Annotated in this window: 50 protein-coding genes and 3 pseudogenes; 30 read left to right on the forward strand and 23 right to left on the reverse strand. The window is 37.3% G+C overall.

What is annotated here, in order from left to right; genetic code table 11:
• Positions 1-124: 124 nt before the first annotated feature.
• The 9 genes and pseudogenes from ileS to Ana3638_RS06195 all read left to right on the forward strand — a co-directional run bounded on the left by ileS (position 125) and on the right by Ana3638_RS06195 (position 16,209).
• Positions 125-3,333 (forward strand): annotated as a pseudogene (ileS, locus tag Ana3638_RS06155) (isoleucine--tRNA ligase).
• A gap of 336 nt (positions 3,334-3,669) precedes the next feature.
• A complete protein-coding gene (locus Ana3638_RS06160; RefSeq protein ID WP_246240823.1) occupies positions 3,670-4,947 on the forward strand; it encodes a peptidoglycan-binding protein in 1,278 nt (425 codons plus the stop codon).
• A gap of 193 nt (positions 4,948-5,140) precedes the next feature.
• Positions 5,141-7,592, forward strand: a pseudogene (locus tag Ana3638_RS06165) (glycogen/starch/alpha-glucan phosphorylase).
• A 264-nt stretch (positions 7,593-7,856) separates the two neighbouring features.
• The gene (locus Ana3638_RS06170; protein WP_161837245.1) at positions 7,857-8,807 is read left to right on the forward strand and encodes an AAA family ATPase; all 951 of its coding nucleotides are present in this window, start codon (positions 7,857-7,859) and stop codon (positions 8,805-8,807) included.
• 76 nt (positions 8,808-8,883) lie between these two features.
• Entirely contained in the window at positions 8,884-10,068 is a 1,185-nt protein-coding gene (locus tag Ana3638_RS06175; protein ID WP_161837246.1) for a DUF58 domain-containing protein, read from the forward strand.
• A complete protein-coding gene (locus tag Ana3638_RS06180) occupies positions 10,065-12,464 on the forward strand; it encodes a transglutaminase-like domain-containing protein (protein WP_161837247.1) in 2,400 nt (799 codons plus the stop codon). The genes Ana3638_RS06175 and Ana3638_RS06180 overlap by 4 nt, the downstream gene beginning before the upstream one ends.
• Before the next feature lie 45 nt (positions 12,465-12,509).
• Entirely contained in the window at positions 12,510-13,460 is a 951-nt protein-coding gene (locus tag Ana3638_RS06185) for a M23 family metallopeptidase (RefSeq protein WP_161837248.1), read from the forward strand.
• A gap of 433 nt (positions 13,461-13,893) precedes the next feature.
• Positions 13,894-14,139, forward strand: a complete 246-nt coding sequence (locus Ana3638_RS06190) for a hypothetical protein (RefSeq protein ID WP_246240825.1) — start codon at positions 13,894-13,896, stop codon at positions 14,137-14,139.
• Between the two features lie 96 nt (positions 14,140-14,235).
• Complete coding sequence (locus tag Ana3638_RS06195) at positions 14,236-16,209, forward strand: glycerophosphodiester phosphodiesterase family protein (protein ID WP_161837249.1); 1,974 nt, start codon at positions 14,236-14,238, stop codon at positions 16,207-16,209.
• A gap of 24 nt (positions 16,210-16,233) precedes the next feature.
• On the opposite strand, the gene Ana3638_RS06200 is transcribed toward Ana3638_RS06195, so the two are convergent.
• The 8 genes from Ana3638_RS06200 to Ana3638_RS06235 form a co-directional block, all read right to left on the reverse strand.
• On the reverse strand, positions 16,234-17,070 hold the full coding sequence (locus Ana3638_RS06200) for an ABC transporter ATP-binding protein/permease (RefSeq protein ID WP_246240827.1): 837 nt from the start codon (positions 17,068-17,070) through the stop codon (positions 16,234-16,236).
• Positions 17,071-17,110: 40 nt separating this feature from the next.
• On the reverse strand, positions 17,111-17,977 hold the full coding sequence (locus Ana3638_RS06205; protein WP_161837250.1) for a pentapeptide repeat-containing protein: 867 nt from the start codon (positions 17,975-17,977) through the stop codon (positions 17,111-17,113).
• 12 nt (positions 17,978-17,989) lie between these two features.
• A complete protein-coding gene (locus tag Ana3638_RS06210) occupies positions 17,990-18,319 on the reverse strand; it encodes a PadR family transcriptional regulator (protein ID WP_161837251.1) in 330 nt (109 codons plus the stop codon).
• Between the two features lie 408 nt (positions 18,320-18,727).
• Positions 18,728-20,470 (reverse strand): NADH-dependent [FeFe] hydrogenase, group A6, encoded by a 1,743-nt coding sequence (locus Ana3638_RS06215; RefSeq protein ID WP_161837252.1) that lies wholly within the window; start codon positions 20,468-20,470, stop codon positions 18,728-18,730.
• A gap of 33 nt (positions 20,471-20,503) precedes the next feature.
• Positions 20,504-22,291 (reverse strand): NADH-quinone oxidoreductase subunit NuoF, encoded by a 1,788-nt coding sequence (gene nuoF / locus Ana3638_RS06220; protein ID WP_161837253.1) that lies wholly within the window; start codon positions 22,289-22,291, stop codon positions 20,504-20,506.
• A 3-nt stretch (positions 22,292-22,294) separates the two neighbouring features.
• Entirely contained in the window at positions 22,295-22,669 is a 375-nt protein-coding gene (locus Ana3638_RS06225) for a (2Fe-2S) ferredoxin domain-containing protein (RefSeq protein WP_161837254.1), read from the reverse strand.
• A 139-nt stretch (positions 22,670-22,808) separates the two neighbouring features.
• A complete protein-coding gene (locus tag Ana3638_RS06230; RefSeq protein WP_161837255.1) occupies positions 22,809-23,366 on the reverse strand; it encodes an ATP-binding protein in 558 nt (185 codons plus the stop codon).
• 14 nt (positions 23,367-23,380) lie between these two features.
• A complete protein-coding gene (locus Ana3638_RS06235; RefSeq protein ID WP_161837256.1) occupies positions 23,381-23,875 on the reverse strand; it encodes an NADH-quinone oxidoreductase subunit NuoE family protein in 495 nt (164 codons plus the stop codon).
• A 486-nt stretch (positions 23,876-24,361) separates the two neighbouring features.
• On the opposite strand from Ana3638_RS06235, the gene Ana3638_RS06240 reads away from it, so the two are divergent.
• From Ana3638_RS06240 to Ana3638_RS06260, 5 genes are all read left to right on the forward strand, one after another.
• A complete protein-coding gene (locus Ana3638_RS06240; protein ID WP_161837257.1) occupies positions 24,362-24,712 on the forward strand; it encodes a DRTGG domain-containing protein in 351 nt (116 codons plus the stop codon).
• Positions 24,709-25,131, forward strand: a complete 423-nt coding sequence (locus Ana3638_RS06245) for an ATP-binding protein (protein ID WP_161837258.1) — start codon at positions 24,709-24,711, stop codon at positions 25,129-25,131. Before Ana3638_RS06240 ends, Ana3638_RS06245 begins: the two co-directional genes overlap by 4 nt.
• A 93-nt stretch (positions 25,132-25,224) precedes the next feature.
• On the forward strand, positions 25,225-26,532 hold the full coding sequence (locus tag Ana3638_RS06250; RefSeq protein WP_161837259.1) for a [Fe-Fe] hydrogenase large subunit C-terminal domain-containing protein: 1,308 nt from the start codon (positions 25,225-25,227) through the stop codon (positions 26,530-26,532).
• 70 nt (positions 26,533-26,602) lie between these two features.
• Positions 26,603-26,950, forward strand: a complete 348-nt coding sequence (locus tag Ana3638_RS06255; protein ID WP_161837260.1) for a hypothetical protein — start codon at positions 26,603-26,605, stop codon at positions 26,948-26,950.
• On the forward strand, positions 26,931-27,647 hold the full coding sequence (locus Ana3638_RS06260) for a PHP domain-containing protein (protein WP_161837261.1): 717 nt from the start codon (positions 26,931-26,933) through the stop codon (positions 27,645-27,647). The genes Ana3638_RS06255 and Ana3638_RS06260 overlap by 20 nt, the downstream gene beginning before the upstream one ends.
• A gap of 189 nt (positions 27,648-27,836) precedes the next feature.
• On the opposite strand, the gene Ana3638_RS06265 is transcribed toward Ana3638_RS06260, so the two are convergent.
• The 4 genes and pseudogenes from Ana3638_RS06265 to Ana3638_RS06280 all read right to left on the reverse strand — a co-directional run bounded on the left by Ana3638_RS06265 (position 27,837) and on the right by Ana3638_RS06280 (position 32,781).
• Positions 27,837-29,291 (reverse strand): 4Fe-4S dicluster domain-containing protein, encoded by a 1,455-nt coding sequence (locus Ana3638_RS06265; RefSeq protein ID WP_161837262.1) that lies wholly within the window; start codon positions 29,289-29,291, stop codon positions 27,837-27,839.
• 150 nt (positions 29,292-29,441) lie between these two features.
• Positions 29,442-30,613, reverse strand: a pseudogene (locus tag Ana3638_RS06270) (SpoIIE family protein phosphatase).
• 180 nt (positions 30,614-30,793) lie between these two features.
• Complete coding sequence (locus Ana3638_RS06275; RefSeq protein WP_161837263.1) at positions 30,794-32,539, reverse strand: [Fe-Fe] hydrogenase large subunit C-terminal domain-containing protein; 1,746 nt, start codon at positions 32,537-32,539, stop codon at positions 30,794-30,796.
• A complete protein-coding gene (locus Ana3638_RS06280; protein WP_161837264.1) occupies positions 32,536-32,781 on the reverse strand; it encodes a (2Fe-2S) ferredoxin domain-containing protein in 246 nt (81 codons plus the stop codon). Before Ana3638_RS06280 ends, Ana3638_RS06275 begins: the two co-directional genes overlap by 4 nt.
• A 358-nt stretch (positions 32,782-33,139) precedes the next feature.
• Here Ana3638_RS06280 and asnS point away from each other — a divergent pair, with 358 nt between their 5' ends.
• The 3 genes from asnS to Ana3638_RS27230 all read left to right on the forward strand — a co-directional run bounded on the left by asnS (position 33,140) and on the right by Ana3638_RS27230 (position 37,537).
• Positions 33,140-34,531, forward strand: coding sequence for an asparagine--tRNA ligase (gene asnS, locus Ana3638_RS06285; RefSeq protein WP_161837265.1), 1,392 nt, complete (start codon positions 33,140-33,142; stop codon positions 34,529-34,531).
• 358 nt (positions 34,532-34,889) lie between these two features.
• Positions 34,890-36,296 carry an HAD-IC family P-type ATPase gene (locus tag Ana3638_RS27225; RefSeq protein ID WP_330587897.1) on the forward strand — a complete coding sequence of 469 codons (1,407 nt, stop codon included), beginning with the start codon at positions 34,890-34,892 and terminating at the stop codon, positions 36,294-36,296.
• A 68-nt stretch (positions 36,297-36,364) separates the two neighbouring features.
• Positions 36,365-37,537: a cation-translocating P-type ATPase gene (locus Ana3638_RS27230; protein WP_334297130.1), complete on the forward strand. Its 1,173-nt coding sequence runs from the start codon at positions 36,365-36,367 to the stop codon at positions 37,535-37,537.
• A 183-nt stretch (positions 37,538-37,720) separates the two neighbouring features.
• On the opposite strand, the gene Ana3638_RS06295 is transcribed toward Ana3638_RS27230, so the two are convergent.
• Complete coding sequence (locus tag Ana3638_RS06295) at positions 37,721-38,206, reverse strand: QueT transporter family protein (protein ID WP_161837266.1); 486 nt, start codon at positions 38,204-38,206, stop codon at positions 37,721-37,723.
• Between the two features lie 386 nt (positions 38,207-38,592).
• The gene (locus Ana3638_RS06300; RefSeq protein ID WP_161837267.1) at positions 38,593-39,360 is read right to left on the reverse strand and encodes a hypothetical protein; all 768 of its coding nucleotides are present in this window, start codon (positions 39,358-39,360) and stop codon (positions 38,593-38,595) included.
• 713 nt (positions 39,361-40,073) lie between these two features.
• Between Ana3638_RS06300 and Ana3638_RS06305 the strand changes: the two genes are divergently transcribed.
• Positions 40,074-40,943: a class I SAM-dependent methyltransferase gene (locus Ana3638_RS06305; protein WP_161837268.1), complete on the forward strand. Its 870-nt coding sequence runs from the start codon at positions 40,074-40,076 to the stop codon at positions 40,941-40,943.
• Between the two features lie 195 nt (positions 40,944-41,138).
• The gene (locus tag Ana3638_RS06310; protein WP_246240829.1) at positions 41,139-42,377 is read left to right on the forward strand and encodes an alpha/beta hydrolase; all 1,239 of its coding nucleotides are present in this window, start codon (positions 41,139-41,141) and stop codon (positions 42,375-42,377) included.
• A gap of 86 nt (positions 42,378-42,463) precedes the next feature.
• On the opposite strand, the gene Ana3638_RS06315 is transcribed toward Ana3638_RS06310, so the two are convergent.
• Positions 42,464-42,568, reverse strand: a complete 105-nt coding sequence (locus tag Ana3638_RS06315; RefSeq protein WP_161837269.1) for a putative holin-like toxin — start codon at positions 42,566-42,568, stop codon at positions 42,464-42,466.
• Between the two features lie 271 nt (positions 42,569-42,839).
• On the opposite strand from Ana3638_RS06315, the gene Ana3638_RS06320 reads away from it, so the two are divergent.
• The 5 genes from Ana3638_RS06320 to Ana3638_RS06335 all read left to right on the forward strand — a co-directional run bounded on the left by Ana3638_RS06320 (position 42,840) and on the right by Ana3638_RS06335 (position 45,481).
• Positions 42,840-43,376: a sigma-70 family RNA polymerase sigma factor gene (locus Ana3638_RS06320; RefSeq protein ID WP_246240831.1), complete on the forward strand. Its 537-nt coding sequence runs from the start codon at positions 42,840-42,842 to the stop codon at positions 43,374-43,376.
• Positions 43,369-44,340, forward strand: a complete 972-nt coding sequence (locus Ana3638_RS06325) for a DUF4179 domain-containing protein (RefSeq protein ID WP_161837270.1) — start codon at positions 43,369-43,371, stop codon at positions 44,338-44,340. Before Ana3638_RS06320 ends, Ana3638_RS06325 begins: the two co-directional genes overlap by 8 nt.
• A gap of 242 nt (positions 44,341-44,582) precedes the next feature.
• A complete protein-coding gene (locus tag Ana3638_RS24935) occupies positions 44,583-44,762 on the forward strand; it encodes a hypothetical protein (RefSeq protein WP_246240833.1) in 180 nt (59 codons plus the stop codon).
• Positions 44,741-45,019: a LytTR family DNA-binding domain-containing protein gene (locus tag Ana3638_RS24940; RefSeq protein ID WP_246240835.1), complete on the forward strand. Its 279-nt coding sequence runs from the start codon at positions 44,741-44,743 to the stop codon at positions 45,017-45,019. Before Ana3638_RS24935 ends, Ana3638_RS24940 begins: the two co-directional genes overlap by 22 nt.
• A 12-nt stretch (positions 45,020-45,031) precedes the next feature.
• The gene (locus Ana3638_RS06335; protein ID WP_161837271.1) at positions 45,032-45,481 is read left to right on the forward strand and encodes a DUF3021 family protein; all 450 of its coding nucleotides are present in this window, start codon (positions 45,032-45,034) and stop codon (positions 45,479-45,481) included.
• 277 nt (positions 45,482-45,758) lie between these two features.
• Here the strand turns inward: Ana3638_RS06335 and Ana3638_RS06340 are convergent, their stop codons facing one another.
• Positions 45,759-45,995 (reverse strand): polya polymerase, encoded by a 237-nt coding sequence (locus tag Ana3638_RS06340; RefSeq protein WP_161837272.1) that lies wholly within the window; start codon positions 45,993-45,995, stop codon positions 45,759-45,761.
• Positions 45,996-46,311: 316 nt separating this feature from the next.
• Here Ana3638_RS06340 and Ana3638_RS06345 point away from each other — a divergent pair, with 316 nt between their 5' ends.
• Genes Ana3638_RS06345 through Ana3638_RS06355 form a run of 3 tightly spaced genes read left to right on the forward strand, consistent with a single transcriptional unit; the run spans position 46,312 to position 48,528 of the window.
• Complete coding sequence (locus tag Ana3638_RS06345; RefSeq protein WP_161837273.1) at positions 46,312-46,791, forward strand: DUF2975 domain-containing protein; 480 nt, start codon at positions 46,312-46,314, stop codon at positions 46,789-46,791.
• A gap of 10 nt (positions 46,792-46,801) precedes the next feature.
• The gene (locus Ana3638_RS06350; protein ID WP_161837274.1) at positions 46,802-47,017 is read left to right on the forward strand and encodes a helix-turn-helix domain-containing protein; all 216 of its coding nucleotides are present in this window, start codon (positions 46,802-46,804) and stop codon (positions 47,015-47,017) included.
• Entirely contained in the window at positions 47,017-48,528 is a 1,512-nt protein-coding gene (locus Ana3638_RS06355) for a DUF4153 domain-containing protein (protein ID WP_161837275.1), read from the forward strand. The genes Ana3638_RS06350 and Ana3638_RS06355 overlap by 1 nt, the downstream gene beginning before the upstream one ends.
• A gap of 377 nt (positions 48,529-48,905) precedes the next feature.
• On the opposite strand, the gene fosX is transcribed toward Ana3638_RS06355, so the two are convergent.
• The 7 genes from fosX to Ana3638_RS06385 form a co-directional block, all read right to left on the reverse strand.
• Positions 48,906-49,313 carry a FosX/FosE/FosI family fosfomycin resistance hydrolase gene (gene fosX, locus Ana3638_RS06360; RefSeq protein WP_161837276.1) on the reverse strand — a complete coding sequence of 136 codons (408 nt, stop codon included), beginning with the start codon at positions 49,311-49,313 and terminating at the stop codon, positions 48,906-48,908.
• Between the two features lie 79 nt (positions 49,314-49,392).
• Complete coding sequence (locus tag Ana3638_RS06365) at positions 49,393-50,679, reverse strand: MFS transporter (RefSeq protein WP_161837277.1); 1,287 nt, start codon at positions 50,677-50,679, stop codon at positions 49,393-49,395.
• Between the two features lie 343 nt (positions 50,680-51,022).
• Positions 51,023-51,382, reverse strand: a complete 360-nt coding sequence (locus Ana3638_RS06370; protein ID WP_246240838.1) for an 8-oxo-dGTP diphosphatase — start codon at positions 51,380-51,382, stop codon at positions 51,023-51,025.
• Positions 51,349-51,471 (reverse strand): NUDIX hydrolase, encoded by a 123-nt coding sequence (locus Ana3638_RS25680; protein ID WP_281352886.1) that lies wholly within the window; start codon positions 51,469-51,471, stop codon positions 51,349-51,351. The genes Ana3638_RS06370 and Ana3638_RS25680 overlap by 34 nt, the downstream gene beginning before the upstream one ends.
• A 68-nt stretch (positions 51,472-51,539) precedes the next feature.
• Complete coding sequence (locus tag Ana3638_RS06375) at positions 51,540-52,034, reverse strand: HAD family hydrolase (protein ID WP_161840467.1); 495 nt, start codon at positions 52,032-52,034, stop codon at positions 51,540-51,542.
• The gene (locus Ana3638_RS06380; protein ID WP_161837278.1) at positions 52,010-52,255 is read right to left on the reverse strand and encodes a hypothetical protein; all 246 of its coding nucleotides are present in this window, start codon (positions 52,253-52,255) and stop codon (positions 52,010-52,012) included. Before Ana3638_RS06380 ends, Ana3638_RS06375 begins: the two co-directional genes overlap by 25 nt.
• Positions 52,256-52,539: 284 nt before the next feature.
• Positions 52,540-53,187 carry a hypothetical protein gene (locus Ana3638_RS06385; protein WP_161837279.1) on the reverse strand — a complete coding sequence of 216 codons (648 nt, stop codon included), beginning with the start codon at positions 53,185-53,187 and terminating at the stop codon, positions 52,540-52,542.
• Positions 53,188-53,649: 462 nt separating this feature from the next.
• Between Ana3638_RS06385 and Ana3638_RS06390 the strand changes: the two genes are divergently transcribed.
• The 3 genes from Ana3638_RS06390 to Ana3638_RS06400 all read left to right on the forward strand — a co-directional run bounded on the left by Ana3638_RS06390 (position 53,650) and on the right by Ana3638_RS06400 (position 57,613).
• Positions 53,650-53,913 (forward strand): GntR family transcriptional regulator, encoded by a 264-nt coding sequence (locus tag Ana3638_RS06390; protein ID WP_161837280.1) that lies wholly within the window; start codon positions 53,650-53,652, stop codon positions 53,911-53,913.
• 5 nt (positions 53,914-53,918) lie between these two features.
• Complete coding sequence (locus tag Ana3638_RS06395; RefSeq protein WP_281352938.1) at positions 53,919-54,731, forward strand: LacI family DNA-binding transcriptional regulator; 813 nt, start codon at positions 53,919-53,921, stop codon at positions 54,729-54,731.
• A 785-nt stretch (positions 54,732-55,516) separates the two neighbouring features.
• A complete protein-coding gene (locus Ana3638_RS06400) occupies positions 55,517-57,613 on the forward strand; it encodes an ABC transporter substrate-binding protein (RefSeq protein ID WP_161837282.1) in 2,097 nt (698 codons plus the stop codon).
• The last annotated feature ends 58 nt before the right edge of the window (positions 57,614-57,671 follow it).

Raw genomic sequence — 57,671 nt, forward strand, 5'->3', positions numbered from 1 at the left:
GCATGAAAATGCAAATGGATAATGTCCATTGTAAGATTGTCACTGAAGTGACAGTGCGTCAACGCCGGAGTCTGGCAAGCCAGACTCTTTGTTCTTTGTTAGTAACTATAAAGGAGGAAATAAAATGTACGATAAAGTGTCTACAAATCTTAACTTTGTGGAAAGAGAAAAAGAAGTACTGAAGTTTTGGAAAAATAATAAGATATTCGAAAAAACCATTGAAGAAAGAAAAAACGGCAAAAACTATACTTTCTATGACGGCCCCCGACGGCGAATGGAAAACCTCATATCGGACACGTATTAACCAGGGTAATTAAGGATATTATTCCGAGATACCGTACTATGAAGGGATATAATGTACTGCGTAAAGCAGGCTGGGATACCCACGGACTTCCGGTGGAACTGGAAGTAGAGAAAAAATTAGGTTTAGATGGTAAAGAACAAATCGAAGAATACGGACTGGAACCATTTATTCATGAATGTAAAGAAAGTGTATGGAAATATAAGGGTATGTGGGAAGATTTCTCAGGTACCGTTGGTTACTGGGCTGATATGGAGAACCCATATGTAACTTATGATAATGATTTTATTGAATCTGAATGGTGGGCATTAAAACAGATCTGGGAAAAAGGATTATTATACAAAGGTTTTAAAATCGTACCATATTGTCCAAGATGCGGAACCCCGCTTTCCAGCCACGAAGTAGCACAAGGTTATAAAGATGTTAAGGAAAAATCCGTAATAGCTAAATTTAAGATAAAAGGTACCGAAAATGAATATATCTTAGCCTGGACCACTACACCCTGGACACTGCCGTCAAACGTGGCACTTTGTGTGAATCCGAATGAATCTTATGTAAAGGTTTCTGTAGAACTGAATGCCAAAGGTGATATTATTAAAGAAACCAGCGAAGGAGAAGATAAAGTATCCGTTAAAACTGAGAAATATATTTTAGCAGAAGCACTGCTTTCCGTTATTGATGGTATCTATATCATAGAAGAAACTTATATCGGAACCGATTTGGAATATAAGGAATATGAGCCTTTATTTCATTATGCTACACCGGATAAGAAAGCTTATTATGTAACCTGTGATAATTACGTTACGTTAACCGATGGTACCGGTGTGGTTCATATTGCACCTGCATTTGGTGAAGATGATGCTAACGTAGGACGTAAATATGATCTTCCTTTTGTACAATTAGTGGATGCGAAAGGTGAAATGAAACCGGAGGTTACTGACTTTGCCGGTATGTTCTGTAAAAAAGCAGATGAGGGTATTATAAAGAAATTGGCCCAGACCGGTTTACTATTTAAAACCTTAAAGTTTGAGCACAGCTATCCATTCTGCTGGAGATGTGATACACCGCTTATTTATTATGCAAGGGAATCCTGGTTCATTAAGATGACAGAGGTAAAGGAACACCTTATTGCCAATAATAATACCATTAACTGGATGCCCGAAAGCATCGGACAGGGACGTTTCGGTGACTGGTTAAAGAATGTTCAGGACTGGGGTATCAGCCGTGACCGTTACTGGGGTACTCCTCTTAATATCTGGGAATGCGAAGACGGACACAGACATGCCATCGGCAGTATAGAAGAGTTAAAGTCCATGTCGGATAATTGTCCGGAGAATATTGAATTACACAGACCTTTTATTGATAACGTAACTATTAAATGTCCGGAATGCGGCAAGGAAATGCGCCGTGTGAAACCGGTTATTGACTGCTGGTTTGACTCTGGTTCCATGCCGTTTGCCCAGTGGCACTATCCATTTGAAAATAAAGAAATGTTCCAGAATAATTTTCCGGCTGACTTTATCAGTGAGGCGGTTGACCAGACCAGAGGATGGTTCTACTCCTTACTTGCTATATCAACCTTAATCTTTGATAAGGCACCATTTAAAAATGTTATCGTACTTGGTCATGTTCAGGATGAAAACGGTCAGAAGATGTCTAAATCCAAAGGAAATGCGGTAGATCCTTTTGATGCACTTTCCGAACACGGTGCAGATGCCATCCGTTGGTACTTCTACATTAACAGTGCCCTCTGGCTTCCAAACCGTTTCCACAACGGAGCCGTTACGGAAGGCCAGAGAAAATTCATGGGTACTTTCTGGAATACCTATGCATTTTTTGTACTGTATGCTAATATTGACGGATTTGATGCGACCAAATATTCCTTAGAATATGATAAGTTAACCGTAATGGATAAATGGCTCTTATCCAAATTAAACACCGTTATTAAAACCGTGGATGAAAATCTGGAGAATTACCGCATCACAGAAGCTGCCAGAATCCTGGATGATTTTGTAGATGAAATGAGTAACTGGTATGTAAGAAGAAGCAGGGAACGTTTCTGGGCAAAAGGGATGGAGCAGGATAAGATTAATGCTTATATGACTCTTTACACGGCACTTGTTACCCTTGCTAAGGTTTCAGCACCTTTTATTCCCTATATGACAGAAGATATTTACCGCAACCTGGTGGTTAATATTGATAAATCAGCGTCGGAAAGTATCCATTTATGTGAATATCCTGCTTACAAACAGGAATATATCGATAAAGAACTTGAGAAAAATATGGAAGCTGTATTGGATATTGTTGTACTAGGCCGTGCCTGCCGTAATGCAGCTAACATCAAAAACAGGCAGCCAATCGGTATGATGTATGTTAAATCGGAGGATACCTATGCGGATGCAGCTGGAAATAAAGTTTTAGGGTTACCGGATTTCTATAAGGAAATCATAGAAGAAGAACTGAATGTAAAAGAGGTAACCTTTACGGATGATGTAAGAAACTTTACTTCTTACAGCTTTAAACCCCAGTTAAAAACGTTAGGACCTAAATTCGGTAAACAGATCGGACAGATCCGTCAGATTTTATCTGAACTGGATGGCAATAAGGCTATGGATGAGATTAATGCAACCGGAGGCCTGAAAGTAACCTTAGACGGATCAGAAGCTTTGCTTGAAAAGGAAGATCTGTTAATTGAAGCAGCACAGACGGAGGGTTATGTATCCGATTCTGATTCAGGTATTACCGTAGTACTGGATACAAAACTTACCAATGAGCTCATCGAAGAGGGATTTGTAAGAGAAATTATCAGTAAAATCCAGACGATGAGAAAAGATGCCGGCTTTGAAGTTATGGATCACATTAAAGTATATCAAACCGGAAATGATACTATTAAAGCTATCTTTGAAAGAAATTCAGAAGAAATTAAAGCAGAAGTATTGGCCGAAGAGCTTATCCTTGGTGAGACTGACGGGTTCATAAAAGATTGGAATATTAATGGAGAAAATGTAACCCTTGGTGTGGTAAAATTATAGAATAAAAACTTAGGGGTTGTTGTAAAATTCTTAATACAACGACTTGCAGGAGGATATTATCAATCTATTCCGAAAGCAAGTTTAGTTGTTTTAAGATTTGCAGCAACCCTTTTTTCTGTTTCATAGGTAAGTTCTATGAGACAAAAATTCCCCGGAGGATGCAGGAATACAAAAGACAGATGTCAACGTCATGGCTGCATTCGGCGACCAAAGCGGTCAAACCTCTTCGTAGTCTAAATCAGCTTCGCTACTATCTTCTTATTAGTTATCTTTTCTTGAAATTAAGCATATATAACTATAAATATATACTTAAACCGGACTATGTATGGAGGTTAGATGACGAAAAGGAATAAAATTATATATCCAACACAAATGGGTGTTAGAAATATAGGGGTAATGCTAATTCAAGTGGTTAGTGAATTAAATGCCCATCCGATAGAAGGCGCTGTTATCCAGATATTTAACAAAAGAGAGCCTGCTACTGTTATAGAGAGTCTTATTACGGACATATCGGGAAGAACTCCGGAAGTCGAATTAAGTGCACCTCCGGTTGAATACAGCCTTGAGCCGGCACAATTACAGCCCTATACAGAATATATCATAGTTGTGACAGCGGAGGGATATCAAACTGTAGTGATAAATAGTGCTCATGTTTTGCCGCTTATAAAATCCATACAACCTGTTAAAATGCCTCCTTTGGTTTCGGGAGGTAATAACATGATTGTAATCACGATTGACCCAAATTATTTGGCGGGTACCTATACGCCAAAGGTTTATGAAGATGAAGTAAAAGAATATGCAGAAGGTGATAATGCAAAACCGGTGGTGATACCGGAATTTATTACCGTCCACAATGCGATACCAGGTAATATTACGGCGAGAAATTATAAAGTAGAATATGTCAGTTATATAAAAAGCGTGGTATCCAGTGTAATATATGCTACCTGGCCGGAAGAAGCAATACTCGCTTATATTTTGGTGGCAATCTCCTTTTCGCTTAACAGGATATATACAAATTGGTATCCTAACAGGGGATATAATTTTGATATAACTTCAACTGTTGCCTTTGATCAAAAATGGTTTTACGGAAGAAACATTTTTAATAATATCAGTCTGGCAGTTGATAATATATTCTTAAATTATCTATCCAGACCGGGTATTATTCAGCCGATATTAACGCAGACCTGCAGGGGTGAACTTGCAACCTGTCCTAATATGATGTCCTTATGGCAGTCAAAAAGCCTTGGTGCCAGTGGATTCTCAGCTATTGAAATATTACGTTATTTTTATGGGGATACAATCTATATAAATACATCAAATATTATTGAAGGAGTAGATATGCTTTGGCCTGGAACGGATTTAACCCTTGGTTCAACGGGGGTTGAGGTACAACATGTCCAGAATCAATTAATTATTATATCTGATGTATATAAGGCGATGACCATTCCTGAGGTAGATGGGACATATGGGCAGGCAACGGCAGCAGCGGTAAGTGACTTTCAGGAAATATTTAATTTACCTGTAAGCGGTACCGTTGATTTCGCGACCTGGTATAAGATCTCCAGGGTATACAGGAGACTTACCAGAACTTCCGGAAATGAAGAAAATATATAATAAATTAACAGATAGCTTTAAGTATATGCTATCTGTTTTTTATTTCCGCGAAAGCAAAGTGAGAATTTGCAAGCTTGCTTGCAATCATTCGATTAATTTCTTATGGCAACCACTTGTACAATATAGAGCTCCTATTATATAATGGAGGTAATATTGTAAAAAATGGAAATATATTGACGGAAGGAGAATGATTATGCCGGACTTAAATAAAGAAGAATTTAAGAAAGATGTGGAGGGTTATGTAAAACTACTTTATCGCAAGTCCTTACAGGAGGCTACCAAACAGCAGATTTTTCAAGGTGTAGCCTATTCTGTTAAGAATATAATTATAGGAAATTGGATGGCTACCCATAAAACCTATGAAGAGGAAGATATAAAAACCGTATATTATTTATCCATGGAATTTTTAATGGGCGGGCATTGGGTAATATCATTATTAATTTAAAAGCCGAGAAAGAAATACGGCAGGCATTGGAAGAACTGGGTTTTGATCTTAATGTAATAGAAGATGAGGAACCGGATGCCGCCCTTGGTAACGGTGGTTTAGGAAGGCTGGCAGCCTGTTTTTTAGATTCTCTGTCAACTTTGGGGTATCCTGCTTATGGCTGTGGAATCCGATACAAATACGGTATGTTTGAGCAAAAAATTGAAAATGGATTTCAGGTGGAAGTTCCGGATAACTGGTTAAGGTATGGTAATCCTTTCGAAATCAAACGCTCTGAATATGCCCAGGAAGTTAAATTCGGGGATATGTTAAAATGATTCGTGACGAACAGGGCAGAGATCGGTTCATTCAAGAGAATTATCAATCTGTTCTGGCTGTTCCCTATGATATTCCCATAATCGGATATGGCAATCATATAGTAAATACCTTAAGGATTTGGGATGCGGAAGCTATTAATACTATTAGCCTGGATTCCTTTGATAAGGGAGATTACGGGAAAGCAGTGGAGCAGGAGAATCTGGCCAGAACCATATGTGAAGTACTTTACCCTAATGACAATCATTATGCAGGGAAAGAACTCAGGTTAAAACAGCAGTATTTCTTTGTATCTGCAAGTGTTCAGAGAGCAGTAAAAAAATACATGGAAAAGCATACGGATATCAGACAGCTACCTGAAAAAGTATGTTTTCAGTTAAATGATACCCATCCGACTGTTACCACGGCAGAATTAATGCGAATCCTACTGGATGAATATTACTTAAGCTGGGAGGAAGCCTGGGAAATTACAGGTAAGGCCTGCGCTTATACCAATCATACCATTATGTCGGAAGCATTGGAGAAATGGCCCATCGATTTATTCTCCAGATTACTACCCAGAATTTATCAGATCATCGAAGAAATTAACCGGAGATTTATCAATGAAATACGTGGGATATATCCGGGAAATCAGGATAAGATAGTAAAAATGGCTGTTTTATATAACGGTCAGGTTCGAATGGCACATTTAGCTATTATATGCTCCTTTTCCGTGAACGGAGTGGCAAAGCTTCATACTGAAATACTTAAAAATCAGGAGTTAAAGGATTTTTATCAGCTGTATCCGGATAAATTTAATAACAAAACCAACGGAATTACAGCACGCCGGTTCCTGCTCCACGGAAATCCGCTTCTAGCCGAATGGGTTACAAAAAGAATCGGAAACGGATGGATAACTGATTTATCTCAAATAAACCGATTGTACCCTTATATAGAAGATGACGAATGCTTAAAAGAATTTATGGAGATAAAGTATCGTAATAAAGTCAGACTTAGTGAGTACATTAAGTTACATAATAATATTGATGTGGACCCGGATTCTATCTTCGACATCCAGGTAAAAAGACTCCATGAATATAAACGCCAGCTCTTAAATATTCTGCATATAATGCATTTATATAACCTGCTAAAGAAAAATCCCGGAATGGAATTTACAAAAAGGACCTTTGTATTCGGAGCAAAAGCATCTGCCGGCTACAGCAGGGCAAAAGCAATTATCAAGCTGATTAACAGTGTGGCTGAAGTTATCAACAGGGATGAATCCATTGAAGATAAAATAAAGGTTGTATTTATTGAAAACTACAGAGTATCAAATGCAGAGTTAATCTTTGCTGCAGCAGATGTATCAGAACAGATCTCCACTGCAAGTAAGGAAGCATCCGGTACCGGCAATATGAAATTTATGCTTAACGGTGCTCTGACCCTTGGAACCATGGATGGTGCCAATATTGAAATTGTGGAAGAGGTCGGTTCCGAAAATGCCTTTATTTTTGGCTTATCTGCTTCAGAAGTAATTGCATACGAGCTGAACGGAAGTTATAATCCAAGGGACATTTATGATACGGATGAGGATATCAGACTGGTGGTGGACCAATTGGTAAATGGAATGTATTCAGGAGAGGATAAGGAACTCTTCCGTGAAATCTATCATTCCTTATTAGAAGCAAAAGGTGGAGATAGAGCGGATCAGTATTTCATTCTAAAGGATTTCAGGTCCTATGAAGAAGCTCAGAAAAGAGTTGAAATGGCGTATGGCAATAAAAATAAGTGGGCAAAAGCTGCCTTATTAAATACAGCGCGTTGCGGCAAATTTTCATCAGACAGGACCATAGAAGAATATGTCCGGGATATCTGGAAGTTAAAAAAGGTAAGAATAACGGTATAAAAATATAAAGGTGCATAAGCTGTGATAAAAACTCCTGTAACTGTAATCAGTTAAGAAGTTTGAATATCACAGCTTTTTTGTATCCTGGTAAAACCAATTTAACTGAACATATACCGGACCTAAGTGGAAGTAATTGACAAATGGTTGTGAAGTGGTATGATAATATTATAACAAACCCTAAAAAGAGAAATCCCAGGGCAAAGAACGGGCTTAGAAAAAGAGAAGGTGTATGTTATAAAAAAGTAAATTTTATTGGGAGGTTATATGCAAAACCAAAATGTAATCGGGGATATTGTAAAGAATATTGAAAAAGTTGTTGTGGGTAAAACAGAGGTAATTGAATTTGCTATGATAACCTTACTGGCAGAAGGTCACCTCTTATTAGAAGACGTTCCCGGTGTTGGGAAAACAACGTTGGCTAATGCTATTTCTAAATCCATTCATTGCGGATTTAACCGGATTCAGTTTACACCGGATACACTACCCAGTGATATTACAGGTGTATCAGTTTATAACATGCAGACGGGAAAATTTGAATTCACTCCCGGTGCGATCATGAATCATATTATTTTAGCAGATGAAGTTAACCGTACTTCACCTAAAACCCAGGCCAGTCTTTTAGAAGCCATGGAAGAAAAACAAATCAGCGTGGATGGTAAGACATATCCGTTACCCGATCCTTTTATGGTAATTGCAACCCAGAACCCCATTGATTATCTGGGTACTTATAATCTCCCGGAGGCACAGCTTGACCGTTTTCTTATGAAATTATCCATCGGTTACCCAAGTATACCGGACGAAAAACGTATGGCAGATTATTATATCAGGAGGAGTCCGTTAAAATCCCTGGAACCTGTTACGGACGGAAAAACCATAGCTGCCATGCAGGAAGAAGTTAAAAACGTAAAAATACATAAAGATTTAATTTCTTATATTATTGAGATAATGGATGGTACAAGGAATGACACAAATATAACCCTTGGTGCCAGTCCAAGGGCGACTCTGGCACTTATCCGTGCCTCCCAGGCTGCTGCTTATTATTCTGGAAGAGATTATTGTATACCGGATGATATTTTAAAGGTAATTCACCCGGTTATCAGGCATAGGTTGATTTTATCTCCGGAAGCCAGACTGAATAAACAAACTTCTGAAAAAGTATTAGCTAAAATTATTGCTAAATTCCGTGTCCCTATACTTCCCGCTTTGAATCAGTAATAAAAACCGGAATAAGCATAGAAATCTGATTTGTTTTTATCGTATAAAATATAAAATAAGGCAGGAAGGTATTTTTATGTTTTTTAACCGTTTATTATTATTTATTTTGATAATAGCATCAGGAATTTTTGCCTCTAATTTTGGGGGAAATGTTTCGTATGCTCTTTTTTATATGAGTTTATGTATCCCGGTCATATCATTGATATACACCTATTATGTATACCTACGGTTTCGGATTTATCAGGAAATCGGGCAAAGAGTATTGGTAAAAGGAGAATTAATACCCTATTCTTTTACCATTGCCAATGAAGATTATATTACTTTCAGAAGCGTTAAGGTTAATTTCCTTCATGATAAATCTACCATATGGAATGGGGAAGAGATTAAGGATTATTGCCTTTTACCCGGTCAAGCAGAGAAAATGGAAACGAAGCTTCGCTGTAATTACCGGGGAGAGTATTGTGTAGGAGCCAATACGGTAGATATTATCGATTATTTGTATTTATTTCGAATAACATACCCAATTGCTTCAAAATTAAAAGTAACTGTTCTTCCCCGCGTTGTTCCAATATCCAGGTTAGGAATTGCACCGGTTAAAAGGGATGTTAAAAATTCTCCCCAGCTTCATAACGCTGAGCAGGATGCCATGGATATTGTTACCAGAAAATATCAGACCGGTGATAGTAAAAAACAGATACATTGGAAATTAAGCGCAAAGAAAAATCAATTGTTCAGCCGGAATTACATCACCAACCCAAAATCAGAAGTTATTATTCTAATGGATTTAAGGCCAATTCATGAAGATGACTTAACTACGGTTATAATAGAAGATCAGATTATTGAAAGTACTTTAGCGATAGCAAATTATTGTAAAGATAATAAAACCGATGCGAGGATTTATTATGAGCAGTCAGGTTTAAAAACAGATGTTATACGGGGGAAAACAGATTTTGATTTATTTTACAAAAGGTGCATTGAAATACATTTCAATGCACAGGTTCCATTAGAAGAGATACTTGGGGAAAGTAAAAGTTATGCGGGAGAGAACAGCTTTTATATTCTAATTACCCACAATTTGGATTTTAAACTATATAAATCTATACTTGAAGTTTCGGAGAATGGCAGTGAGCTATCCCTGTTGCTTATTCGGGATAAAGTGAATCCCGATGAGGAAGAAATTATTAAAAGTATGAAACTTTCCGGTATTACAGTCAAATTAGTCACAAGAGAGGATGAAACCTTGGAGGTATTAAATGCATGAACGAAAATACTGCTGTTTCCCGAAGACTGACGGTAACTAACAGTTTTCTTATTACTCTGGCATTTGGTGTTTTTTTAAATAGTTTATTTCATTTAAGAATTTATACCATTTTTAACCTGTTCCTATGTGTTATATTTTTAGGGTTGATTTATCTGTTTGATCAATATAAAAAAAACCTGGCCACCTATTTTTCTCTATTTGGTCTTTTTGTTGTAGGTATCTTTATCAGTATATTTTTTCAAATAAATTACATAAATGGGATTGATAAGGTTTATAAGTGGTGTCTTATTTATAATGGGGATGAAAAACTGTATGACAGAGGATGTGCCCTGGCTGTAAGCGCAGGTATCTTACTGGCCGGCAGTATACTTACTTATATTCTGCACCGGTTTAAACGGGTAAAAAGCATTGTTTCTGTTTTATTATTTGTTTTACTTATTCTATCAGCAGTTTATAAAATAAATATTCCTAAAATATCCGTAGGAATTGTTATCTTTTATGATCTGACCGAATTGGCCGAATATTGCGGAAAGCTTTTTAATAGAAACAGCAATAGGGTTAATAACAGTATAGCTACTATTTATCTGGCACCTGCCTGTCTTATTATAGCTATATTATCAGTTTCTTTCCCCTCCCATGCTGAACCGATACAATGGAGGGGAGTTATAGACCTTATGCATAAAATGGAGGAAAAAGGCTCACTATTAATGACTCAGTTACAATATTTTATTGATCGGACAGGGTCGGAATTTACCCTTAATTTTTCAGGTTACTCGGAGGAGGAGAGTGAACTTGGCGGTGACATAAATATAAATAATGTAACTGCCCTAAAGATCAAGACACAGAGTAAAAGTACGGCGAAAGGTTATTTAGTTGGTTCTATCAATGACATTTATACAGGACGGAAGTGGGAAAGAAGTGAGGCAGAAAAGGAATATAGCCATGAAGAATATTATTATGACTTTTATGAATTGCTGAATGCCTTTGCCAGGGAAGAAGAAGCGGGCAGAGATTTAACTAATTTAGTAAAAAAGAAGAGTTATAACATTGAGTATTATGATATTAGAACCAGATCCCTATTCTATCCATTAAAAACCTTTCAGATAAATTTTAATAAATCTGTTAAATACAACGAAACCTACCAGGGTGCATTTCTTTATGACAGAGCAAAAGGAGTGGGAACTAAATATGAGGTCCAATATTATGAACTTAATCTAAGCAGTGAACGATTACAGGAAATGCTTCGAAATGCAAAAGAGACAGATTATATGGTATCAGAATATGCCATAAATAAAGCCGCAAAAGATATTTTTGATTATAATACTTCGGGCAGTCAATTTGATATAATTGGGTTAAAAAACGATTTACTCCGCCGATCCCAGGAGATAAAAAAACAATATACCCTCCTGCCGGAAAACCTGCCGGACAGGGTAAGAAATCTTAGTTTTGATTTAACCAGAGGCCTGAATAATAATTACGATAAATTAAAGGCAATCGAGGCTTATTTAAATAAATTGCCTTATACCACCAAAATAAATAAGACGCCAAAAGGGGAAGACTTTGTTGATTACTTTTTATTTGAACAGCAAAAGGGGTATTGTACTTATTTTGCATCGGCAATGGGTGTATTGGCAAGATGTTTAGATATACCGACCCGTTATATAGAGGGATTTGTAGTTGATTATAAAAATCCGGACAGCAGCAATACCTATAAGGTTTTAAGCAGCAGTGCCCACTCCTGGGTCGAAGCTTATATAGAAGGAATCGGCTGGATACCGTTTGAACCAACACCTTTGTATTATGCAGGACGGTATACCCTCTGGGCGGAGGATAACTCCGATTACCCATATCACGATTCCGGTGTTACCATTCCCCAAATCACCGGTGTGCCTCCTTATAATGAAGGCCTGGTTAACGGGAATACACCAGGAGCAGAGGAATCCGATAAGGTTAACAAAAAAAGTTACGTGCTTCCCGTACTTGGAATTCTGGTTAGTATTCTAATTTTATTTATCGGTATTATTTTAATTTATTATGGAATATTAGTAAGAAAATATGGTAAGAAATTTAAGAGTGCGTCAGATAATTTAAAATTATCACTAACCCTGGCAGAAATCCTGCACTATCTGGATAAAGAAGGTTTTCGTATATCTTCAGATGAAACTCTGCTTTCCTATGCAACGAAAATCGGTGATAAAATTAATTTTAACCATACCAGTTTCTTAAGTATTGTAACGGTATATATGGGTGTCAGATACGGGGAATATGAAGTAAAAACGGAAGAACTTAAGCTGGTTATGGATTTTTTAAAGTATTTTAAGTATCATCTGCAAGAAAAATTGGGTAAAAGAAGAATGTTTTTTGATAGATTTTTGTTTCTACATTTTTATCAATGAATAAAACTATCATTTCTGGTGAAAATATATCTAGAGGTGATAATAATGAAAAAACATAGCTTAGCTGAATTTTTCAAAAGCAAGAGCTTTTATGCGTTATTATGTGTCGGTGCTTTGGCAATTGTAGCGATTACTATGGTGGCTTTAAATCAGACATCAAACAAAGATCAAGGTAACAATTTGGTGGATTTAAATGAACCGATTGTTTCAGATGTAGCTGATAAAGACAACAGTAACCAAACCCAGAACCCACCGGCTGTTAATAACCAGGCCTCGTCAACTGCTGCTAATAATAAAGAGGGCACTAGTAAGACTGAGGTAGCACAATCCAATCCGAATACCCAGAGTGATATCACTGAGCCGGTAACGGATGGCAGCGTTTTAGAATTTGATGCTGAAGACGACCCAGAAAGTGTTGCTGCTAACCCCACAGATGCACAAGATGGTACTAAATCAGATTCTACTACGAAAGAAACGGCAAATGCGGCAACAACGAAAGATGCGGCAGATGCAACTGAAAAGACAGCTTCTTCTGAACCAAAGAAAGAATCGGAAGAGGTTATGACGCCGGATTCCCTGTATTTTGATACGGATGATGGTCTGTTATGGCCGGTAACCGGTAATATTTTAATGGACTACAGCGTAGACAGGGTTGTTTATTATGAAACATTAGAGCAGTTTCGTGTAAATCCTGCCGTAATTATTGATGCTGAAATTGGTACTAAGGTACTTAGTGCAGCAAAAGGGGTTATAACAAAGATTACAAAGGAAGATGAAACAGGTACCACCGTAACAGTTTCTCTTGGAAATGGTTTCAGTGTTGTTTATGGTCAGCTTGATGATTTAAATGTTAAAGTAGGGGATATGGTAAAAGAAGGACAGGAAATAGGTGTTGTAGCAAAACCTACTAAATATTTTACAGTAGAAGGCAGCAATCTTTATTTTCAGGTTTTAAAGAATGACAAAACAGTCAATCCTATGCTGTATTTAAGATAAACAACAAGCAAGCTTAACAGCGGTTAATTAAAAAAACGTTACTAAAAGGCTGCCCTCTATGAGATCAGCCTTTTTTATTGTTTGCCTTTTCCAATCTACAATTAAAGCTATAAAAAAACTCTTTTTGACAGGAACATAACTTATATGGTTGAATATAATAATGTATAAAATGTAAGGGAATAAGAGATACATATCTACAACAATCCGCAACCGAAACTCTTATACCTTATATTTTTCTTTTTTGAAAAGCACTTATTTTATTCGGCTGCTTGACATAGATATGATTAAAAAATGGGTAAACAATGATCTTGTGTCTTGTTTACTCATTTTAAATTCTTGACGAAAGAGAGACTTAGTTTTAATATAGGATATATATAACTGAAATGAGGTTAACGTAACAGGGGTATTTGTTTTTTAAGGGAGGTTAATAATTATGTGGTTTTGGAACCGAAGAGAAATATATCATGGTTTTTCTTTAAAAATGCAGGCAGATGTAAGAGATATATTAAAAGCGAACCATATAAAATATGATTACAGAATAATTAATTTGAATAATAAGGGGCTTGTAAGAAGCGGTAATTTTGGCATCAATCGCGATTTTTCGATGGAATATTATATTTACGTATCAAAAAAGGATTATGAATACGCATCCCACTTGTTAGGGAATCCAATGATCTAAACTGATATTCAATAGACAGCTTGGTCCATTTCTATATTTTATTATATTGATTTACATAATAAAAAGTATTAGAATGATAAGAAAAGGACTTAAATTATGCTGCATAATCGAGAACGAAAAAGTAATAGAATATTTAATAATAGAAGAATTTTTACAAATACCCTTAAGTTATTAGTTCAGCATAGCATTTCACTGTTTTTCGGCCAAGGTTTATTAATTGGTTTATCTATATTGCTGTTAACTCCGTTTATTTCATTACTATACCGTTTAGCACTATCTTTAACAGGCTACAGTTATGTAACCATAAAGAACTTCGGTTATTTTTTATTAAATCCCCTTATTTTGATTTTATTAATATTTTTGTTTGCTGTAATAGGGGTATTTTTATTATTGGAGGCCTGTTATCTCATTACATTTTTTACACTGATTGAAAATGATGAAAAACCATATCAATTCAGAGTATTGCTTTTATCATATAAAAAACTTCTTTTTATATTCATCCGAAGAAAATTTACTTTACTGCCGATGGTGTGGTTTATTACACTGTTATCAAATCTTCCTCTTTTTATTTTTGTTATGAAAAGAGTCCGGTTTATTCGTTTTTTAGCTGATAATATATGGGATAAACCTTTAGCCGTACCAGTGGCAGTAATTATAATCGCTGTTCTTAGCTGGTTTATGATACGGAGGTTGTTTTTATTTTTATATTCTTTAATTGAGGGTAAATTTTCTGCTAATTCCCGGAGGGATAAAAGGAAATTAAGCAGAGATAATGAAAATAAAGAGAATAAAGTTAATAAAGAAAACAATAAAGATGATGCAAATCAGTTTGATTTAGAAACAGACAGTAGATATTGTGATTCCATAAATCAGGGTTATATGAAAAAAACCAAGTCTTTTCGTACCTTGATGTATTTCTTAATTTGGAATATTGGTATTGGTTTTGCAGTTTTAGCATTATTTATTTTTACAATGGCAATTACCGCAATATTTATTAGTGGAATACCGGATAAGAGTCTGGCGTTTGCAACTTTTCTGACAATGATAGATAAGATGAACGGCTATTTTATCGTAGGGATCTTTGCTATAAATACAACAGCTAATTTTGCACTTTTCACCCATTTGTTTTTTCAATATAAGCTGGAATTAAACGAAAATATAAATATTGATCATTCTGCGGATTATATTGTAATCCGTGTTGGATCATATAAAACGGTAATTCAGGTTACGATTGCTATATTTATACTGGTTAATTTTTATTTCTTTTTTGATATTATCAGAAACGGTTCACCACTGGATTATATGAATCTGGATATGATCAAGGTCACGTCTCACAGGGGATTTTCCGGAGATGTTCCTGAAAATACGTTGCCGGCAATTGAAAAAGCGATTGAGGAGCAGGCAGACTTTATTGAGGTTGATGTCAGAATGACAAAAGACGGAGAATTGGTTTTACTTCATGACAGTAACTTAAAACGGACTACCGGCTTAAATAAGAATATCTGGGATGTTAATTATTCAGATTTATCTTCTCTGGATGCAGGAAGCTGGAAAAATAAAGTTTATATCGGTACACCTATTCCCACCTTAGGGGAAGTATTTGACTTATGCAAAGGAAAAGTCAACTTAAACCTTGATTTAAAGTTCCACACGAATAAGGAAGAGCTGGAGGATAAGGTGGTAGCCTTAATCGAGGAATATGAAATGGAATGGCAGTGTGTCATCAGCTCAACCAATCTCCCAACTCTGGAAAAGGTAAAACTTTTGGATCCGGATATTCGTACCGGTTATATAACTTATCAAATATACCGTGGATATTTAGCAGATGATATTATTGATTTCTTTAGTATAAGATCCAATCTCGTTACCAAAACTGTAAGCAGTGAAGTACATAAGTCCGGTAAAGAAATACATGTATGGACGGTTAATTCTAAAAATGAACTGGAGAGAATGAAACGACTTGGTGTTGATAATGTAATTACCGACGATCCATCCTATGCAAAAGAAGTATTATATCAGGAAGAGTCGAACCGCTTTTTAATCACGCTATTAAAGATAATGATGGAGTAAACACATAACAGAACCCAGTAAATATTAAGCGGCTTTGCGTTTGTAAGCCCTCATTGCGACAAGATACGCGACAATTGCAATGCCCAAACACCAAACGAGCGCGATCCAAATGTCATTACCGACAGGCTGCCCGGTGAGCAGAGAACGTGTCGCATCAACGATGGAGGTGACGGGTTGGTTTTCGGCAAAAGCGCGAACAGGTGCCGGCATAGAAGCGGTTGGTACAAAGGCCGAGCTAATAAATGGCAGGAAGAGAAGAGGATAGGAAAACGCTTCATCCAGATACTGTGTAGTCAGAAATACCGTCGTGCCATTATTAGCAAGCTCTTTGACAGTCTTCCAAACCTCAATGCGCGCCTCGGGGTCAAGCCCGGTGGTCGGTTCGTCGAGGAAAATGAGCTGCGGTTTTCCTACCAGGCTCATGGGTATGTCGAGTCTGCGGCGCATACCGCCCGAATAGGTGGAAACTCTGCGGCTTCCGGCATCGGTCAGGCCGAAGCGTTTCAGTAAATCATCCGCGACCTGCCGGGGATTTATGAGGTGGCGCAGCTTGGCAATCATAATGAGGTTTTCCCGCCCGGTCAAGATCTCGTCAACAGCGGCGAATTGCCCGGTCAGACTAATCGACTGACGCACATAATCGGGCTTTGCCACAACGTCAAAACCGCCTACGGCGGCAGTTCCGTTATCCGGTTTCAGCAGCGTGGTTAGAATTTTGACAATCGTTGTTTTGCCCGCACCGTTGGAACCGAGCAAGGCGAAAATACTGCCTTTTTTTACCTCAAAATCCACGACCTTTAGAACCAGAAGTTTCTTGTAGGACTTTTGCAGTCCTTTCACTTCAATTGCTTTGTTTTGCATATTCTTCACTCCTTATATGCTGGTGCAAAGCCAGACAAAATTAAATGATGGTAACCTTTGACAAATCGGCCGCCATGCCTTTGAGTAAAGCGTAGGTCAGCTTATCCATCATGGCTCCGTCAAAGCAGATGGTTTTGATGGCACGGTAATATTTTTTAGTCAAGGCATACGGTGCACGGAAAGATACATTCTTGAGTGTAGCGTCCCTAAAAGTAACGTTGTTCAGTGCCGCATTGTCAAACTTGACGCCAATAAAGGTCTGCCCATCCAGGCACATTCCCGTCAGGTCGGAATATTTGAAGTCTACCCCGTTGAAGATACATCCTTTAAAGGTCGTTTTTCTAAGGTCGGTCATGGTTAGCTTGACATCAGTTAGATTTACACCTGTGAATTTTGTCCCGATTAGCCCCGACATGCTGAAGTTGGTGCGTACAAGGTTGGATTTGTTGAAGCTTGCATCCGTAAGGTCGAGGGTAGAGAGATTGCAGTCAGTTAGATTTGCGCCGTCAAAATTAGCTTCACGTACATCGCTGCTCTTAAATGAGCTGCCGGTCAGATCTGCACCCGAAAAGTCGGAGCCGCGCAGTGCGCTCGCTGTAAATTTTCCGTTGCGCGCGATAACACCGGCGAAGTCACTCTTTGGCAGATTACTTGCACTTAAGTTTATCAATACCTGACTTTCCGGGGAGCGGGAGAGGTTTGCAACATCCTGTACTGTTTGCTCAATGTCGCCAATGCTGTCGATGGTCATCTGAAAAGCCGTTTCATCATCTTTGCCTTCGGCCCTAAGTTCATTAAAGCGTTCCTGTAAATCTAAGAGTAGATCAGCCTTTAGTTCGGCGGCACTTTTCACCCCATCGTAAGGTGCAAAAACGACATTCAAATAATTTATTAATTTCTCATTCATATCATCATCTCCTTATAATAAGTTATCAAGTACGCGCTTTGCGTATTCCCAATTGTCTTTGTTACTTGTATAAGTAGCTTTCCCTTTTTCGGTAATCCTAAAATACTTGCGCCGTCCGCCCTGAGATTCATCACCCCAATACCACTCAATATCACCGTCTGCCTCAAGCCGTCTGACACTGGAGTACATCGTAGCTTCCTTTAATTCATATTCGCCGCCTGAGCGTTCCGCAATCAGTTTGACAATTTCGTAACCATAACGGTCAGCTTCGGATAATAGCCTTAAAATCATTGTATCGGTATGCCCGCGCAACAGGTCAGATGTAATCTTATTCTCACTCATATTAACACCTCCATATTGGCATTATATATCATACTACTGTGACTGTCAATGTAATATTTTAAATATATTAGTTTGATAGTAAAACATGACAGGTAAAATATATTTTAATTTATACCAAACAGTTGATGTTATATCATTCGGATAAGGGAAGACAGAAGAAGCGTGCGGTCTTTGATTCAAACAGAATGGACGTTTTCAGCTTTTTAAGGATAAATCTAATATCAGAAAGAATTAGAGATTAAGAAACCGAATGAAACACCTTTTGGGAGTTTCTTCGGTTCGCGTGCGCGTTGGAATTATTGCAAGCAAGCTAGCTTATTCTCACTTTGCTTTCGCGGAAATAAAAGAAAAGTCCAGGGTGTTTTCCCTGGACTTCAATAGTCTTAAAAGACTTTTTCATTTATAAGATTAGTTTACACTTCTTTTTACATAAGTTGTATGAAGAACTTCATGAGCCTTATGGCTGCCCGGTTTACCGAAGTAAGTGCTGTATAATTCTTTTATAGCAGGATTTTCGTGGGATTTTCTATATGGCATGGAAGAATCCAAATCATAGAGAACTTTCGCACGAAGAGATCTGATATCATTGAAGTTACGAACACTTGCAGGTACCTGAGGCATACCGCCGCCGTTTACACAGCCGCCGGGGCATCCCATGATTTCAATGAAGTGATATTCTGCTTCGCCGGATTTCACTTTGTTAAGAAGTTCATTTGCATTCTTAAGACCGGAAGCAACAGCAACTTTAACATCCATACCTGCTACATTGTAAGTAGATTCCTTAATTCCCTCAATACCTCTGACTTCTTTAAAGTCTAAGCTCTTTAATTCTTCACCGGTTAAGGTTTCTACTGCAGTACGAAGTGCCGCTTCCATAACACCGCCGGTTGCACCAAAGATAACACCTGCTCCGGTTGACATTCCGAGAGGAGAATCAAATTCTTCGTCCGGAAGAGAAGTGAAATTAATACCAGCACGTTCAATCATCCTTGCAAGTTCTCTTACGGTAAGAGCGATATCTACGTCCGGAAGACCTGCTGCATCCTGATCGTCACGGCCAACTTCAAACTTCTTAGCGGTACATGGCATGATACTCACCATTACGATATCTTTCGGGTCAATGCCCATTTTTTCAGCGTAATAAGTCTTAGTAGTAGCACCGAACATCTGCTGAGGGGATTTACAGCTGGAAAGGTTCTCTGTCATATCAGGGAAATAGTGTTCACAATATTTAACCCATCCTGGTGAACAGGAAGTGATTAAAGGTAATACACCGCCGTTTTGAACTCTGTCTAAGAATTCATGAGCTTCTTCCATAATTGTTAAATCAGCTGCAAAATCAGTATCAAATACTCTGTCAAAACCTAAACGGCGAAGAGCAGCAACCATTTTGCCTTCCACGTTGGTACCAATGGGAAGACCGAAAGGTTCACCAAGGCCTGCACGAACGGATGGAGCTGTCTGTACAACAACGTGTTTGGTTGGATCTGCAATAGCTTTAAATACTTCGTCCGTATTGTCTTTTTCGGAAAGAGCTCCGGTAGGACATACGGCGATACACTGACCGCAGGATACACAGCTGGTTTCACCAAGTCCCATATCAAATGCAGATGCAATGGTTGTTTTAAATCCACGTTCATTCGGTCCGATTACACCGACAGCCTGAACTTTTTCGCAAACTGCGGAGCAGCGTCTGCAAAGGATACATTTATTGTTATCACGGTACATATGAGCAGCTGTATAATCAATCTCATATTGATTCGTTTCGCCGTCATATAAACTTTCATTTTCAACCTTAAGGTCTTTGCTTAACTTCTGTAATTCGCAGTTACCGCTTCTTACGCAAGATAAGCATTTTCTATCATGATCAGAAAGGATTAACTCTAAAGTTTTCTTTCTAGAATCTAATACTTTAGGTGTGTTGGTCCATACCTCCATACCTTCGTTAATCGGATATACGCAGGATGCCACAAGACTTCTTGCACCTTTCACCTCTACAACACATATACGACAGGCACCAATCTCATTAATTTCTTTTAAATAACAAAGAGTAGGAATGTCGATGTGTGCTATTCTGGCAGCTTCAAGAATTGTAGAACCCTTTGGTGCAGCTACGTCTACACCGTTTATTTTAATATTTACGGTTTCCATTATTGTCCTCCTTAAAGAAATAATCAATTGGTGTTACCTTTTGGAAATTGCACCAAAACGGCATTTTTCCATACAAGCGCCACATTTAATACATTTATCCTGATGAATGACATGAGCTTCCTTAACTTTGCCTTCGATCGCTCCGTTTGGACATACTCTTGCACAAAGGGTACAGCCTTTACATTGATCCGCATCGATTACATAGGAAAGTAATGCTTTACATACGCCCGCCGGACATTTCTTATCAACAACATGGGCAACGTATTCATCCCTGAAGTAACGAAGTGTGGATAATACAGGGTTTGGAGCAGTCTGGCCTAAACCGCAGAGAGAATTCTCTTTAATATGGTAACAAAGTTCTTCTAACTTATCAAGGTCTTCTAAAGTTCCCTGACCTTTTGTGATTTTATCTAACATTTCATACATACGTTTTGTTCCGATACGGCATGGTGTACATTTACCGCAGGATTCATCTACTGTGAACTCTAAGAAGAATTTTGCAATATCAACCATACAGTTATCTTCATCCATAACAATAAGTCCGCCGGAACCCATCATGGAACCGATTCCGATTAAGTTATCATAATCGATGGGGATGTCAAAATGTTCCGCAGGGATACATCCGCCGGAAGGACCGCCGGTCTGTGCTGCTTTGAACTTTTTGCCGCCCGGAATACCGCCGCCGATCTGTTCCACAACTTCACGGAGAGTAGTTCCCATAGGAATTTCAACAAGACCTGTATTTTTAATCTTACCACCAAGAGCAAATACCTTGGTTCCTTTGGATTTTTCGGTACCCATAGCTGCAAACCATTCAGCACCATGTAATATGATCTGTGGAATGTTAGCATAAGTTTCAACGTTATTTAAAATGGTTGGTTTACCGAATAAACCTTTCTGGGCAGGGAACGGAGGCCTTGGACGAGGTTCTCCTCTGTTACCTTCGATGGAGGTCATAAGAGCGGTCTCTTCACCACATACGAAAGCACCGGCACCAAGTCTTAAACCGATATCAAAATTAAATCCGGTACCAAAGATATCGTTACCTAATAAGCCGTATTCTCTTGCCTGAGCAATGGCAATTTCAAGACGTTCAACAGCGATAGGATATTCAGCACGAACATAGATATAACCCTGGGAAGCACCGATTGCATAACCGGCAATTGCCATAGCTTCCAATACAACGTGAGGGTCACCCTCTAATACGGAACGGTCCATAAATGCACCCGGGTCACCTTCGTCCGCATTACAGCATACATACTTCTGATCTGCGTCGTTTGCTTTTGCAAGTTTCCATTTTAAACCGGTAGGGAAACCGCCGCCCCCACGTCCGCGAAGGCCACTGTCTAAAAGAGTCTGGATAACCTGATCCGGAGTGTACTCGGTTAAAACTTTACCTAAAGCTTCATAACCGCCGGTACCAATATATTCTTCAATATTTTCCGGATTAATTACACCACAGTTACGTAGTGCGATTCTGTGCTGCTTTTTATAGAAATCAGTTTCATTTAAAGATTTAATACCGTCATCGGTAACTGTTTCATTATATAACAGGCGGGTAACAACCCTTCCCTTTAATAAATGCTCTGAAACGATTTCCGGGATATCTTCTACTTTAACCATGGAGTAAAAGGTTGCACCCGGATATATTATCATAATAGGGCCTAAGGCACAAAGTCCGTGGCAGCCTGTCTGAACGACTGATACTTCTTTGGTTAAGCCATTTTTTTCAATTTCTGCCTGCAGTGCGTCGATTACTTTTTGACTTCCTGAAGAAGTACATCCGGTACCACCGCAAACTAAAACGTGTGAACGAAACATGTCTTAAATCCTCCCTTCAGAGCTGATGGTGTATTTGCTGACAACCTGGCCGCGGATAAGATGTTGTTCCACAACTTCCAAAGCCTTTTCCGGTGTCATTTTAACGTAGGTAACTTTATCTTTACCAGGTTCAAATACTTCAACGATAGGTTCATATTGGCATAAACCGATACAACCGGTCTGTGTAACTGCAATGTTAGTTAAATTCTTAGTCTGAACAGCATCGGAAAGAGCAGTTAATACGGGTCTGGCACCACTTGCAATACCGCAGGTAGCCATTCCGACAACAACTCTGGTCTGGCTGTTATTTTCAGAACGTAAGCCAACCTGACCCTGCATCTTTTCTCTGATTGCTTTTAACTCTTCTAGAGTTTTCATATAATACCCTCCTTGTTAAAATTTAGACATTTAACCTGTTAAAAAATTGTCAAACTTTTCTATAATTGAATATTGATATCATACCGAACGGGGCAGATATCAACTATAGTTTAGTTCAGGACAAGCAATAACAGTTTAACTAAAAAATTCTTCCAGCGTCTACTTCTAATTGGTTTTCCTTAAGATATTCTTTTATATAGGATGATACCTCAGGTACGTCAAAAGGTACACCCTCAAGGATTTCTCGAAAATCCCTGGTATCTAATGTAAAGCTTTTCTCATCTACTTTATAGATGTATAAGAAATCTATTGTAGTATTCAATGTAATTAAGGTGTGTATGGTACTGGTCATATCGCCTAAGGGCATACGATCAATATGGGATAGAACAAATACAGCAGTAATTATAGTTCCCAAGCCGGGTTTTGAGTCGATACAAAAATCACCACCGGCAGCCAGGGCTGCATACTTAAAAAAAGGTACCCCCAGTCCCACTGATCTGGTTGTTCGGGTTGTATAAAATGGATCTTCTACCTTAGTTATCTGCTCTGCCGTCATTCCACATCCGTTATCTGATATCGTAATGGTTAATCTGTTCTGTTCGTTGTTTATTTCTACTCGAATCTGTATAAAATCCGCATTTGCACGAATAGAATTCTGAGCCACATCCAATACATTAAGAGAAAGTTCTGTCATCATAGGATCAATATATGTTATTCATACTTAGCTAAGATATCCGGAAGCTCATCTACTGTTAATCTTCCATATACATCTTCGTTAATGGTCAGTACGGGAGCTAATCCGCATGCACCGATACAACGACAGGCATCTAAAGAGAATTTTCCGTCCGGTGTACATTCGCCGCCTTCAATCTTTAGCAGTTCCATTAACTTGTTATAGATATCACCTGAGCCTTTAACATAACATGCAGTACCTAAACATACGGATACTTTATATTTTCCCTTAGGATTTAATGAAAATTGTGAGTAAAAGGTTACAACACCATATATTTTTTCCAAAGGTATATCCATTTCATTAGAAATAATTTTCTGTACTTCAATCGGCAGATAACCATAGATGTGTTGTGCCTTCTGCAAAATCGGCATTAATGCGCCTTTGTCATCTTTGTGTTCGCTAATGACTTTAAGAAGTTCCGCTTCTTGCTCCTTAGTTCCGGCAAAAGGGACTGTTTTTTTCTGGGAACCCATTTTTTAACCTCCTTGATTCTAATCTTTTTCTGTTAATATCACTTCATGTTAATATGTTATACCGGAAGATGCCTATTCTTCCGTTGCGGTTTTATCCGCCGTTAACTAATAAGGCGGTTTTGTCCGCCGTTAACTTATAAGGCGGTTTTATCCGCCGTTAAACCAATGGCGGGTGCCTATTCCGCCATAAATTGAATTACAGAAAGTAACTGTTAACTTCCTATAACTACTTCACTGCCGCAGAGTGATTTTATACAAAAAACAAATATTATATAACTCTCTGTCGACAAACAACAACAGTATAGCACGTTATTGATAAAAAATCTACATATATTCGAAAATTCACATAACTTACTAATCTGCCCATAATTTTTTTATATTATTCTTGAAATTCATAATTAGTTGAAAAATACCTTTGGTAATGTTATACTATATTTATTTCGTATAGTAAAAATAACTGTTAGATTTGCATACTGGGAGGTTCTTATGACCGTTAATGATGTGAAAATGATATTAGATGCATGTATTTTATGCGGAGAGCAATATATAGGGAAAGAGGTCCATACGGCATGCGGCGCCGATATGATGAGTGACGTTCTTGCATTTGTGAAAGATCAATCCGTGTTATTGACCGGGTTATGTAATCCGCAGGTTATCCGGACAGCTGAAATGATGGATATCGTTTGTATCGTATTTGTGCGCGGTAAAAAACCGGATGAAGCCATGGTGGCTCTTGCGGAAGAAAGCGGGATTGTATTATTATCCACAGATCACAGAATGTTTACTGCCTGCGGAATGCTCTACGAAAAAGGTTTGCACGGAGGTGCATCCGATTGAGTAATCAAATTCAATTAACCTATAATGTTTCTCCTGATGATTTTACCAGGGCGGGAGAGGCCTCCAGTGATGTAAAGAGCAAATTAAAACAAATGGGTGTTAGTCCCGAAGTAGTTCGTAAGGTAGCAATTGCCATGTATGAAGGGGAAATTAATATGGTAATTCACGCAGACGGCGGAACCATTAACGTTATTATAACGGCAGATGAAATATTGATGATACTGAACGATAAAGGTCCGGGTATTCCGGATATTGAACTGGCTATGCAGGACGGTTATTCTACTGCACCGGATAATGTAAGGGCGCTTGGCTTCGGAGCCGGCATGGGACTTCCCAATATGAAGAAATATTCGGACGAAATGGATATTCAGACAGAATTGGGAGTAGGTACAACAGTAACAATGAGAGTATTTTTATAGTTAAAATAATATCAATAACTTAAAATAGATCGAACCGTTAATTTATTTGCCGTTACTTAGGCAATACCTTTCAAAACTGGGGAGGAGTAAGAAATGGATAAATTTTTTACTGCTGTTCGCCTGGATGAGAATTTGTGCAAGGGCTGTATAAATTGCATTAAGAGATGTCCCACACAGGCAATCCGGGTACGGAATGGAAAGGCTGCAATCACAAAAAAGTTTTGTATCGACTGCGGGGAATGCATCAGAATATGTCCTCACCATGCGAAATTGGCAATTTATGACCCATTAAGCATCTTGAAGGAATATGAATATACCGTAGCCTTACCTGCACCTTCCCTATATGGACAGTTTAATAATTTAGATGATGTTAATATTGTGCTAACCGCCTTAAAACGTATGGGCTTTAATGATGTTTATGAAGTCAGCGGAGCTGCGGAACTGGTTTCTGAAGTTTCACGAAAATATGTGGAGCAGCATAAAGAGCAGTGGCCGCTGATCAGTACGGCGTGTCCATCCGTTGTTCGTTTAATCCGGGTACGTTTTCCAAACCTGATAGAACATCTGCTTCCTGTTAAAGCGCCTGTTGACTTAGCGGCAGCTTTAGCCAGGGAAAAAGCAATGAAAGAAACCGGACTGCCCGGTGATAAAATAGGTATTATATTTATATCTCCCTGCCCTGCAAAAGTCAGTGCAGTTAAGACACCCCTTGGTATTGAGAAAAGTGATGTGGATGGTGTTTTGGCAATCAAAGAGGTATATCCGAGATTATTACCTCTGATGCGGGAGGTAGAAGCCAGCCAGAATATTGAAGAGATTGCCATATCCGGTAAGATTGGTATCAGTTGGGGTGGAACCGGCGGTGAAGCAGGTGGTTTGCTGACGGACAGTTATCTGGCAGCGGATGGGATTGAAAATGTAATCCGGGTTCTGGAAGATTTGGAAGATCAGAAATTCAGTTCGCTGGAATTTATAGAACTGAATGCATGCAGCGGAGGCTGTGTAGGCGGTGTTCTTACGGTTGAGAATCCTTTTGTAGCCAAGGTTAAAATAAAACGTCTCAGAAAGTATATGCCGGTAGCCTGTAACCATTTAATTAACGGCAAAGTGACGGGTGTATATTGGACGGAAGAAGTCCGGTATGAGCCGGTATTTAAGTTAGGAGTAAATATTAAGGAAAGTATAGCTATGATGGCAAAAGTCGAGGAATTATATGAAAGATTTCCGGGGTTGGACTGTGGTTCCTGCGGAGCACCGACCTGCAAGGCTTTGGCAGAAGATGTCGTCCGGGGAGTAGCAAGTGAAAAGGATTGTATTCATATCCTTCGAGAATATATTCACAAAATATCAGGTGAAATGTCAATGCTGGACAGCCAGAACAGGAATACAGAACAGGAATAAGGTTGAAAGACCTGTTTGGATACGCAATTGCAAACGCTATGAGATAAATTACGAAAAGGCAAGGTGAATTATGACAGTACAGGAATTAATTAATAAAGGTATATTTGAAGTAATTAATACCGGGGATAACTTAGATAAAGTAATATCCAAACCGTTTTGCTGTGACCTTTTAAGTATAGCTATGGGAAAGGCTCCGGCAGATTCCGCCTGGGTAACGGTTATGGGCAATATAAATACGCTGGCAGTCGCGACACTTACAGATATTGCATGTATCATCTTAGCCGAGGGGGCAGTGCTCGATGTTCCTGCACTGAATAAGGCCAAGGATCAAAATATTACGGTGCTAAGCACCGATAAACCCATATTTGATACTTCACTTATGGTTTATGAAATGATTCATGCTGCCGATAACTTATGATCTTCATATACATTCCTGTTTGTCACCCTGCGGCGATTCGGATATGACCCCCGGGAATATCGTTGGTATGGCATTGATAAAACAATTGGATGTAATCGCACTTACGGACCATAATTCCTGTAAAAATTGTCCGGCATTCCTAAAGATTGCGAAAGATTACGGAATAACAGCGATTCCTGGCATGGAATTATGTACGGCGGAAGAGGTACATGTAGTATGTCTGTTTCCGGAACTTGAGGATGCCATGGGTTTTGATGAATATGTTTACAGTCAGCTGGTGCCGTTTCCCAATGAGGAAGTTATCTTTGGAAAACAGGAGATAATAGATGAATCGGATGAGGTAACCGGCAAGGAACCAAATCTGCTAATCAATGCAACGAATATTTCCTTTGACCAGGTATATGAACTGACTAAAAAATATAATGGTATCATGATTCCGGCCCACATAGATAAAAGTTCCAACAGCCTGTTATCCAATCTGGGATTTATCCCGCCGGATTCTAAGTTTTCCTGTGTGGAATTTAAGGATTTAACAAAACTGCATGAGCTTAAGAAAACGAATCCTTATCTGGAAAAATGTAAAATTATCAGCAGTTCCGATGCCCATTACCTGGAGCATATCAATGAACCGGTTAATTATCTGTATGCTAAAAGCAAGGATGTTAAAGATATCTTAGAGGCACTGCAATGTTTATGAAGTGAATCAGAGGTTTGCATTAGATAATAATGATAAATGATTTATGTATTTTTCGAGACCATTAAGAATAAAAAATAACTAGAATAACCGATTGAGAAAGACTGGTTTAAAGTCTCTTTCACCGGTTATTTTTACTTTATAAACTATATTATCAAACTCCGTGGAGCACAACTCAATATTGAATTTAGATTATCTGTGCATGGAAAATTCCAAGTTCTCATACCGCTTCAAATTCTCATGAATCTCACGGTTATCTGCCTTAGCAAATAAATTATTACGGTTAAGGTCAGCAGGGCGTCCGGTTAAAATACTTCCCGGTCCGCCGGAACATCCCCCTTCACATACCATTCCTTCGATGAAGTTTTCCGGGAGCTTACCTGCTTTTAAAAGCATTAACGCTTTTTTGCATTCGGAAGCACCGTTACATGTCCGGACAGACAGCTCGGCTTCGTTACCATTTTCTTTAAGAGACTTCATAACAGAGGCGGTAACACCGCCGGATACACAGAATTTCTTACCATATATACTTCCCTGCTGCAATGTTTCCTCCGTTTCCCTTGGTTCCACATCCTTTGCCCGGAACATGGCATAAAGTTCATCTAAGGTAAGGGCATAATCGGCACCTTTTAAGGAAACCGTATCCAGTACTTCCCCTTTTTTCGCAATACACGGTCCTATAAATACACACACCGCATCGGGATGTATGGTTTTAATTAGCCTCGCGGTGGCAGTCATAGGTGATACGGTAGCAGAGATATTAGATTCTAATTTAGGATAATGTTTTCTTATCATTTTAACAAAAGCCGGGCAGCAGGAAGTTGTCATTTTTTTACCCTCGCTATAAGCCTCGGCCCATTCCTTGGCTTCACTGGCAGCTACCAGATCTGCACCCAGGGCAACTTCATACATCCCTTCAAATCCTAATTCTTTTAGTGCTTCAGCCATGCCGGCAGTGTTTATATCTGCGCCGAACTGCCCTTCCCATGCAGGAGCTAACATAGCATATACCGGTATATCAGGGCGTCTTATCAGTTCTATAACATCCACCAGAAAAGAGCGGTCTGAAATTGCGCCGAAAGGACAGTTTTTAATGCAATTGCCGCAATCGATACACTTTTCTTCATTGATTACAACAATATTGTGTTCATCCATACAGATAGCGTCAACCGGACAGCTCCTTTTACAAGGACGCATCAGGTCGGCGATGGCATTATAAGGACATGCCTGGGAACATTTCCCACATTCCTTGCAAAGATTCGGGTCTATGTAAGCACGGTCTCTAAGCATGGTAATTGCATCGAAATTACAAGCTTCCTGGCACCGTTTTCCCATGCACTTCTGGCAGTTATCCGTCACAACAAAACGGGTAATGGGACAGCCCTCACAGGCTGAGTTAATTACCTGAACTACATTTTTATTATCAGAGCCGGCTGAGGGTGACTTTCCTTCTGCTAAACGGATTCTTTGACGAATGATTTCACGCTCTTTATAGATGCAGCACCGGAAATTAGCTTGCGGCCCGGGTATCAATTCGTAGGGAAGAGCTTCTTTTTTTTCATCCAGCTCGCCTTTAAATGCAAGCTTTGCGACTTCATAAAGAACCTCCTGTTTAATAGTGTCAATATTCGTATTTACTCCTAGCATTTTATCACTCCTTACGGTACACTTGCCGCGGTTAAAATATAATGATTAGAGTGCCAAAAGGTCAATTTAGTGTTTGGTATGAATACAAAGGGCATATATATTCATAAAACACGTTTTGATTTACTTTTGACACTCAAATAAAGTATTATATTAAAAATATTTTACAGTTACTTGTTTACCCATTTTCATTACCGTATCTTTAATCTGTTCCACCAGATGCATACGGATACTTAAATCAAAAGGTAAACCTGGATTTTGATGAGCTTCATTTATTGCCTTACCGACATATAAATTTAAAACAGTACAATCTTCTATTATCATCTTTGCTACTTTCGACCCGCCGTTGTCTTTATCTAATTCCTCAAAGAAGTATTCATCTACGTTACCCTCAACATAATGTTTCATTAAAACCAATGCTCTGGATAAGGTTAATACTCCTCGGTTACAAGATCAATATCATCGATCCAGGCAATAGGAGGAAGAGCGGGATCCGTATAATTTAATGAAGTTTTTATAGGTTTATCCATTATCCTGGAAGCGATATTGGCACTTGTTCCTCCGCAGATAATTTTCTTTGACGTATCTTTCATGAACTCATGAATCATATACGCATCATCTGCTTTGTCGGAGGGGGGACCGGTTAATAAATTTATGACTTTGGTGTTAATAATCCGTGCTACCGCTACCGTTGTATCATCTCCCGGAATCTGCATGTATAAATCATCGCAGGCTTTGGTAAGAATGGTAGCAAGTCTGGAAGCGGAGAGGGTTTCCCTCATGGCATTCAGCGCATAATCAGCCATGCTTTTCCAGGTCCATCCGAAGTTTAATAACTGTCCCACACCGGCATGGATTACGCCATCGCTCATCAGAATAAAACAGTCGTTAATCGTTACCTGAAAACGGTATTCACGAATCGTTTTATTTTCAATAATTCTTTCCTGGTACGGAATTTCTAAAAGCTTGCCATTCCGGATAAATACACAGCTTGGGTTGTCAAATTCAACCAGGTAAGCTTCTCCGTTATGAAATATCTGCAGGATACTGAAAGTGGAATATGCAACCTGGCGTACCTGGCATACGGGAAGAGTTTTAGCTATGGTTTCCACACAGTCGTCAATACTGGCTCCGTTTAAAAACATAGTGCCAAGTATTTTAGAGGTCAGGGTAGCCAGTATATTCGCTTTTACCCCGCTTCCCATACCATCGGCTAAAATCATAATATTGGAATCATCTGTTTTTAAAAGTTCAACTTTATCTCCGCAAAGTTCTTCATGATGCTTATTTAAACTTTTATAAGAAGCATCGATACTTACATTCATATCCGGCTCCTTTCCGCCGTTATACGCTTTAGGCAATTACGAAACAAGATCATTACATTTTATATGCCATGCAACTAATATCATTTCAGAGCTGAATCTACCCTAAAGGTAACTGAAGCTCTGAAATTCGTATAAATGTATGATATATTCAGAAAACTATATAGTTTCACAATTGTCTAATTATACAGTTTTCTTTTTTGGCTGTTCAATTCCATCATAAAGAATGGTATCTCTGAGTTTCGTTAAGGTTACTTTCGTTTCTGCGGTTGTTTCCCCTAATAAGCCTGCTATCTGCTGGGCAACCAGCATCTGTTTATCAATTACTTTCTGGGCCATTTCTATGGTATCAACTTTTACTTTATAAGCCTGTTTTATTTTCTCTTCTTCCATGGTAATATCCTGAAAGATACCAAGTACTGCATTCTGTTCCTGTACGTAGACGATATTCTGCAGGGTGGTAAGGCCGATTTCCGGATATTCCACTTTCTTACCCATAATTGGGTTATGACTGCTTAATACCTCAAGAAAATCCGTATGATTTATTATTTCATACAAGTACATTTCTTTTGCTTTGCATCTGGGGATATGAAAATAACTTTCAGCCGCACCGCTGAATTCCACTATTTTTAATTCGGAATCTGCTAATATTATGATGTTGGGGGTTGTATCCAGAACAACATTGGCCATTGACTGGGCTTTCTCATGCATATATGGAATACACATGGTAAGTTCGGCTTTACCCTGGTAAACAGCAATTGCTTTCTCTCTGCAGCTGGAATAACCGCAGGCACCGCAGTTTAATTCATCTTCCGGTTTTGTTTTGCCGATTTTGCTTAGTATATGGTTGATCTCTTCTTCAGAGGGTAGAGGATCCTTAGGGGAACGGTTTAAGAATACTTTATGAAAAGATATACCTTTTGCGCGGTCATAAAAGTCAGGATCACTTAGAGGTTTTTTGGGGACAGCCTCTTCCAAGTCCAGCTTTACTTTAAAGCGGGATATAGATTCCCTGTCAACGGCAGAACCTTTAATACAGCCTCCGTTACAGATATCGGCCTCTATAAAGCAGCCGGATACCTCACCCCGTTCCATGCTTTCAAATAATTCAATACAATTTTTAATTCCATGAACATAAAATTTACGGTAGTTATCCGGCTTTTTCTTAGAGGTTACGACGGAGGATAAAACTCCGCTGCTAATAGGATATAACCGGTTAACCTGGGGATCCGGATTATGGGGCAGGGTATCCTCCTGTTCCATAATATCAATATTTTTTTCTTTTAACCATTGTTCCACTTCGGGGAAATTAATAACTGCATCGACAAATCCAACGGTTCTGGGGTCACTTTCCGCTTCCCTTTTTTTAGCGATGCAGGGGCCTAAGAATACAATCTTTACATCATGGCCTAATTCTTTCCGGATTAGTTTGCCGTGGGCAATCATGGGAGAATCTACTGGGGCCATATATTTTGTAAGGCTGGGATAATAGATTTCTATTAAATCATTTACACTGGGACAACAAGTTGTAATTATATTATTCATTGTACCGGCTGTCAATAATTTTTCATATTCTTCCGTTACAAATGCTGCACCTTCAGCCGTTTCCCGTACCATGGAAAATCCAAGTTTCATCAATGCTGTGATGACCTGTCCGGGAGTTTTATATTTTAATATACCAAGATAGGCGGGAGCAATGGATATTACAGTGGGAATATTATCTCTTAGATAACCTTTTACTTTATCCAGATCGCTGATAAATGTCTTGGCATTCTGGGGACAGGCTTCAAGACAATGCCCGCATAGAATACATTTATCATTCATAATCTGTGCCTGTTCATTTTTTACCGTAATAGCTTTTACTTCGCAGGTACGGACACATTTATAACAATTTCTGCACTTTGCTTCTTTAAAGCCGATTACATTCATTCAGTCAGCCTCCCAAGTACTTCTTCATTAAAAAAAGCCTCTGTGTTATCCGGGGATAAGGAAAATAAGGTTTCCCCTAATTTTACGCAAACACCCTTTACACATTGCCCAATACAAAAGGAACCATTTAATTCTACCTTATCGTCTAATTTATGTAAAGTAATAAGTCTTTCCAAAGTCTGAACAATTTCCCTTGAACCTTTTAAATGACAGGAACTCCCAATACATATTGTGATAACCATACCTTTATCCTCCTAATAAAGATTGTTTTTTATTTAACAATGTCTGAACATAATTCTAGCACTTATATATATTACTGTCAAAGGGTATTTGAGATAGTACTTCCATTTCGTTAGCAACCGAGCCGAAATTATCCCAAGCACCGACGAGCGGGTATACTATACCGGATATCGTGAGCCCAATTACGGTAAAATAAAATACCACAGAAGCTGAAAGATTAATCTAAATTGTTAGTATCGTATTTTTGCAAGCTGTAAAAGGTGAGGAATTTCTACACTGCACATAAAACTTTTCGGTTGTAATCATACTATGATATGATATAATAAATGAAGAGAAAAATTTGACAAAGGAGCCAGATATATGGATTTGATTACAGTTCGGGAATTGTATAGAGAAAAAGAAAAATTTATCGGTAAAAACATAAAGGCTGGAGGCTGGGTAAGAAGTATCAGGGACTCGAAAGCTTTCGGTTTTATCGTATTGCATGATGGTACTTATTTTGAAACATTACAGATTGTTTACCATGACAGCATGGAGAATTTTGCTGAAATATCCAAATTAAAGGTAGGTTCGGCAATTATCGTTGAGGGTGAGCTGGTTGCTACACCACAAGCACAGCAGCCTTTTGAAATACAGGCAAAATCGATTGTTATAGAAGGCACATCCACAGCGGATTATCCATTACAGAAGAAACGGCACAGCTTAGAATTTTTAAGAACGATTTCACATTTACGTCCAAGAACCAATACGTTTCAGGCAGTATTTCGTGTCCGTTCCCTGATTGCATATGCAATTCATAAGTATTTTCAGGACAGAGACTTTGTATACGTACACACCCCTTTAATTACAGGAAGTGACGCAGAGGGAGCCGGAGAGATGTTCCAGGTTACGACCCTTGACATGGACAAGATTCCCAGAACGAAAGAAGGTAAAGTTGATTATACCGAAGATTTCTTTGGCAAAGAAACGAATTTAACTGTCAGCGGGCAGTTAAACGGTGAAACTTATGCTATGGCTTTTCGTAATATTTATACCTTTGGACCCACTTTCCGTGCGGAGAATTCCAATACCACACGTCATGCGGCAGAATTCTGGATGATTGAGCCGGAGATTGCTTTTGCTGATTTAAAAGATGATATGGCGTTAGCGGAAGGAATGATAAAGTTTGTAATCCGTTATGTTTTAGAACATGCACCGGAGGAAATGAAATTCTTTAATCAATTTGTGGACAAGGGTCTTTTAGAGAGACTGGAACATGTTATGAACTCCGAATTCGGACATGTTACCTATACGGAAGCAATTGAAATTCTGGAGAAAAATAATGATAAATTTGAATACAAGGTAAGCTGGGGCTGTGATTTACAGACGGAGCATGAAAGATATTTAACGGAAGAAATTTACAAAAAGCCGGTATTTGTTACGGACTATCCGAAAGATATCAAAGCCTTTTATATGAAGTTAAATGAAGATAATAAAACCGTTGCCGCTATGGATTTATTAGTACCTGGCATTGGTGAAATTATCGGAGGAAGCCAGAGAGAGGATAACTATGATAAATTAGTTGCCAGAATGGACGAATTAGGCCTTAAGAAAGAAGACTATGAATTTTATTTAGACCTTAGAAAATTCGGTTCTGCAAGACATGCCGGATTTGGCTTGGGTTTTGAGCGTTGCGTAATGTATTTAACCGGTATGGGTAATATCAGAGATGTCATTCCATTTCCACGTACTGTTAACAATTGTGAGTTATAAGGTAAATCAATAAAAAACACATCCGATTTGGAAAAAGCAAAAGGATTCTTTACCGAATTCGTTATGGATTAATGCCTCTATATGGATATGTAAATCATGTCAAAATATATTAAAATTTTATTAAAACCTCATATTATATTGACAATTCAAAAACACCATGATATTATTTCAAAGTATTAAATGAGGGAGTAATTAGCGCTTAAGCAATAGCGTGGTAAGTCAACAATCCTGGCTGATTTACAGTCTGGCTTATCTTAAAATATGAGACTCATGTACAGAATAAACACTGTACTTGGGTCTTTTCTAATAAAAAAGGTCAAGTACAGTAACTTGATCTTTTTTTATTAGGAGGATTTTAATGAGAGAATATTTACAAACATCAGAAGAAGTTTTGCAGAAGTTAAAAACGGAAGCAAGAGGCCTTACAGAGATGGAAGCCGCTAAGCGGCTTACACAAAATGGTAAGAATAAATTAAAAGAGGCCGAGAAAGATCCGCTTTTCATCCGTTTCTTAAGCCAGTTAAAAGATCCCATGGTACTTATCCTGATTGCAGCTGCGCTGATATCCGGTATTACTGCAATATATGCCCATGAATCTTTTGCCGATGTTATCATAATTCTGGCTGTGGTTGTCATTAACTCCATACTTGGTGTATATCAGGAAAGTAAGGCAGAAAAAGCAATTGAAGCTCTACAGGCCATTTCGGCGGCAACTTCCAAAGTGATGCGTGACGGAAAACTACAGGTTATAAAAAGTGAAGATCTGGCAGTAGGTGATATTATTGCTCTGGAAGCCGGTGATTCCGTTCCTGCTGATGCCAGGTTGTTAGACACAGCAAGTATGAAAGTGGAGGAAGCAGCTTTAACCGGTGAGAGTGTTCCGGTAGATAAGATTATGAATGTCCTTAATCTGGGCGGGCAGAAAGACATTTCTCTTGGTGACCGAAAAAATATGGTTTACATGGGTAGTACGGTTGTATATGGACGAGGAAATGCTGTAATTACTGCGACAGGTATGGACACGGAGATGGGTAAAATTGCTGATGCCATAACAAAAGCAAAAGAAAATACCACTCCTCTTCAGCTTAAATTAAACCAGCTTAGTAAAACTTTAAGTTCACTTGTTCTTGGAATCTGTGTTGTTATCTTTTTATTTAATATCTTCCGTCTTTATCCTGATATTTCAGGGGAAGGTATTCTTGAAACCTTTATGGTGGCCGTATCATTAGCCGTAGCTGCTATCCCGGAAGGACTAGCAGCAGTGGTAACCATCGTATTATCCATTGGCGTAACCAACATGTCAAAAAGAAGTGCGGTAATCCGAAAATTGACCGCAGTTGAAACATTAGGATGTACCAATGTTATCTGCTCCGATAAAACAGGTACATTAACACAGAATAAAATGACCGTCGTAGATAGTTTCTGTAAGGATGAGTTATTGTTAGGCCGTGTTATGGCACTTTGCAATGATGCACATCTGAATGATTCCAACGAAGCCGAGGGAGAACCTACGGAAGCGGCACTTGTAAATTATGGCTTTAAGCTTGGAATCCAAAAAAGTAAAGCGGAGACTGAAATGCCACGTGTAGGGGAAGTACCTTTTGATTCCGGAAGAAAGCTTATGAGTACTATACATAAACTTTCGAATGGCGGCTTCGAACAATATACAAAAGGTGCTCCGGACGTACTGGCTGCCCGCTGCACCTCTTATTGGGACGGTTCTGATATAAAACCTATGTCAGAAGAAAAAGAAAAGAAATATTAAATGCCAATAAGAACTTAGCGGATCAGGCATTACGTGTCCTGGCCGGAGCAATTAGAAGATGGGAGCAAATGCCGGAGGATATATCGTCAGAATCTTTGGAACAGGGGCTTTGTTTCGTAGGGTTAACCGGAATGATTGACCCAATCCGACCTGAAGTAAAACCGGCCATAACCGAATGTAAGGCAGCCGGTATCCGTACGGTTATGATTACCGGTGACCACAAGGATACGGCCGTTGCCATTGCAAAACAGTTAGGTATTATTAAAGAGGCATCGGAGGCTTTAACGGGAGCGGAACTGACTGAGTTAAGCGATGAACAGTTGGATAAGGATATTGTAAAATATTCCGTTTATGCCCGTGTACAGCCCGAACATAAAGTACGAATTGTGAAAGCATGGCAGAGTAAGGGGATGATCGTTGCCATGACCGGTGACGGTGTAAATGATGCTCCGTCAATTAAAACAGCTGATATCGGTATCGGTATGGGTATCACGGGAACAGATGTTACGAAAAATGTTGCAGACATGGTACTGGCAGATGATAATTTTGCTACGATTGTAAATGCGGTAGAGGAAGGACGCCGTATCTACGATAACATTCGCAAAGCAATTCAGTTCCTGTTATCTTCCAACTTATCCGAGGTGTTATCCATCTTTATATCCACATTACTGGGATTTACAATCTTAAAGCCGGTTCATTTACTTTGGATCAATCTGATTACCGATACTTTTCCGGCGGTCGCACTTGGAATGGAAAAAGAAGAAGCAGATACGATGAACCGTCCTCCCAGAAATGCAAAGGAAGGAATATTTTCAAGAGGGCTGGGTTTTGATGTTATCTGGCAGGGGGTAATGATTACCGGATTGACTGTAATAGCATATTTTGTCGGCCACTATATGGAGGCGGGTGTTTTTGAAATTGCCGAAAGTCCTGATGGTATCACAATGGCATTCTTAACACTTTCCATGGCAGAAATGTTCCATTCCCTGAATATGAGAAGCAGACGCCAGTCCTTATTCCGGATAAAGCATCATAATAAATATTTATATGGAGCTATGATAGCTTCCTTTATTTTAACAACTGCGGTAATATTTGTTCCACCGCTAGCAAAAGCTTTCCAGTTTGAGAGTATATCCCCTATAGAATATCTGGCTGCGATGGGACTTGGTATTGTGGTTATTCCGATTGTGGAAATCGTTAAATTTTTTCAAAGAAAGAGTGATAAGAAGGAAGAAAAATAGTAGTAATTATTTTCTTGCTGTTAAAGTGGCTGCCCGTTAAGAAATCAGGGCTGTTGTAAAATCATAATTTATCTTACTTGGAATAGAATATAGTTAACACTCACAGATATTTTAAAGTATAACTATATTCATAATCCATGTAAAGATAGGTTAATAATTTTGCAGCAGCCCTCTTTTTTGATATCATGTATTATATTTAAAAATAATGTTCCTGTAATTATTAAGTACAAATAATAATAGTAATCCCAATAACCCGCAGGATATCACTTCTCCTATGCCAACAGTCAACATCATAAAAGGAATGGGCAAAACAAAAGCATAAGCATACCGAAGTATCCAGGGGACAATAATTGTGTTGGCTAAGATGGGTGGAATGGGAACAAGGAATTTATGCTTTCTTAATACGTAAGAACCAATTGCTCCGATTAAGGTAGCCAGGGATCCAAATATAATGTCCAGCATATCTGCGCCGGTAAGTAAATTGGCTAATAAGCATCCGATTGTTACTCCCGGTATGGCAGCAGGTGTGAAATAAGGTAAAATGGTTAGTGCTTCCGCTATTCTTACCTGTACATAAGAAAAGCTGATTGGTTTAAACACATAAACCAGTACCACATAGATAGCTGCAATCAGGGCAGCCTGTGTGATGAATAAAGTTTTGTTTTTCATATGAAATTCTCCTTTAGTTTTGTTTTACGTCAGGAAGGTTGCGAACTGACGTTATGTGACTGATGCAAGCCTTGATTTATAAGAGTTTGCGACTTATTAAGTATAACATGAAAATGGGGGTTGTCAAGAGTTGACTCAAATTTTGACTCAACTTATGAGAATAAACTGAGAATAAGAGATGGAATCAGATAAAAGAAATGGAGCGTGTATCATTCGGCTAAACATTGCTAAAGTGATTTGAATAACCCCAACAGCAATCAAACCCAAATGAAGAGAAATTGGAATTTTGCAGCGGCTTTGGAATAACTACAGCATAATTCATAAAAACACCTCGCAATAAATTGGTTCATAATGAATTGCGAGGTGTTTATCCTGTCAGATATTTTTTAAAATAAGGCGGAAAACATAGACCCTGAAGAATATGTATTGCTATAGTTACCGTTATAACTATAGGTATTGGCTTTGGAGGCTTCGTGATCCGCAGCAAAGTTAATTAGAGAAGCCTGAGCAGAGACACGATATGCGTAAGAACCGGTACCATTAAAAAGTGATTTTACAGTATTTATATCCCCTTTAACAAAAGTTTCCTTATTTAAGGAAAGCGAGTTATCACTGTTAATGGTAATACCTACACTGCTTAATAATTTGGAATTGGAAGCAGTGTTATTGATTAGGTTCTTCGTTTTGCTTAATATAGAGGTACTGGTAACATCATCAGAAGCCGCCATAACAGAATTATAGTCTGTTACAAACTGAGAAAGTGCTTTATAAATTGTATCAGTATCATAACCGGTAGTAGAAGTTTTGGTTCCGTCTGCGGCAGTAGTGGTTATTTCCTTTTGGGTAAATATTGAATTTTTACCTGTAGAACAAAGGGCATAAGCAGATTCCTTTAAGGCATCCGTACTGCTTTGTACTTTGACTAAGGTCTTGGTATCATCAGAGCTGATGGAATTAGTCTTTACAATGGAAGAGACTGCGGAGTTAGAACCGTCCTTAGTATAATATGCTTTTAATAGCTTTAAGTAACTTCCGTTTCTAATACTTCCGTAGTCGGACAGGAAGTTCAAATTGGAAACAGAATTCCCCTTTGAGGAATTTAAGCTCCTAAATAAATAAGAATAATCGGCTCCAGATTGTAAACTTACATTCATAGTATCACTCCTTGCGAATTGGAGGCATCCATGCCTGCATTAACACGGTAACAAATAGTATAAGGAATTATTTGCTTTGCATTTTATTATAATAGATATCGGCATTTCTTTCAATAAAAATAATAATAAAACAGCTCTGAAAGGTAAAATTCTATACTTATAGTAACTTTACTATTTAGCTTATTAAAAACAAATAAAATTGCGTTTATACACAGGTGCTAATTAAAATCAGAATATTATACACATCACACAAGTAGTACACCATTTTTATTTCCATGTAAGATATTGACAAAACTATGAAAACTATATACAATTAAACTCAACAGAATAAGCATAGTAATTTAGTAAAGAAAGGTGGAATGACATCCGGTATGCTTTAGATTTATAACAAGTGTACACGGAAAAGTAATTTTAAAATCATTAGCTGAATAATTGAGTAAAAGAAAAAGCTGTCTTATATACAGTTTAATTTTCATGCTCAATTACTTATGATTTTAAGATTACTCGCATGTGCTTTCATCAAGGAATTTGAGCCGTAGAGTAAATCTACGGCTTTTATTTTCGCGAAAGCTAAGTGAGAATTAGCAAGCTTGCTTGTAATAATTCGAACGAGCACGCGAACCGAAGAAACTCGCAAAGCGTGTTTCTTCCGGTATTAGGCTAAATTATTATGCTTTTATTTTGTTAATAAAAAATTGGAGGAATTAATTATAATGCAAAAAAATAAGAACCTTATTATAAACGGAAATATGAATATGGAACTGCTGTTAAACTCTGTAAAGAAGCCGGATTTATACTCTACTTTAGAAGAACCATTCTGGGATGATCCTTATATAGCACAACAAATGCTGGAAGCTCACTTAAATCCTGATTGGGATGCGGCAAGTTATAATCATAAAACAATTGACCAAATTGTAGAATGGCAGATTAAATATCTAAACTTAAAAAAAGGTGCAAAAATATTAGATTTGGGCTGTGGCCCGGGTCTGTACTGCACCCGGTTCTCCCGGTATGGACTTGATGTTACAGGTATGGATTATTCCGGAAATTCTATAAGTTATGCTAAAAAGTATGCAGAAACCAATGATTTAAACATTCAATATATCTATCAGGACTATCTCACAATGGACTATTCCGATAAGTTTGATGCTATTTTCCTGATTTACTGTGATTTAGGTGCACTTTCTGATAGCAGACGTGATCTGTTGCTGCAAAAGATACATAAAGCACTGAAACCTGGTGGGGTATTTGTATTTGATGCTTTCACAAGATTCAATTGGGAGCAGCAATCTATGCGTAATTGGTATATGAGCGAATCAGGATTTTGGAGTCCGTACCCACATCTTGTTCTGGAGCAGACCGTTGACTTTGAAGCTGAGAATGTTTTACTCCGGCAATATACCATTATTGACAGCAGGGGTGAAGTAACTACCTATAATTTAAGGGACCATTATTACACGAAACAGAATATTCTGCTATTAATGAAGAGATATGGATATCATGTACAGGATGTTTGGAGTGACTTAACAGGTAAGGATTATGAGGAAAATACGAAATGTATGGGTATTGCTGCCAAAAAGTAGACAGTTCCGTCAGGTAAGATATTAATTACCTTATATTGAAATGACAGAGAATCTATAATTATATGGATTCTCTGTTATTGCTATCTTGCCTCAGAATAATGAAGGATTATGCTATCAAAGCAATTAGAAATATTGCATATAACAATAGGGGGTGGTAATATATGGTTAAAATAATATTATTTGAGGGAGTAAAAGATGGAAATTCAAAAAACGGATTTAAACCATATAAAAAAAATGTCCTACATCAGGATGAAATGTATATCTGTTCTATCTATTGCAGTATTCTTTTTATTATTGATTACGATGTTAATTAATATTACGGTTGAATATGGAGCCGATATTAATATAATAAGAGCTTTTCTTCATGGTCTGATTTATGTTCCGCTGCTGATAGGAACCATGACGATTTATATCATATGCCGAAGAAAATTAAAGCGGGATTTTTCCGGCAGAATCAATGCAAGGACCGGAAAGGAAAATATTTTCCATATTATTATAAAAACGATTTCAATAATTGCGGCTGTTTTCCTTATAATTTTAGTTCTGATTCCATATGTTGGACTACCTGCGTTCGTGAACCGCCATGTTAATTACCGCGGATATGCAACTTTCAATTTTCCGCTGCAGGATGTTTATCAGGCGGAGGATTATAATCTGAAAGAAAACCAAATGTATTTAAAGACGGAGGATGGTCTGAAAATATGGGTTTCGGAAATATATTCGGATCATCCGAAAGCAGTTATTATTTATTTAAGTGGTATAGTCCAGCCATCTGTTACATATTTTTACGGACATGGGAAGTTCATGCAGGAAAATGGTTATTCATCCATATTGCTTGAAGTCCGTGGGCATGGTAAAAGCGACGGCAACAGGATATGCCTGGGTTATGACGAAGTGAATGACGTGAAAGCTGTTGTGGATTACATTAAGAGCGAAGAAAAGTATAAAGATGTTCCGATTGTGGTGCAGGGAGCATCTATGGGCGGGGCAATTGGGGTAAATTCATTTGGACAGATAAAGGATATTGATGCTCTGATCGCTATGTCGGCATATTCCAGCTTTGAAGATGTTGTGCTGGATGAGTTGGACGGACTTGGAGTACCGGTTTTTCTTCGGTCTATAGAAAAACCGCTTTTCAGCTCCTCTTTAAAATTGATATATGGAAGTAATAAAGTAAACCATATTAAGCCTGTTGAACAGATTAAAAATGCCAATGGAAGACCCGTGCTTTTAATTGCCAACAAAGGAGATACCGAAGTGCCTGCCGTAAGTATGTATAGGCTGAAAAAGGCATGTCCGGATGCGGAAGTGTGGCTGCGTAATTCGTGGGAGCATTTTATAGTAAAAGATTGTGATTTTAAAAATGTTGCGGAAGATGAGGAATATTGTAGTAAAATTCTCGGTTTTTTAGAAAATAAGGTACGGCATAAATGATCAAATTACATTTAGGGTTAAAACCTATGCTTGCCCTAAGTGTTGAATAAAAATGATTATCCTAGACTTCTCAGGGTGCAGGATAATCATTTTTTGTTGTTCATCTTTTTCAAATGAACAACAAGAGTGATTAAAGCTATAACAAAGGTAGCAAATGCTATCATTAAAGATAAAGCTTCCGCAACTGTCATAAGGTTCACTCCCCTTTCTATGTAATCTCGTCAAGGTAAGTTCACCTCCTCCTATGTAAAAATAAGAGGGCAAGCACTCATAATTATCCCAAGTCAATAAAATTGACTCTGTTCCTGTTACCATAAGAATATCGTAGCATTGAAAAGAGAAAAAGTCGATTAATATATGGAATTTAATGGATTCTGTTTATGGCTTTAATGAAATAATATATTAGGTTATGTAACCTTAAGCTTTTTCTAATGGTCTAATAAGTAGAAAGGAGGTCATAATATGGACAATATATCAAGGCCAATCAGTATAAAAACTATGGATGAACAGGCCAATAAAATCGTCAGCGACTTGATGGGAGAATATGCAGACAGTGTTTTGAGGATGTGTTACCTTTATCTAAAAGATTATCATCTGGCAGAAGATGTGACACAGGAAACGTTTATCAGAGTTATGAAGCATTATGATAAGTTTAGGAAGGAATCTTCCGTAAAAACATGGATAATGAAGATTGCTATTAATCTTTGTAAAAATCAGATGAAGACCTGGTGGTATAAAAGACAAAACTTTAATGATATTACTGAAATAGCTTATGATGCGAGCTATGATGGATTAGTGGATAGGCAGGAGTTATTTCATGAGATAAATAAATTATCAACGAAGTATAAAGAAATTATCTTGCTATTTTATTATCAGGAAATGCCTGTCTCTGAAATAGCAGAAATATTGAAGCTAAAAGAATCAGCTGTAAAGACAAGGTTGTTTCGGGCAAGGGAACAGCTTAAATTGAATTATTTGGAGGACGAATCCTATGAATGATATTAAAAAAGCGTTAGACAGCGGAATGAAAAGTATACATTTTGACGAAAACCTGGTTTTAAATAATATTAACCGTAATTATAGAATGAAAAGTATACTGAAAGAGACAGCAGCAGTTGTGGCAGTAATTGCATTGGTTACAGTTTGTACTATAACGGAAACGGCACAGTCGGCATTTGCTTATGTATATCGTTCGATTGCAGATATTATGGAGAAGAATGATAAAGTTGAAGAGTATATCAAGGTAATTGGCAAATCTGTAACTGATAATGGAATTACTGTGACATTGAGTGATGCTATCGTTTCAGAAGAAAAATTGATTTTTTCGATTGATATTTCAGATGGGGAAAAACTGGAAGACAAAACGGCTTATTGGGGAGATAATATAAAAATCTATATGGACGGCAAGGAAATGCCGGTTATTGGAATGGATGGCACCGGACAAGTGCTGGATGAGTATACCTTTAATAATATTTTTGAATATTATATTGGTTTGATTGCTCCGGAAGAAGAACATAAATTTGAGATAGCAATAACTAAAATAGGTGAGAAGAATAAAGAAACCAGTGGTAATTGGACCTTTGATTTTATGGCTAACGGTAAAGCTATGTCAGGTGATACAAAAGTTGTTATGCTTGATGACATGTTGAATTATAATAATGACAGCATATTTTTTGAAAAATTTGTATCTAATAGCTATGAGAAATTATTGTACGTATCTTTTTCTGATGGAACAGGGTATGAAGATAGAGGAAGTGAATTTGATTTAATAGGATATGATGATTTGGGAAATGAAGTCAGGCTTTATGCACAACCGGATTACTATAATAAACAAGGCACAATTTTCATCTGCGTGGGCGGTACTGATATTAGTGATGAGGCATCAACACTTACCTTACAAGTAGGTGATTGGCCGTATGAATATAATCCATCGAAAGAATCCGTTACAATTAATATTAAGTAAAGAATCTTTTTCAATTTGTAATAAGTATATGTAAGGTTAACAGTAAATGGTAAAATAAATGGAATATTTTAAAGTCAGAGGGCTGGAAACAGTCCTCTTTTTCTGACTCAATTTTTAGCTAAACATAGGTATCTGATACCTTGTTTTAGGTATTTGATTCCAACGCGGTTGATATGTATAAAATAAATTTATATAATTTAAATGTAAGTTTAATTAAGATGAAAGAGAGGAGGAAAATTCTTTTGAAACTGTCAGTAAATCAAAGCCTTGAAATCCAAGAGAATGAGATTATTATTAATTGTACGGTAATGGATGACAGATTAAAAAAACTGATTAACATGATAAGGCAGTACTATTTTTCACTGCAAGGAATACAAGGTACTGAGAGTTATAAATACCTTTGGAAGACATTCTCTTCATAGATTCTGTGGACGGCAAAACATTTCTTTATTGCAGCAACGAGGTTTATGAATATAAGGATACGTTATCTTCCTTAGAGCAGATGCTTTTATATACTTCCTTTGTACGTATCAGCAAAAACTGCATTATGAATTTGAATGAATTAAGAAGTGTTCGGTCCTATTTAAATCACAGAATGGAAGCAACTATGAAAAATGGCGAAAAACTCATTGTATCAAGAGGTTATATTGATCATTTAAAGAAAAAATTAGGAGAATAGGGAGGGTTTTAAATGAAAGAGATAAGAAAGTACCATTTACCCAATATATGTATGGCGTTTACCTTTGTAATTATATTAGCGTCCATTAACAATCTCATTAACAACAATGATCCGACGGGATATCATACGTTTGTATTGCAGTTTGCAGTACTTTTAGTAGTAATCCATGTAGTAAGTTATTTTATTAACAAGATAGATTTTAAGAATGATAAGCTGCAGGTTGGAATTGTATACTGCCTGAATTATGCTATATTTTTGACAATGGCTTATTTTCTTAACTGGTTTGGTTTCAGAATTTTAAATATCATTATGTTTACAGTTGTATTTATTATTATTTCCGTATGTCTGACTGTCCATAACGCTAAAATCAGCAAGGAAGATGAAATATGGATTAATAAAATGTTGGAACAAAGAAATAATATAACCGGGGAAACAAAAGAAGAGAAGCATATTAAGGAATAAACCTATACTGATGATTATATTGAGTATTTTATTGAAGTAATGGAAGAATAAAGTTATTATGGAATATAGTTAAAGGCATCACTATAAATGAGCAGCTCCCTGTCATTTGACAGGGAGCTGCTCATTTTAATATAGATTTTATACTGAATCTGAAAAGATCTTATATTATCGCCGATAATAAATTTATCAAAAGCTGCATTCCAAACTTCTGGTAAAAGGCGGTGTTTTTCCACCCGTTCATCGCCTATAGAAACCCGTCCTTCGTTCTATAATATGGTTATTCGCCATTATACATAAAAGCAAGTAATTTTTTTATATCTTCCGGTTCATATGCAATAAGCTCCATTTCGTCAATCTTGCCTTCTGTAAAAACATTGGCCAAAGCAACATATTGTGACAGCTTTGACTTTAAATTTAAACGATCTCCTTCGTTTGTAACCAATTCAACTTTACCGGAGCATGAATCAATTATTTTAAATAAACCATTAACATTAGTAATATTCATCACTTTCATCTTGCTAATCTCCTTCCGATTTAGAATTCTTCCAAAATTCTTAAATCCCTCATAAAAACTGTCAAAAATAATATGTTGGACTAATTATTTACAATATAATTATACACTAGATATATCCAATATAGCAAGCGGTTACACAATATTTTTAACTGCGATAATATACTATTAAGTTTTTAAGCTGTAAATTCATAAAAACATCATATCGTGATGAAAATATATCGTAAAACGATAAATATATATTGCAATACTTACTGTTATATAGTATAATAAGTTTAAATAAAAGAATCCATTTTTAAAAACTAAAGGAGATATAATTATGAAACAGCAGGAGATGACGAATTGGTTAAAAGGAATCTGTATTGGTATTGCAGTCATGGGACTTATTTTCTTTGGTCTGCTTATGCCAAATCTTGCAGTTGAAAGTAAATTGCAATATCCGGAGTTGGCCTTTCTATTCTGGCCCGGCTTAATCTATGTCTGGATTATTGGGGTCCTTTGTTATGCAATTCTCTACCAGTTCTGGAAAGTGTGCTTACAGATTGGTAAGGAGAATTCTTTTTCTGTAGAAAATTCAAGGGCATTTGTAAAAATAAGTAAACTAGGCGTTGTAATTTCGGTTATGTGCTTTCTTGGGATGTTTTACTTGGGGGTAAATAAATGGTTGAATCCAGGTATTATGTTTCTTATGATCGGGGCTATTTTTATTGGGATTATCATTACAGTGTTGGCAGCAGCGCTGTCCCGTCTTATCTTAAAAGCGTATGAGCTGAAAAAAGAAAATGAACTTACAATCTGAGGTGAATGATATGGCGATAATAATTAATATCGATGTTATGCTGGCAAAAAGAAAAATGAGTGTAACGGAATTATCTGAAAAAGTGGGAATTACAATGGCTAATATCTCCATATTAAAAAATGGGAAAGCGAAAGCGATAAAACTGGATACGTTAGATAAAATATGTAATGCCCTGCAGTGTCAGCCGGGAGATATCCTTGAGTGGAAAGAGGAGGAAGCGGAATAATGGAAGAAAATCAAAACGCTCTGGATTATGGAAGTATCCGGGGAAAATCAAAAATTGATGAGAATTTAACTTTTACTAAATTGGAATGTATTTATGCTTATCTGATGTTAGCTATGGGTTTTTGTTTTATTCGTTTGGTATTATGGAATGTTACCGGCATATTTACTACAGTATTTTTTATGGGAACAGCATTTGTCTGTCTGTATTTTCTTAAAAAGAACAATTATAAGTTTTATACTAATCATAAAATACTATTTGGTTTAATTTTAGTTTTTAGTTTCGTATTTTCAATTACCGCAAACAATTTTATAAAATTTCTGGATATCTTATTTTTATTAATGCTGGGAATCTACTGGGTTTATTCCGTTTGCAAAGAAGATAAGAAAATTGAACGTTTTTTCTTTTTTGATATGTTAAAGGCCATCTGTGTAATGCCTTTCGTTAGCTTTGGCAAAGCACTAAAAGCAATCATCTATTCGTCCGGTAAATCAAAATCCGGTAATAATATAAAGCTTGTGATAATAGGTTTAGTGGTAACGATTCCCTTAACCATGGTAGTGGCTATGCTTTTAATAAGTGCTGACAGCGGTGTTGAAGTGGTATTAAATGCTTTATTTGGAAACGTTTTTGAATCTAGTACCATGACTATCATGCAGTTTACTATGGGTATTCCCGTTGCTTTCTATCTCTTTGGCATGCTTTATTCCAATGTAAATAAAGTTAATATAAATGTTCTTTCCGAGGAACAATGTGTAAATAAACTAGATGGTATAAAGATTTTTCCTAATCTGGTTATGTATTCGGCGGTTACGCCTGTCTGTATCTTATATATCCTGTTTTTTGTTCTGCAATTACGGTATTTTATATCCGCTTTTGCAGGTATTTTACCGGAAACTTATAGTTATGCTGAATATGCAAGAAAAGGGTTTTTTGAATTATGTTTAATTGCTGTAATTAATCTTATGGTGCTTTTATTTATTAATTTCCTTTCGAAACAGACCGGTGAAAATAAACCTGTATTACTTAAAGTATACTCCGTACTTATATCAGTTTTTACAATTCTACTCATTACAACGGCTCTTAGCAAGATGATAATGTATATCGGTAATTACGGACTTACCCAGCTCAGAGTGTATACATCATGGTTTATGCTGCTTCTTGCCATTGTAAATGTGCTGATTATAATGAAACAGATGAATGTCAATTTTAACTTTGCCAGATATTCAGTTTTAGCATTTGTTCTTTTATTTGGTGTATTGTGCTTTTCCAATGTGGACGGTAATATTGCAAAATACAATATAAAGATGTACCAGACAGGGTATCTAAAGGAGCTTGATGTGGATGCTCTTTGTAATTTATCGGATGATGCACTGGTTTATGTCCTGAAAGAAAACCTAGATATAAAAGATAAATTGGATTGGAAATTAGATTTCTATAATAATAATCCGGGGTACACCTATAATCTCTCATCACTAAGAGTAAAGATGTTATTGGAGGAAAATTTAAAGTAAAGACAATTGAAAAATCGTAAGGCGGCAGCTTCCTTTTTGTCTAAAAAGTAGGACGGCGCCACAGAAATCTTGAATGTTTATCACATAGATTTGTAAAAGACTAGCGTGTGATTATTAATCCATTAAGAGACCGTTTGCCCCCATCGGTACTTAGGTCGTGGCAGAATCACTTATCTGCCACGGCCTTATGTACCGCTATGTGCGGTAACCGAGTGAGAACGTGTCTCTGTTGGATAATAATCACACGCTATTTTGATACCCTAAAATGTGATAAACATCTCTAATGAAAAAGGGTGCCGCATTTAGTGTGACAGCCCTAAAGTTTACAGTTGAAAAAAATTGCGAGTAAAACTTACTTCGGATTATGCTTATAATCTTCATTTACCTTTTGAATACCGTTCCAACCTTTCTTCAAGAGTTCCAGTATGCAATTCAAATAGATGATTGTCATAGTCATAAAAATATATTGAACGCCCTTCGCCTTCTACACGGGAACGCTCTGGTATTATTTCTGCTCCAACATCCTTAATTCGCTTAAGAAATTTGTCATAACAACTGTCTGGTATCTTAAAAGCAATATGATTATAAGTACGCTCTACAAGTGGCTTACCTTCCATAATACAAATCCATAAACCATTAATAAGAAAGAACTTTTCTTTTGAAAATGAAAAAGTCTCATTTCCACTTGAGTAGACTTCTCTTGCTTCAAATATTTTCTCTAAAAATTTTGTTGTTCTCTTTAAGTCATTTACTATTAATGTGATATGGCTTAATCCAGAAATCACAATATTCAACTCCATTTCATCTATAGATAACAATTATTATTTAATAAATGCAGCCTTTCTGCTTTAAACAGATTTTGAGTTATTTCTGAAGTTTTCTTATTTCTTTATTATGATACCAAAAGATACTTGAAATAAAGCCAGAAACTCCTGAAATTAAAAACATAACCGCCATTCCGCTGCCCTGGCCGAAGCCTACGAATTTCTGCAAGAATAAAGCAAGTTTATGATCTGATAACATATATGGCTCAAATACACAATCGGCCAGAAAACCTCCCAGTAAAATACCCATTGGTATGGTGCAATACTGTATTGCATTCCTAACGGCAAATACACGCCCCTGTAATTCTTTCGGAATAGCATGATACATAATAAGACTTTGCCCGGCGTTTATGAAAGAAATGGGTGCACTTGCTGCAAATGCGGCAATACACCAGACGATTGTATTCTGGCCTAAACCCATTAACAAGTCGCCAAATAGAAAGGAAAGTGCAGCTGAATAATAGATCAGTTTTATATTATCCCGGTGAATTTTCTTAAAGGAAACAATAAGTCCGCCAATAATTCCGCCGGCACCCAGGATACCATTTACAATTCCAAGTACTTTTTCATCACCGCCGCTTCTGCCTAAAATCATGGGGGTTAAAATATTTTCATAAGTCAGACGGGAAAAAAAGTTTAAGAAAGCCATACTTATGACGATATACCAGATTCCTTTGTGATTAATAAGAAATAGCAGGCCGGCCTTACAATCATGCAATATATTATTATTTCTATCCGTTGGTATCTGCAGACATTCAGGTAATGGTATAATCAGCATTAAAGTGACAAAAGCAATTAAAAACGTAATCAAATCGATAAAAATTATTCCTTTTAAACCTGAAAAAGAATAAATAAATGCTGCTAACATAGGAGTTATTACCGTAAGCAGGGAATTTGAAAAAGAATTCATACCACTCACCTGCGCGTATTTTTCCTTAGGAACCATCATTCCAACCGCAACAGTCTGGGCAGGAGATTCAATGGAATTCATTAGTCCAATCACTCCGTTTACTATGTAAATATGCCAGATTTCAAGGCGGTTCATAACTACAAGTGCCAAAACAACCATGGAACAGCTGGCAGCTATTAAATCTGCCGTTAACATAATAGATTTTTTCCTGTGTTTATCTATTAAAGCTCCCGCAAATATACTAACGGCGATATAGGGCAAATACGAGAAAAAAGTCATTAATGAAACGGAAATGGCAGAATTCGTCTGTTTATATGCCCATATGATCAGCGAAAAACCGGTCATAGAACTCCCTAATTGCGACAGGGAACCGGTTAGCCAAAATACAATATAGTGATTAAAATTTTTATCTTTCATTGGTACTTTCTCCTTATAAGTTATTTATTTGACTTATAAGTGCAAAACCCAATGCGGACGATAATTTACCTATTTCTCTGTACAGGGTTCGTCCAATCATTAGACCTTGCACAGAGAAAAGCATTCAAATTGATTACTAAATGACATAACATATAAATCACCTCCTTTTATATATAACCGGAAGCAACACGCTTTGCGAGTTTCTTCGGTTGTACAATTAATAACAAATTTCATAACTTCCCTTGCCCTCTGGGACAGATTTTGCTCTGAAATTGTATCAATTGCATGGCATATAGATACAATAGTGGAGTTTCGCAATTATCTAATATATAATAATTATCTATTATAATAATTTAAAATCCCAGTTTTCCGAATTACAATAATAAAATTCATTCAAATTTTCATCTTCAAATACCTTAATCATGGATTCAAAATCATCAGCTAAATGATATTCTGACAATTGATCCCGAGAAATCCAAAATACATTACCCTCTTCTGAGCTTGTTAATTTTCCCGAATATTGATTTGTTTTAAAAAACAAAACAACGTACCGCTCATCGTTTTTGGTCTGAAATTGTTTTACTCCACACAGCTTAGGATTCTCGATTGTCAAACCGGTTTCTTCCAGTACTTCTCTTTTAACGGCTTCTACAAAAGACTCACCATGTTCTACATGTCCCCAGGAAAACATAAACCCGGCCAATTTTTGTCTGTCCGCTCCTGCACCAATATTTTATCCTTATCATAAACCATACATAAGGTAGTAAATTCTGCCTTTTCACTTCTTCCCATTTTTAAACCCCATTTTATATGTCGTGTAAATCCTGATTACATTTTACAATTCAACTTAATACTTAATCTTACCCTATAGCAGGCAATCCCTTAATCAGTTCCAGCAAATCCTCAAAACCACCCTGTTTAAATATGGAGATATCATCCTCTTCCGTACTGATTAAGCAGTCTTTAAGCAGGAAAGTATCCATACCAAGATTAGTAGTACACATGTCCTCTTTTACATCATTGCCCACCATAATACATTCCTCGGGTGACTTACCGATTATAGTAAGTATTTCCTTATAATAATTCAGGTTTGGTTTACAGAACTTGGAGTTTTCGTAGGTGGTTATATGTGAAAAATCATTCACATCAAGACCTGCCCATCCGATTCGGGAGTAAGTAGCTATCTGCGGAAAAATTGGATTGGTTGCAAGTACAACGGTATATCCTTTCTCTTTCAGCAACTGGATACATTCCTTGGCAATCGGATTAGTTCCGGTTGTTATCTTAGCACTATTAAACTCATTTTTATAAAACTCCTCAAATACCGGTTCTAATTCCCGGATCTCCTCCCTAATATTTCACTGAAAGTATTCCAGAAACGCTGGTCGTTTGTCATGGTTCCATCATTTTGTATCATTGCATTCGTTCCGGTCCAAACGGCTTTAATGAGTTTCTGAACATCTATGCCGTAAGGAATCAATTTTTTGGACAATGCTTTAAAATAAGCATCCAAAAATAACTCCTGACTTGGCATGGGTAAAAGTGTACCATCTAAATCAAATATAAATGTATTCATTTGTTCGTCCCCTTTGATTATTTTTTTCGTAATTGTGAAACTATCCAGTTTACTGAATATACCATACAATTAATACTTGTTTATAGTTTCAGTTGCCCTTGGGGCAAGATGTAATCACCTAAATTACCATATTATGAATATAAATCATTATTTTTCCTCATAGTATCAAAAGAGTCACAAAAAATCAACTGATTTCAAGATTGTTAATCAGCAAGAAAAGATTCTAAACTATAATCTATTATTCTTCTTGTAAATAAATCAGCAATTACCGGATAAAATCATATCTAAATAATCGTTACCTCTTTTGTGTCAAGATCAAGAATTCTAGTTCTTGTATCAGATTTTGCAATATAGACAGGCTCACCGTCAGAGCCGATACAATAAGAGATAGGTATGGATACGCCGCAATTTCGGTAGGAACCATCAGCATGGCTTGTCCCGATTATCATTGTCTTATAGGTTCTGGCTATATTTTTAGCTTCCTCTATCCACAAATTAAATTGCTCATCGCTGAACATGCCAACACCTATCGGGTGGGCTATAAAGTTAAGTGCTTTATTTACTTTTTTTAAATCCCGGATTCCCTTAAGGATTTCCATACATAACAGGTAGCCGATTTCTATATTTTTATAAGAAACCGATAACGGGGTAATTAATTCTTCCTTTTCGTCCGGAGGCGTTTTTGCTCTTTCCAGAATTAGATTACCTTTGGGATCAATTATTGCTGCACGGTTTTTATTCTCTTTTCTATAAGACGTAATGATTAGTTTATTATTCTCTTTTGCCAGGCTGCAGGTTTTGGCCAGTTTGTTTTCACAGGATAAGTAGCCCTCCGGAAAGAGTAGCATATTAATATCCGGATTTCTTTTTATTTCGTTTTCAAGCTGGGAGTTTCCATCTTCATGTACCGGCTGTGCGATTAATACTTTCATAGGCGCTCCTTGTCTGCCCGCTTACGCGGAATTATAATAAGTCTAATTCAAATCTCGTTTGTTATTCCAAACGTTTCAATACTCCGAGACAGGGAGTAAAATAGATAATATAATTCTCCTGCTTTCTGTTAGTTTCATTCTTTTGATCTAATATTTTGATTACCTAAACCGTACTTACATAAGTAAAATATAGCACTAACTTTCGTAAAATGCAAAATGATATTAAAGAGGACCGGTAAAGGCTGATTCGAGTTGAAGAGTCAGTTAAGCAGGCCCACCAGTCATTATGCTGATAATTGGTACAGGCATCAAAATAATCGTGAATTTTTCGCATATCAATGCTACAATTATACTAGGAGGAATGAAATACTAAAATACCTAAAATTTCTTTTCAAATCATTTTTACTGATGTATAATAATATTATTGTGTATATTAAATATTATTAATGAGGTATTCTATTAATGAGGAACAGTTTTTTATATATGAATATTTATGATGACTTGAGGAAAAAAATAGAGCAGGGCATCTATATGGATGGAGACCGGATTGCGTCAGAAGAAGAACTTAAAAATAAGTTCGGAGTTAGTATGATTACCGTTAAAAAAGCTCTAAGCATGCTGAAAGAGGAGGGATTATTGCAAAGGATTCCCGGAGTGGGTACTTTTGTAAAAGGACGTAATCCCGTCATCGGAGAAGAGAAAAAGATATTATCATACCAGATGTAAAAAAAATAGGCCTTGTGATGGAACATGTTTCAAGTTCCTTTGGCCTGGATTTGCTTTATAAGATTGACCGTACCCTGGAAGAAAGCGGTTATAAGATGATCACCCGTTTTTCTTATTACGGCAGAGAGAAAGAAACGGAAGAAATTGATTTTTTATTACAATCCCAGATAGAGGGTCTAATTGTAATGCCATGTCATGGTGTTTATTATAATCCCAGAATTTTAAAATTAATCTTAGAGGGATTTCCGGTAGTGGTCATTGATAAAAAAATGGAGGGAATTTCAGTACCCTCTGTCCGCACAGACAATAAACAAGCTATAAAAACACTGGTGAAATATCTTTGGGAACAGGGCTGTAGGAAATTAGGTTTCGCTTCTTCTGAAATTGTTGGAACATCCTCCTTACAGGAAAGAAAAAGTGGATTTTATGAAGCCGCTGTTGAATATTCTATCGAAGTTCTGCCGGAATGTGAGCTGAAGTTTGACCTTGATATTTACAATCATTCTGCGGGGGAAGAAAATATTGAAAAAGCAGCAGCCTATTTAACTCAGGTAAAAGGTAAAATCGATGGAATTGTTTGTACGGAATATAGTCTGGTACCGGCTTTTATGGAAGCATCAAAACGAATACATGCTAGTGTTGGTGAGGATATACAGATTTGTTGTGTGGATGGTCCGGAGGATTTAACGATCCCGCATATGAAGCAGAATGAGATTGAAATGGCTGATAAAATAGTTAAACTGTTAACAGCACAGATAAATGGAGCAGGTGCGGGTAAAGATATATTAGTACCTGCCATATTAAAAGAGGAAAAGTAATATCCATATAATACTGACAGACTGATAAAACATTTACAATATATCATCTTAAAATATAATTAAACAGATTTATAATAAAAGCTTTGATAGGAAGTATTAGCTCCTGTCAAAGCTTTTTGCCTTTTTATATATTTTTAGGCTGTTTCCATCTAATCATATTATAAAATATAATTAATAGCAATTGTAAAAGTAAATTTGCCTATTAATTAATTTATTATTAAATTTAACCATAAAATTTATAATATAATGGTATAAAGCATAGAAATTATATTAAAATTCAAATCATATTAACAAAAATTATTAAATACTTTACAAAGATATATTGGTATGATAATATCTGATTATATATTAAATATGATTAATATAATGTTTTGTAGTTTTTTATTATAATAAAATATATATAATAAAAATATAGGTATCAGTACATCCCCGTAGTTTTACTTGTTAAAGTGATACTTTACGCGTGTTCATACAATTTAGGATGGTATTGAAATTTTGGAACAAAAGTATATATAATAATTCTGTTTACACATTTACAATAATTCTCAGATTTGTTATTATGACGTTACAAATTGAGCAATAAGCACAAATGAGTGCGGCATTTATCTGAAACTATGGCTATATTGAACAAAAATATGGTAATTTTTTAGAACTTTGTTATATGGGGTACATTCAAAAAATATATATTCAAATTCTAAAAATATATGGTTTCCCAAAATGAGGCTCATACCAATAACTGCATAAAAGCCTGTGCAGATTGGCACATAATAACAAGGAGGAGAACAATGAAGAAAACAGTATCGCTAATTTTAACAGTAGTACTTATTTTAGGAATGCTGTCAGGCTGCAGCAAATCGTCATCGGACGGAAAAGATAGTAAGACCTCTTCTGCCGGTGTTACTACAGAAAGTACGGAGGCAGAAGAATCTGAGACTTCTGTAGATGCCAAAGAAAAAGAAGCGCCTATGCTGGCCGAACAGGTCGCAGCCGGAACCCTACCGAAATTGGAAGACCGTATGCCTGCGGCAGAAGATGTCATGGTAGAACCGGATATAAAATCACTGGGTCAATATGGCGGCAGTATAACAAGTACGACAAATGACCAGGGTCATTGGGGTTGGGGCCCTTGGACCGAGGAAAGTATGTTCCGCTTTAAACAGGATGGTTCCGGACAGGTGGAAGCAAATGTATGTAAAGATTTTTCTCCCAATGAGGACGCAACCGTATGGACCATTGAACTTCGTAAAGGTATGAAGTGGTCCGATGGAGAACCTTTTACGGCAGATGATGTTATTTTCTATTATGACCATATTTCAACCCCGGCCTTAAATCCTGACCGCACCGCAATTGCGGTTGATGCTAAGGGGTATTATCCGGCATATACATCAAAACCTTATAACTGCTATCAGGTTAACAAAGACGGTAAAAGCTATTGGGCAAAATTTGATAAAGTGGATGACTATAAATTTACAGTTACTTTTGCTGCTCCAAAGCCCGATTTTCCGGTAGCGGTAGCAGTTGATAATAAATGGATGTTTTTACCGAAACATTTCTATGCAAAATATGTTGCCCGTAAAGACGGTGTATCGGATGATCCGAGTTTTCCTCTGATCACAGAGGAACAGGCAATTGCCAATGCAAATAAAGATTTTGGCAAGGAATGGACAGATTACAGCACCATGGGTAAAGATATCGGTTATTATAATTGGGATTATGCAATTGTTCCTCAGTTAAGAAGCTTTATAGCAGTAAAAGACAACTGGAATACAGTCGGCCAGACTTATGAACTTGTCAGAAATCCGTATTTCTGGAAGACAGACAGTGAAGGCCGCCAGTTACCGTACCTTGACAGTATAAAATTCGAAATTATAAATGACGCAGATCAAATTGTATTAAAACAGACTGCAGGAGAATTAGATGTTTCAACAGTATTACCGAATGATTTTTCAGTAGTAACCACTGCCACTCAGATAACACATACTCCGATACAATGGGTAACACCTGACTGGTGCGCAGCTCCGTCCCTTTCTCTTTGCCAGTCGGTAAAAGATTTGGATAAACGTGCTTTGTTTCAGGATATCCGTTTTAGGCAGGCACTTTCCATCGCCGCGGACAGGAACCTTATGAATTCAACCTTAATGAATGGTCAGTCAAAGCCGGCACAAGCCTCTGTTCCGCAGGGTGTAAATGGTTTTGACGGTGAATGGCAGACCCAATGGACCGAACTTGATGTAGACAAGGCCAACAGCCTCCTGGATGAGATTACGGAGCCTTGGAACAAAGCTGAGGGTACCTACCGTAAGATGAAAGGAACGAATAAGGATCTTGAAATTATAATTTCCATCCAGGATCCTTCTATAGAAGGAGATTATGTAGCATTGCTTCAATCTGCTTATAAAGCAATTGGTATTAAAATCTCCGATAAGGTAGATGCCAATATCGCACAGTCCATTTTGGTAAATGATATAGAAGCCAAATTTGAAACTCTAAGTGTAACCTCACCAGCTGTTCGTCCCGATGCGGTTGTCCCCATGCGTAACTTCAATTGCTGGTACGGCGCCTATGGCAAATGGTATGAAGATGGCAAATCTACAGCTAACGGAGGCCTGGAACCAACCGGTGATATGTTGGAACTGATTCATGCATATGACGCAATCAAAGCAGCAACCGGCCCAGACAGGGAACAGGTTGTAGAGGATAACGTAAAGAAGATATATGAACTTCATAAAAAGAATCAATGGGTAATCGGCTTCCTGGCACCACTGCCGATAAACTGGATTGTCAATAACAATGTAAAGAATTTCCCTTCCGGTATCGTTTATGCTGACGAGTATAGATTTGCAAGTATGATCCGTCCGGAACAGTTATATCTGCAGAAATAATCATAGTATTTACTTATATAATTGGCTGTTGCAAAAAATATTGTCAGGTATTTGGCAG

This window comes from Anaerocolumna sedimenticola, from assembly GCF_009931695.1.
GTDB classification, from domain to species: Bacteria; Bacillota; Clostridia; order Lachnospirales; family Lachnospiraceae; genus Anaerocolumna; species Anaerocolumna sedimenticola.

Excerpts from the sequence above, each read along its gene's own strand:
- Ana3638_RS06160 (WP_246240823.1), top strand. The coding sequence starts at position 3,670 with ATGACGAAAAGGAATAAAATTATATATCCAACACAAATGGGTGTTAGA.
- Ana3638_RS06170 (WP_161837245.1), top strand. The coding sequence starts at position 7,857 with ATGCAAAACCAAAATGTAATCGGGGATATTGTAAAGAATATTGAAAAA.
- Ana3638_RS06175 (WP_161837246.1), top strand. The coding sequence starts at position 8,884 with ATGTTTTTTAACCGTTTATTATTATTTATTTTGATAATAGCATCAGGA.
- Ana3638_RS06180 (WP_161837247.1), top strand. The coding sequence starts at position 10,065 with ATGAACGAAAATACTGCTGTTTCCCGAAGACTGACGGTAACTAACAGT.
- Ana3638_RS06185 (WP_161837248.1), top strand. The coding sequence starts at position 12,510 with ATGAAAAAACATAGCTTAGCTGAATTTTTCAAAAGCAAGAGCTTTTAT.
- Ana3638_RS06190 (WP_246240825.1), top strand. The coding sequence starts at position 13,894 with ATGTGGTTTTGGAACCGAAGAGAAATATATCATGGTTTTTCTTTAAAA.
- Ana3638_RS06195 (WP_161837249.1), top strand. The coding sequence starts at position 14,236 with ATGCTGCATAATCGAGAACGAAAAAGTAATAGAATATTTAATAATAGA.
- Ana3638_RS06200 (WP_246240827.1), bottom strand. The coding sequence starts at position 17,070 with ATGCAAAACAAAGCAATTGAAGTGAAAGGACTGCAAAAGTCCTACAAG.
- Ana3638_RS06205 (WP_161837250.1), bottom strand. The coding sequence starts at position 17,977 with ATGAATGAGAAATTAATAAATTATTTGAATGTCGTTTTTGCACCTTAC.
- Ana3638_RS06210 (WP_161837251.1), bottom strand. The coding sequence starts at position 18,319 with ATGAGTGAGAATAAGATTACATCTGACCTGTTGCGCGGGCATACCGAT.
- Ana3638_RS06215 (WP_161837252.1), bottom strand. The coding sequence starts at position 20,470 with ATGGAAACCGTAAATATTAAAATAAACGGTGTAGACGTAGCTGCACCA.
- nuoF (WP_161837253.1), bottom strand. The coding sequence starts at position 22,291 with ATGTTTCGTTCACACGTTTTAGTTTGCGGTGGTACCGGATGTACTTCT.
- Ana3638_RS06225 (WP_161837254.1), bottom strand. The coding sequence starts at position 22,669 with ATGAAAACTCTAGAAGAGTTAAAAGCAATCAGAGAAAAGATGCAGGGT.
- Ana3638_RS06230 (WP_161837255.1), bottom strand. The coding sequence starts at position 23,366 with ATGATGACAGAACTTTCTCTTAATGTATTGGATGTGGCTCAGAATTCT.
- Ana3638_RS06235 (WP_161837256.1), bottom strand. The coding sequence starts at position 23,875 with ATGGGTTCCCAGAAAAAAACAGTCCCTTTTGCCGGAACTAAGGAGCAA.
- Ana3638_RS06240 (WP_161837257.1), top strand. The coding sequence starts at position 24,362 with ATGACCGTTAATGATGTGAAAATGATATTAGATGCATGTATTTTATGC.
- Ana3638_RS06250 (WP_161837259.1), top strand. The coding sequence starts at position 25,225 with ATGGATAAATTTTTTACTGCTGTTCGCCTGGATGAGAATTTGTGCAAG.
- Ana3638_RS06255 (WP_161837260.1), top strand. The coding sequence starts at position 26,603 with ATGACAGTACAGGAATTAATTAATAAAGGTATATTTGAAGTAATTAAT.
- Ana3638_RS06260 (WP_161837261.1), top strand. The coding sequence starts at position 26,931 with ATGCTGCCGATAACTTATGATCTTCATATACATTCCTGTTTGTCACCC.
- Ana3638_RS06265 (WP_161837262.1), bottom strand. The coding sequence starts at position 29,291 with ATGCTAGGAGTAAATACGAATATTGACACTATTAAACAGGAGGTTCTT.
- Ana3638_RS06275 (WP_161837263.1), bottom strand. The coding sequence starts at position 32,539 with ATGAATGTAATCGGCTTTAAAGAAGCAAAGTGCAGAAATTGTTATAAA.
- Ana3638_RS06280 (WP_161837264.1), bottom strand. The coding sequence starts at position 32,781 with ATGGTTATCACAATATGTATTGGGAGTTCCTGTCATTTAAAAGGTTCA.
- asnS (WP_161837265.1), top strand. The coding sequence starts at position 33,140 with ATGGATTTGATTACAGTTCGGGAATTGTATAGAGAAAAAGAAAAATTT.
- Ana3638_RS27225 (WP_330587897.1), top strand. The coding sequence starts at position 34,890 with ATGAGAGAATATTTACAAACATCAGAAGAAGTTTTGCAGAAGTTAAAA.
- Ana3638_RS27230 (WP_334297130.1), top strand. The coding sequence starts at position 36,365 with ATGCCGGAGGATATATCGTCAGAATCTTTGGAACAGGGGCTTTGTTTC.
- Ana3638_RS06295 (WP_161837266.1), bottom strand. The coding sequence starts at position 38,206 with ATGAAAAACAAAACTTTATTCATCACACAGGCTGCCCTGATTGCAGCT.
- Ana3638_RS06300 (WP_161837267.1), bottom strand. The coding sequence starts at position 39,360 with ATGAATGTAAGTTTACAATCTGGAGCCGATTATTCTTATTTATTTAGG.
- Ana3638_RS06305 (WP_161837268.1), top strand. The coding sequence starts at position 40,074 with ATGCAAAAAAATAAGAACCTTATTATAAACGGAAATATGAATATGGAA.
- Ana3638_RS06310 (WP_246240829.1), top strand. The coding sequence starts at position 41,139 with ATGGAAATTCAAAAAACGGATTTAAACCATATAAAAAAAATGTCCTAC.
- Ana3638_RS06315 (WP_161837269.1), bottom strand. The coding sequence starts at position 42,568 with ATGACAGTTGCGGAAGCTTTATCTTTAATGATAGCATTTGCTACCTTT.
- Ana3638_RS06320 (WP_246240831.1), top strand. The coding sequence starts at position 42,840 with ATGGACAATATATCAAGGCCAATCAGTATAAAAACTATGGATGAACAG.
- Ana3638_RS06325 (WP_161837270.1), top strand. The coding sequence starts at position 43,369 with ATGAATGATATTAAAAAAGCGTTAGACAGCGGAATGAAAAGTATACAT.
- Ana3638_RS06335 (WP_161837271.1), top strand. The coding sequence starts at position 45,032 with ATGAAAGAGATAAGAAAGTACCATTTACCCAATATATGTATGGCGTTT.
- Ana3638_RS06340 (WP_161837272.1), bottom strand. The coding sequence starts at position 45,995 with ATGAAAGTGATGAATATTACTAATGTTAATGGTTTATTTAAAATAATT.
- Ana3638_RS06345 (WP_161837273.1), top strand. The coding sequence starts at position 46,312 with ATGAAACAGCAGGAGATGACGAATTGGTTAAAAGGAATCTGTATTGGT.
- Ana3638_RS06350 (WP_161837274.1), top strand. The coding sequence starts at position 46,802 with ATGGCGATAATAATTAATATCGATGTTATGCTGGCAAAAAGAAAAATG.
- Ana3638_RS06355 (WP_161837275.1), top strand. The coding sequence starts at position 47,017 with ATGGAAGAAAATCAAAACGCTCTGGATTATGGAAGTATCCGGGGAAAA.
- Ana3638_RS06365 (WP_161837277.1), bottom strand. The coding sequence starts at position 50,679 with ATGAAAGATAAAAATTTTAATCACTATATTGTATTTTGGCTAACCGGT.
- Ana3638_RS25680 (WP_281352886.1), bottom strand. The coding sequence starts at position 51,471 with ATGGGAAGAAGTGAAAAGGCAGAATTTACTACCTTATGTATGGTTTAT.
- Ana3638_RS06380 (WP_161837278.1), bottom strand. The coding sequence starts at position 52,255 with ATGAATACATTTATATTTGATTTAGATGGTACACTTTTACCCATGCCA.
- Ana3638_RS06385 (WP_161837279.1), bottom strand. The coding sequence starts at position 53,187 with ATGAAAGTATTAATCGCACAGCCGGTACATGAAGATGGAAACTCCCAG.
- Ana3638_RS06390 (WP_161837280.1), top strand. The coding sequence starts at position 53,650 with ATGAGGAACAGTTTTTTATATATGAATATTTATGATGACTTGAGGAAA.
- Ana3638_RS06400 (WP_161837282.1), top strand. The coding sequence starts at position 55,517 with ATGAAGAAAACAGTATCGCTAATTTTAACAGTAGTACTTATTTTAGGA.